This is a genomic window from Microbacterium nanhaiense (genome assembly GCF_014646015.1).
Classification (GTDB): domain Bacteria; phylum Actinomycetota; class Actinomycetes; order Actinomycetales; family Microbacteriaceae; genus Microbacterium; species Microbacterium nanhaiense.
In genome coordinates this window covers 1-55,522 of record NZ_BMMQ01000002.1, presented here as the reverse complement: position 1 = coordinate 55,522, position 55,522 = coordinate 1, and the positions used below count along the sequence as shown (strand labels likewise).

The following is a 55,522-nucleotide window of genomic DNA, read 5'->3' as shown; positions in this document are numbered from 1 at the left end:
GCTCGGGAGGCTCGATTTCGTCGAAAACGAACCGCATCGGGATCGACGGGTGGATCCAAATCGTGCTGCGCCCCTCCGGGGAGCCCTCGGGGTGACGCCACGACAGCGTGAAGCTCTCGTTACGGCGGAGCTTGGTCGCGATCACGATCTTCAGGTGGGCGAGCGCGCGATCTTCGATGCTGATCGGGTCCTGCGCGTCACCGTAAAGCAGCCGGCCCATCTCAGGCGCCTCCGCACGGGAAGAGTCGAATGTTCATGAGGCCTCCTCAAAAAGAAAAGTGGGAAGACCGCTTGGTCTCCCCACCGCTTCTCACGGTACCCGATTGCGCCCGGAATTATTGGCTTCAGCCGGAAAACGAACCGCTTCTGCGCACGCGGTCACCCTTATCCGCTAGGAACCGGCGCGTCGCCCCGCCTCCACCGCGGGCGATCGCCCGAACGCCTCTCGGTAGGCCGCCGCGAAACGCGACGCGTGCGCGAATCCCCAGCGCCTCGCGATCGTCGCGATCGGATCCGTGCAGCCGGCGCGGATCTCGCGTCGCGCGCCCTCGAGCCGGACGCGGCGGAGGCGATCGGCGGGTGTCGTGTCGAGCGCTCGACGGAAGGCGTACTGCAGGCCCCGAGTTGACATGAACGCGGCGGCGGCGATGTCGTCGACCGTGATCGGCAGGTCCGCGTTGTCGTCGATGAAGTCGAGGGCGCGCCGCACCGCGGCGGGTGCCGGCCGCGACTGCGGCGAGGTGCTCGGCTCGTCGCGCAGGGAGGTGTCGAAGGCCATCAGCGTCGTCCACAGCGCGTGCCGACGCAGGCCGGCGGTGAGGATCTCGTCCTCGGGCTCCAGCGCCTCTGCGGAGGCCAGGAGGTAATCGAAGGTGCGTTCCCAGTGCGCGCCGCTCGACGAGCTCAGCGGTGACGCGCCCCTGACGCGCAACCGTAGGCGATCGTTTCCGGAGATGTCCCTGGCGAGTTCCTCCGCGTCGTCGCGGCCGAAGATGAACGCATCCACGCGAGCGTTCTGCTTCCAGTGCGCACCGACCCTGGGACCGTCCGTGATCCACGGCTGATCGAGGGCGAGTTCGCCCCGAGGGCCTTCGATCGAGCCGTCCTTCGTGTCCACCCGGCAGACGAGAATCTGATCCTCGGGTTCAACGGCCGAGAAGACCTCCGCGGACAGCTCATACCGGACGATACTCAGAGCGGGGACCTCGGCCGACCGCCACTCGAAACGGAAGATCTTCGGGTCGACGCCCCGCAGCTCTGCGGACGGCACGAACCTCTGCCATGTCTCCTCGACGGTCCAATGATCGCGCGATGTGAAACGCATTTTGTGCGCCATGAGACCTCCCGCTGCCTCGTGCCCACCCCCGCCGCGCGAAGTAAGGGTGGAGCCGGCGGCGTGAGGGTCATCCTCATCGTCGCACAGACGATCCCGGAGAACGCCGATTCCCAGAGGTGTCGCATCGACGACGACCCGCTGTCAAGGCGGTACCGAGAGTCGCGGTTGCGCGACAGGCTCGGCGTACGCGGAACAAGGAGGATATTCATGAGAGCACTCACGTGGCAGGCGAAGCGCAGCGTCAGCGTGGAAAACGTCCCCGACCCGGTCATCGAGCAGCCGACGGACGCGATCGTCAAGATCACCTCGTCCGCGATCTGCGGATCCGATCTGCATCTGTATGAGTTGCTCGGGCCGTTCCTCGACGCGGGCGACGTGCTCGGGCACGAGCCGATGGGGATCGTCGTGGAGGTCGGCTCGGCGGTGACCGAGCTCGCCGTCGGCGACCGGGTGGTCGTGCCGTTCACGATCTCCTGCGGCCGGTGCGTCATGTGCCGCCGGGGCCTCCAATCGCAGTGCGAGACGACGCAGGTGACGGCCTACGGATCCGGCGCCGCGCTCTTCGGTTACACGAAGCTCTACGGCCAGGTGCCGGGCGGGCAGGCCGAGTATCTGCGCGTCCCCCTCGCGGATTACAACCACATCAAGGTCGGATCGTCGTTGCCCGACGAGCGCTACCTCTATCTCAGCGACATCCTTCCGACGGCGTGGCAGGGGTTCGAGTACGCCGCCGTGCCCGACGGCGGCACACTCGCCGTGATGGGCCTCGGGCCGGTCGGGCAGTTTGCGGCGCGCATCGGCGTCCATCGCGGCGTGCGAGTGATCGCCGTGGACCCTGTGCCGGAACGGCGAGCGCTCGCCGAACGCCACGGCGTCGAGACGCTCGATCTCTCGGACAGCGTCGCCGACGAGATCCGCGATGCGACCGAGGGTCGCGGCGCGGATTCGGTGATCGACGCGGTAGGCATGGAGGCCCACGGCAACGCCGGTGTCGAACTGCTGCAGAAGGCCGTCGGCCTCCTCCCGGATCCGCTCGCCCGCGGCATGCTCGATCGCGCGGGGGTCGACCGCCTGAGCGCCCTGCACGCGTCGATCGATGCCGTGCGTCGTGGCGGCACGATCTCGCTGAGCGGGGTCTATGCGGGAGACGCCGACATCATGCCCATGAAGACTCTGTTCGACAAGCAGTTGTCGATGCGGATGGGCCAGTGCAACGTCAAGCGGTGGACGCGCGACCTCCTGCCGCTCGTCGAGGACCCGTCGGATCCGCTCGGGGTGATGGACCTTGCCACGCACCACGCGCCGCTCGAGGATGCGCCGGGGCTCTACGAGACCTTCCAGCGGAAGGAAGACGGCTGCATAAAGGTCGTCCTCCATCCCGGCAGTGACTGACGTCGCGGGCGTGCCCGCCGGCGCATCCTCCAGGCGTCAGCGTCGCGAGAGTTCGAGGATCCGCCGCAGGTGCATGGCGATGAGCGTCGCCGCCCCGAAGGATCCGTGGGCTCGCCGCTCGGGATCGTCGACCGCCGCCGCGAGGCTGCGAAGCCCCGCGGCGGCGTAGGCGCGCGCCTCGTGCGCCTCGCGGGTACCCTCGCCCGTCCGCTCCACGCAGACGGCGACGCGCGCGCACGCGGCGCGGAGCGGATCCGCGAGCGATGCATCGAGATCGAGCCGCCCGGGCCGCTCCCAGAGCGCGTCGGCGAGCGCCTCAGACACGTCCCGGATCACGAACGCGATGCGCTCGAGCTGCTCGAGTCGCTCGCGCTGAGCCTGCGGATCCTGGCGGTCCCGGCGGGCGCGCGGGTTTCCCTTCCTGCTCGTCTCGGCCTGGCGGAGCGCATCGCGCACATCGCGCGCCGTATCGCCGAGCGACGCGGCGTTTCGCGCCCAGTCCTCGCGCTGCGGCGGCCACTCGCCGCCCAGAACCTCGGCGATGTCGCGCAGGTGCTCCGCCAGCTGAAGGCGGAACGCATCGACGCGCTCCGCGGCGAAGGCCGTGAGCGTCCGCGGGGCAATCAGCAGGTTCACGGCGAGACCGACGACCGCGCCCACGCCCATCTGCGTCGCGTAACCGAGCGAATAGTCGTCGAAGTCGGAGCCGCCGATGATGAGCACGAAGAGCGCGGCGATCGGCACGTATTCTCGCCCGGCGCCGAACCAGCCGGTTCCCGACAGCACGATGCCGGCCCCGGCGACCAGCGAGATCGTCCACACGTTCGGGCCCCAGGTGAGGAGCACGAGGAAGGCCAGACCTATGCCCGCGAGGAGTCCGAACAGCGTCTGCACGCTCGTCTTCAGCGAGTCCATGAGCGTGGGGTACATGCTCACGAGCACGCCGAGCGGCGCATAGTACGGGTACTCGTCGGTGGCCCCCGGCATCCGCAGCGCGATGAACCAGGAGATCCCCACCGCGAGGGCCGTCTTGGCCGCGAGCATGAGACGCGGCGCGCGGAACGCCGCGCGAACGGAGGACCACAGCGCAGACGCCGCGCGTTCGACGCGATGACGTGCGGGGAGATTCACCACGCGATGCACGCTAGCGGCGCGCCGCGGATCCGGGGATCGGGTTGACGCGCCGCCGTCGCCACGAGTAGTGCGGCATCACTCCACCGGGGCGAGATCGTCGGTCGCGGGGCCCTCCAGCAGGCGGCCCCGGTGGTCGAAGCGGGATCCGTGCAGCGGGCAGTCCCACGATGCCTCGGCCCGGTTCCAGGTCAGGACCCCGCCGAGGTGCGGGCACACCGCGGACCTGCGACACACCTCTCCTCGCACGCGTGACACCGCGACCGGCCGCACGCCGTCGCGGCCGACGACCCCCTCGCCCTCGGCGGGCGGGTCCTCCGGCAGCGCGTGCAGGGCTGCGCCCACCCAATCGGCCGCGAGATGACCGCCGACCTCCGCGTTCATCGCGATGCCCGAAGCCACCGCCGACGGCTTCGTGACGCGGTGGTGCAGAACCTGCGCCCACGGCAGCTCCTCTCCGAGGATGTCGGCCGTGATGCTGAGCGCCGCCGCGACCGCGTTCGTCATTCCCCACTTGTTGTAGCCGGTTGCCACGGCGACCCGGCGGTCGGCCCGCGGCATCCAGCCCACGAAGGGCGTCATGTTCGCCGAGCGATAGTCCTGCGCGGACCAGGCGTGGGTGCGAACGGCTCCCGGGAACCACTGCGCCGTCCATGATCCGAGCTCGTCGACGACGGCGAGGGTGTCGTCCTCGCGGCCGACGACGTGGCCGCCGCCGCCGACGAGCAGCACCTCCTCGCCCCTGATGGTGGCGGTGCGGAGGGAGCGGCTCGCCTTGTCGACCGAGAGGTACATGCCCGTCGGCAACGGCTCGGCCGTGCGGAAGGCCTGAACGTACGACCGCGACGGCTGCACCTTCGCGAAGTACATGCCGCGGTCCAGGAAGGGAATGCCGGTCGCGAGAATCACGTGCTGCGCCGCAATCTCGCCGCGGGCGGTGGCGACGGTCGTGGGTTCGCCCAGGTGCACGTCTGTCACTCGCGCGCACTCGACGATCCGGACGCCCCTCGATCGCGCCTCGGCGGCGAGCGCGCGCAGCGCGGCGATCGGATCGATCTGCGCCTGGTCGGCCAGGCGGATTGCCGAGCGTACGTCGAAGGGAAGGTCCGTCTCCGTCTCGCGTTCGATGTCGAGACCGGCGACGTGGGCCGCCTCGATCTCGCCCTCGAGGCGCGCCTCGCCCTCGGGCGTGGTCGCGTAGGTGATGGCGTCTCGCCGCTCGACCGGCACGCCGCGCTCGCCGAGGAAGCCGAGGAGCCAGTCCTGGGCCTCGCGATTGCCGTTGGCATACGCGCGCAGTACCTCGTCGGAGTGGCTGCGCCGGACGCCGGACATGACGGCCCCCTGTAGCAGGCTCACCTTGCCGGTCGAACGGCCCGTCGTCACGTCGCCGATCGAGCGCGCTTCGAGCACGGCGACGGAGCGGCCGGCGCGGGCGAGCATGACGGCCGTCGCGAGGCCTGTGAGCCCGCCGCCGACCACGACCGCGTCGAAGCGGCCGCCCGCGGGGAACGGGTCCGTGGGCACCGCGGCGGCGCCGTCCTGCCAGAGGGAGATCGTCATGTCGCCGTCACTTCTCGCTGAACGCGTCTTTGATCATTCCGGTGGCCTTGTCCACGATGTTGGGGGCCGGATCGGTCCCGTACAGGCGAGGATCCGGCCGCGTGGGCGGCGGCATCGGAACGGTCGACTCGGGGCCGTCGTGATAGCTGAACTCGCCCTTGCCGTCGGGGCTCGGTCCCGATGCCCACGATCCGTTTGCGGCCTCCTCGCCGTCGGAGAAGTTCAGGTATTGGTAGCTGTGCTCGCGGGCCTCCTTGGACAGCGGGAAGTTGCTGGGCACCGGCAGGTCCTCGGCCCCCTCCTCCTGCAGTTCTCGCGCGGCGGCGATCCACTGGTTCTGGTGCATCGTGTCGCGGGCGAGGAGGAAGGAGAGCAGGTCGCGCACGCCGTGGTCATCGGTCATGTTGTACAGGCGCGCGACCTGCAGACGCCCCTGCATCTCGGCGTTGGCGTTCGCCGTGAAGTCCGCCAGGAGGTTACCGCTCGCGGTGATGTAGGACCCCTGCCACGGGTTGCCGTTGCTGTCGACGGGCCGAGCGCCCGCTCCCGCGACGATCGCCGCCTGGACGTCGGTACCGCCGAGGACGGCGCCGAGCACCGGATCCGCCTCCGCGGCCGCTTCCGACTGCTCGACGGGTGCCTTCTCGAGCAATTGGGCGATCATGATCGCCAGCATCTCGACGTGGCCGAACTCCTCGGCTCCGATTCCGTAGAGGAGATCGCGGTACTTTCCGGGGAGGTGGCAGTTCCACGACTGAAAGCCGTACTGCATCGCGACGGTGATCTCGCCGTACTGGCCGCCGAGCACCTCCTGAAGGCGCCGGGCGAACACCGCATCCGGCTGCGAGGGACTGGCGGTGAACTGCATTTCCTGCGTGTGGAAGAACATGTCGCTCCTGTCCGAGGGGGTCCGTCCCGAGCGGGCCGTGCGGCGACTGTACGGCCCCGCACGGGCGGGATGCTTCGGGGTGGAGATGCGCGACCGCGCGGCGTATCCTTGGCGCCCGCCGCCGGGTGAGGCGTGACCCCCAGTAGAGTCGAGACGTGATGACAGGCGACGCGGAACTCTTCTCGATGCCGCTCTCGTGGGAGGAGATCCGGCGTCGGTCGCTTGCCGCTGCGCAGGAGAAGCTCGACCGCGAGATCCGCAAGACCCGCGGCGCCCTGATCTCCGAGCGGCCGATCGCGTGGGATCCCTTCGGCCGAGGCGTCACGGTCGACGTCGGAGCGCCCCGCGGAATCTACTGGAAGCAGTCGCACTTCTACCTCGTCGACTCCGCTCTCGACGCCAGCGACGACGCGAATCGGCACGTCACCGAGTACCACGCGTACAACCCGACGACGGGTGTGCTGATCCTCTCGGTGTCGAACGAGACGCGGCGCGCGCTCGCGCACACCCGCACCGTCAACGTGTTCCGCGCGGAACCCGTCGCGATGGACCTTGCCGTGCGATGGCGCGATGCGCTGGGTGAGATGGATCGCGGCCCGCGCGTCGCCGACCTGTGGTCGTCGGAAGAGGCGTCGCTCGCGCCGGCACCGGATCCGTTCCTCAACGCGGATCAGGCCCGGGCCCTCGCCGCGATGACCTCGCCCGGCGGCTGGTTCGTCTGGGGACCGCCCGGCACCGGCAAAACGACGGTGATCGCCCGCGCGATCCGCGAGGCGATCGGGCGCGGTCAGAGCGTGCTCCTCGTCTCGCACACCAATGCCGCGGTCGACACCGCGCTCGCCGCGCTCGCCGCCGGCGAGCTGCAGCCCGGGCAGGTGATCCGGTACAGCGGATCCTCCACCGAGCGCGTGCGCGCCGAGATCCGTGAGCACCCGTTCCTTCTCTCCGGCAAGGCCGCCGGCATCGAAATGGGCTTCCCCGAGCGTTCGGTCGAGATCGACAACGCCCTCGACGTCAACGCGCGGCACCCGGCGCGAGCGCGCGAGCGCGAGCTCCACGGCATCCTCACCGGATCCGAGATCGGCTTCGACCGGTTACGGAGCGCCCGCGACGCGGAATCACAGCTCGCGAAGCTCGACGAGGTGCTCACGCACATCGAGGAGCTGCGCGACGCCACCGTCGTCACCGATCGCGAGATCCTCGCCCTCACGCAGCAGGCATCGCCCTTCGACGGTCTCGAGGCCTCGCTCGACGCCATCCGCGCCGAGGCGCGCGGGCTCGAGCGTGCACGCGCGACGCTTGAGGCCCATCGCGAGAAGCAGGCGACGATCCTCGACGAGATCGGGCCGGCGCTGTCGCGCGCCCGCTCGGACGCCGAGGCCGCCGGGGCGCGAGCCGGATCCGTGATGCCCTGGGTCGCGCGGGAGCGGCGGCGCGAGGCGGAACAGGCTCGGGAGAAGGCCGAGGCGCTCGTCGAGGCGCGCCGGGCCGCCGAGGCGGAGGTTCGCCGCGCGGATCAGATGCTGAATCAGGTCCGGGAGCGGATCCGCCGCTTCGACGCGCGCGTCGCCGGGGTTCGCGAGGAGGAAGCGGCCTACGACCGCCTCAGGGCCCGCATCGACGAGAAGAAGCGGCTGCGGCGCGCCCGCGCCGAGCGGATCCGGTCGCTCTCTCGCGAGGCCGCGTCGTTGCGCGAGGCGGCCGGCGGCTCGATCTCCCGTCTCGACGAGTTCCGCGCGCTGCGGGACACCCCGCTGTGGCGGGCGATGGGCGAGTACGACCGCGTGCTCACCCAGATCCAGCATCTGGACGCCGAACAGGCGGCGCTGACGCGTGCGCGCGAGCACCTCGATGAGGAACTCTCGCACACGCATCGCAACACCCTGTCGCACGCCCCCGTGGTCGCCACCACGCTCACCGCCCTGGTGTTCAACCCCATCCTCCGCGGCCGCCGATTCGACGTGGTGATCGTCGACGAGGCGGCGAGCGCCGAGGCGCATACGATCGTCTACGCCGCCGCGAAAGCCGACACGACGCTCGCCGTCGTGGGCGACTTCCTGCAGAACGCGCCGATCGCCGAGGGCCCCGCGCCGCGCGACATCTTCGAGCTCGCGGGCGTGACGGATCGCGCCAGCGCGGAGGCACACCCGCGGTGCGTGGCGCTGTCGGTCCAGTATCGCTTCCCCGGCCTCGTGGCCGACGCCGTCAACTCGTTCTGCTACGACGGGCTGCTCCGCTCGGCCGTCAGCTCACCGGGCCGGGTCGTGTTCATCGACGCGTCGGGGGACTTCGAACGCGTGGGTACCAGCTGGGCGTGCCCGTCGACGGCGGCGATCGCCGTGGATCTCGCGGCACAGATCGACGGCGACGTCGGGTTCATCACGCCCTACGCGGCACAGGCCTCGGCCGTCGAACGCGCGGCCCGCGAGGCGGGAGTCATCCTCGAGGCCGGGACCTCGCACCGGTTCCAGGGCCGGGAGTTCGGCACCGTCATCGTCGACCTGATGCAGGACGATCGCCCGCGCTGGGTCGCCGCCGCGGATCTCGCCGGATCCGCCCATGCCGTCGCCGCCGCGAAGCTCTTGAACGTCGCGCTCACGCGCACGAAGAGCACCCTCTATCTGATCGGCGACTGGTCGTTCGTGCGATCGCACCCCTCTCCCGGCATGCGCGCCCTCGCCGCGCTCGAGGGCCGCGAGGGCTTCGAGCTTCGGTCGGGGCGCTGACGCGGAACGACTCCCCGCCGGAAAGCGAACGGCGGAGAGTCGTGTTCCGGGATGCTCAGCGCACGGCCGGGCCGTGATCGCGGCGCACGCCCTGTGCGCGGCGGTCGCGGCCGACGAACAGGCCGAGCAGAATCATAACGACGGCGAGGCCGAGGTGCAGCCAGTTGTCCGCATGGTTCACGGGGAGGAAGTTGAGGTCGTCGTTGGTGACCGCGATGAGCCCGTACACCCAGACGAGCAGGTACACGATGCCGCCGACGATCAGGTAGTAGCGCGACGCGCGGGCGCGGGCCGCGAGAGCGATGCCGAGGACGGCGAAGAGCAGGTGCACGATGTTGTGCAGGACCGACACCTGGAAGACCCCCAGCAGGAGTGCATCGGAGTCGGCGCCGGCGGCGTGCAGGTGCTCGGCCGAGTGGGTCAGCCCGGGAACGAAGCCCGCGATTCCGACGATGAGGAAGACGATGCCGAACGCCAGTGCCGTCTTCTGGATGAGAGTGGCGGCGTATCCGCCGGGTGCTGCTGTGTTGTTCACGATCGCTCCTTAGCTCGATTGGTGTGAGTGCGACGCTATTCCCGGCGAGCATTCCGGCCGAGAGTGTTGACAGCAGGTACCCGAAGCGAATATCTTCGTCGGCCCGATATTGCGATCAGGCGCCTTCGGTGGCGTCGTCGGGGTCGGGCCAGCGCAGGCTCGCGAGTGGCTCGCGCACGGGGCGCTCCTCTCGCGGCGCGTCCTCGGCGGAAGCGGGCTCCTCCTCAATCACCACCTCGGCATCGGTCAGCACGGCGGCGCGCGCCAGTGCCTCGGCCGCCGATGTTCGGCAGATGAGGTTCGCGTCCAGCATCTCCGACTCATCCGAGGCGACCCACGGCGCGGCGTCCAGAGCGAGGAGTTCCTCGTCGGCGTCGAGCATGCGGTTGTCGAGGACCACCGCCTCGACGCGCGCCTGCTGAAGTGCCGCGACGACCGCAGGGATTCCCTCGGCACCGGCCGATCCGTTGTCCGCGAGGGCGCCGTCGCGGATCCGCTGGATCCGGTCGCGCGCATGATCCTCGAGTGCGCTCGCGATCGCGTCGTCGAGCTTCGCGCTGTCGGCGCCATCGGCGTGGGTGTGGGCGTCGGCCTCGACGATCGGCGTGTGCTCGAGGTCTCCGAGCTCCTCGATGAGCAGCTGTCGGGCCCGCACATCGCCCGCGACGGCGACGAAGACGGGGCGCGACTCGCGCACGATCTCGCGCACCGTCTCGGCCACCTCCGCCTGATTGCGTTTCCACGTGCTCTCCGCATAGCGCTGGAAGTTCGCGTGGGACCACCCGCCCGCCTGCACCTTGGTGATGTCGTCGGAATCGCCTTCGATCTGCGTGCGGGAGGAGGTTCCCCGCGTCGCCGTCTCCAGGCGGATGTCGGCGCTGTCGCGGCTCGCCTCCACGACCAGGTACCGCGCGTCATCGCTCTCGTGCCGCAGGAGCGGAACGATCAGCGGGAGCGGCCCCTGTACGAGCCGCTCGGGGCCGCGCCGCGCGCCCGAAAAGCTCTCGTCGAGCACAACCTCGCCCGCGCTCGCGAGCACGATGCGCGCGGATGGGCTGGCGACTCCGCGCCGCTCACCCAGGGCCTGCGCGATCGCGTCGGCGTCCTCCGCCGGCGCGCCGATCTCGAGCAGGCGATCGCCGACGGAACGTTCGCGCGACTCTTCCTCCACCCGGGGACGCGGCCCGTCGCCGTCCACGTATGCGCTGGTCCAGGATCCTGGCCGCTCGATGATCTCCTTCAGCCGGTTATTCGTCATGATTTCTCCTCGTGGTCCTGGCGGTTTCGGTCCGACCGAGGATAGGAAATGCGCGCGGTCGCCGCGCGAGGGTTGACGGATCCGGGCTTGCGGCGTACTGGGCGCGTTAGGCGTCGAACGCGAGCGACGCCTCGTCGCGAACGGAGAGCGAGAGAACGACCTTTTCCACGGCCTCGTGCTTCTCGATCGTCCGCTCGACCTCGCGCAGCCGCCACGCGACCCGGTGCTCGCTCTCGTCGCCCGCGAGGTCGACCTCAGCGACGACGAAGAGCCGGTTGGGGCCGACGTACTCGACGTGGAGATAGGTGAGGCGCTCGATCTGAGGCATGCGCAACAGCGCCTCTCCGATCTGCCGCCGCTCTTTCGCAGAGATCGTCGTTCCAACGAGGAACGCCATGTTGCGCGCGATCAGCACGATCGCGACGACCGCGAGCAGCACGCCCACCAGGATCGAGCCCACGGCGTCCCACGCAGCGACCCCCGTGAGCTGATGCAGCGCGATCGAGGATCCGGCGATCAGCAGACCGATGAGCGCCGCGCCATCCTCGAAGAAGACGGCGCGCAGGGTCGTATCGCTCGTTCTCAGCACGAAGTCCCACGTGGACGACAAGCGTTCGCGCGCGAGCCGCCGCGAACGGCGGAAGGCCTGCACGAACGAGATCCCCTCCAGCACGAACGAGATCGCGAGCACGATATAGGCGACGAGAGGCGACTCCACCGCCTCGTCTTCGCGGAGCTCCTGCACACCGTGCATGATCGACACGATCGCGCCGGCGGTGAAGATTCCGAAGGCGGCGATCAGCGCCCACACGAAGGACCTCCTGCCGAAGCCGAGCGGGTGCCGCTCGTCCTTCGGGCGCGCACCGCGGCGGTCCGCGATGAGCAGGAAGACCTCGTTGCCCGCGTCGGCCCACGAGTGCGCGGCCTCTGCCACCATCGACGCCGACGAGGTGAAGACGGCCGCGACCGTCTTGGCGACCGCGACGAGCACGTTGGCGAGGAAGGCGATGAGGACTGTCACGGGGTCAGGATATGCCCGCGGCGGTGGCCGCGCGCCTATATCGCACCGGGCCGCAGCCCGAAACCCCGCTGCCGCGCGCGCGACACCGCCGTACGCTCGCGCCATGGACCTCACATTGAACTGCCTGGCGATCACGTGCAGCCTGAAGCCGTCTCCGGACGCCTCGAGCTCCGAGAAGATCGCGGAACAGATCCTCGACGAACTTCGCGCCCTCGGGGCAACGGGTGAGAGCGTCCGTGCGGTGGACTTCGCCATCGCCCCGGGCGTCGAGACCGATATGGGCGACGGCGACCAGTGGCCCGAGATACGCGAGAAGGTGCTCGCGGCCGACATCCTGATCCTGGCGACGCCCACCTGGCTCGGACAGCATTCGAGCGTCGCTCAGCGAGTGCTCGAGCGGCTCGACGCCGAGTTGAGCGAAACCGACGGATCCGGCCGCCCCATCCTGTTCGACAAGGTCGCGCTCGCGGCGATCGTGGGCAACGAGGACGGCGCGCACCACATCGCCGCCATCCTCTTCCAGTCGCTGAACGACGTCGGCTTCACCGTACCCGCGCAGGGTAGCGTGTACTGGAACGGCGAGGCGATGCAGGGTGTCGACTATCAGGACCTCCCGCAGACGCCGGAGAAGGTCGCGCAAGCCATGAAGACCGCCGCGGCGAACGCCGCCCATCTCGCGCGATCGCTGAAGATCAGCCACTATCCCGCGTGATCCGGCGCGCGCGCCGACGCACATCGCCCGCCTGACCGCAAGCCCCACGCTCGCGCTCGGGCGGGCGCTACCTTGTGGCTATGACCTTCACGACCCTGGCCCTCATCGTGGCCGTCGGCATGCTGGGGCCTCTCTTGGCGGCGCGAAAGTCGTGGCGCGTGCCCGTCGTGATCGGCGAACTCCTCGCCGGAGTCGTGATCGGCAAGACCGCCCTGAACTGGATCGACCCGGAAGACGCGACGCTCGCCTTCCTCGCCGACACCGGCTTCGGGCTCACGATGCTGGTGATCGGCTCGCAGGTGCCGGTGCGCGATCGCGAGGTGCGCGCGGTGATCGGGCGCGGCTTCCTCGGGGCGATCGCCGTCGGCATCGTCGGGGCGGTGCTCGGGACCCTCATCTCGCTGTGGTTCGGCACCGAGCACGCCGCGCTCTACGGGGTGCTGCTCTCGTCCTCCTCCGCCGCGCTCGTCCTGCCGATCCTGCAGTCGCTCAACATCGAGCAGGGCAAGATCGCGCAGCTCATCGCGCAGATCGCCATCGCCGACATCGCCTGCATCGCGGCGCTGCCGCTGGTGATCGTGCCGTCCCGCGCGCCCGTCGCGGCGCTGGGCGCCGTCGCCATCGGTGTGTTCGCGGTCATGCTCACGCTCGCGGTGCGCTTCGCCGGGCGCCGCGGGTGGACGCGGCGCTTGCACCGGTTCTCCGAGTCGCGCGAGTTCGCGCTCGAGATGCGGATCAGCGTGCTGATCCTGTGCCTCCTCGCCGCGATCGCGCAGGCGACGCACGTCTCGGTGATGCTCGCGGGATTCGCACTCGGCCTCGTGCTGGCGAGCATCGGACAGCCTCGCCGGCTCGCCCGCCAGCTGTTCGGCGTCACCGAGGGCTTCCTCGGGCCGCTCTTCTTCGTCTGGCTCGGCGCGTCGATCAACCTGCGCGACCTCGCCGAGCATCCCGACAAGATCCTCCTGGGGCTCGCGCTCGCGACGGGGGCCGTGGTCGCCCACCTGGCGGCACGCGCCTTCGGTCTTCCGTGGATGCAGGCCATCTCCTCCTCCGGCCAGCTCGGCATCCCGATCGCCGCCGTCGCCCTCGGCATCGAGACCTCGGCCCTCGCGCCGGGCGAAGGCGCCGGGATCCTCTTCGGCGCGCTGATCACGGTCGCCGTGTCCGCCTTCGCGGCGGGCCGTGTCCGGGTTCCGGAACCGCGATAGTCTGCGCTCTATGCCCCAGCTCCTGCACATCGATTCCTCGGCCGACCTCGCATCCTCGCGCACGCGAGCGCTGACGGCCGCGCTCGGCGCGGCATGGCGGGTGCGCGACGGACACACCGTCGTGACGCGCGACCTGGTCCGCACCCCCGTGCCGCACATCGAAGCCGCCGCGCAGCACTGGCCGGACGCGCCGGGTGCCCGCGAGCAAGCGAGCGAGGGCGCCTGGCGGATCCAGGAGGAGCTCCTCGACGAGCTGCTCGCGTGCGATGCGCTCGTCGTCGGGGCGCCGATGTACAACTACTCGATGCCATCGGTGCTGAAGGCCTGGGTCGATCACATCCACATCCCGGGCGTCACGGCCGGGTCCGTGCGCCCCCTCGCGGGCAGGCCGGCCGTGATCGTCACCGCCTCGGGGATGTCCTACGACGCCGGTTCCGGCCGCGAGGGCTGGGACCACGGCACCGAGTCGCTGCGTATCATGCTCGGCGAGAGCCTCGGCATGAGCGTCGCCGTCGTCGTCGCCTCGCGCACGCTCGCGGCGAGCGAGGCCGAGCGCGCGCTCGCGGAGGCCGAGTTCGACGCCGCGCGGGCGCGGTGCGCGGAGCTCGGGGCGACGCTGTAGGACCCTCGGCGCGTCGCCCGCGATATCGGCGACTCACCCGCGATACAGCCTGTTCACCCGTGATACCGGCGAGTCACCCGCGATACAGCTCACCCGCGATACAGGGGCCACTCTGCGCCGATGGCGAAGCCGGCGGCGATGAGCGCGGCCGTCGCGAGGACGACCACGAGGTCGAGCCACCGATACCGGAGCCCGGCGATCCGGATCCGGCGACCGCGGCCGTCGATGGTCGCGAAGGTGAAGCCCCGCGCCTCGAGCGCCTCGACGGTCGTCCGCACCGACTTGGCGGTGTTGAGGAAGATCGGGTAGAAGGCCCTCACCGCGAGCGTCGCCCAGTGCACGAGATGCCGCCAGCCGAGGAAGCCGGCCTTCGCGGGCGGCGCCTGGCGCAGGCGGTACCCCTCCATCACCGTCGAGAACTCCTCGACGAGGATCGGCATCATCCGGTATCCGTACGACACGGCGAAGGCGATCGTCGGTGGGCAGCGCAGAGCCAGGAGCGCGTCCGAGAGCTTTTCGGGGTCGAGCGACACGAAGGCGGCCAGGCTCGCCAGCGAGACGACACCGATCTTCATCGTCACCTCCGTCAGGGCGACGAAGGTGGTGAAATCGCCGCCGAAGAGCGTCGCGGCCAAGACGAGGTACACGAGTTCGAAACCGAGACCGATCACGAACAGGCCGAGCACGAGCGGGCCGACGCGCGCGACGGCGACGGAGGCGACGCCCACTGCGAACAAGCAGGCAATCGTCGTGAGGTTGTGGGTGAACCACGGGGCGAGCGCGAGCATCACGTACCAGGCCAGGACGGCGCGCGGATCCATGGCGGCGAAGAGGCCGCCGCGGGTCGAGTAGGCGGTGCGGATGAGCTCGAGCTTGACCCACTCGACGCTCACCACATCGCGCTGCTTTCGGGCGACGCTCATGCCGGAACCTCCATGGGGTCGAATGCGGCCGCGAACTCGGCGACCGTGAGCGGAAGCGGATCCATGCCGAGCGCGCGCCCCAGCTGCACGACCTGCGGCGGAACGAGTCGGGCGCGAGAGAGCAGCTCGTCATCGGCGAACAGGGCGCGCGGTGTCGTATCGGCGACGATGCGCCCGTCTTCGAGCGCGATCACGCGGGTCGCCCATTCCGAGACGAGGTGCATGTCGTGCGTCGCGATGACGGCGCAGGAGATCGCGCCGTCGAGTTCCGCGAGCATGTCGATGACGTCGTCGCGGCTGGCGACGTCGAGGCTCGCGGTCGGCTCGTCGAGCAGGAGGAGGGCGGGCCGCATCGCCAGCCCGATCGCGAGCGTTGCGCGCCGCTGCTGGCCGCCTGAGAGGGTCCGGGCGTCTCGCTCGGCGAACTCGGTAAGCCGCACCCGTTCGAGGATCCGGTCGACGATCGCCGTCGTTTCCGGGTCCTTCCGGCTGTGGGGGAACAGTTCGACGTCGGCGCGCACCGATTCCTTGAGGAACATCCGCTCCGGCTGCTGGTAGAGGTACGCGGCCTTCTCCGCGAGGCGGCCGGCGCGCGAGGCGCGGGTGTTGGAACCGTCCAACATGACCTCGCCCGAGCGGGGCACGTGGATCCCCGCGAGCAAGCGCATGAGTGTGGTCTTGCCCGCACCGTTGCCGCCGATGATCGCGACGCGGTCGCCCTCTCGGAGCGCCAGATCGAGCTCGTCGATGACGGGCTGCACCTCGCCCGAGACACTGCGGAAGCCGTGCGAGACGCGGAGCGCCTCGACGACCACCGCCCGATCGGGTTGCGGCTCCGGCACCGCGGCCCCGGCACCCGGCGCCGCGGCCCGCGCCGCGCGGATCCGCGCCGCCGCCGCGTCCACGGAGCGCGCGACGCCGCCCACGCCGGCGGCGCGCAACGCGTCGACGATCTGCGGCGCGGGGATCCCGTGGTCGGCGAGCTCGCCCGCGCGCTCGAGGGCCTCGTCGGCGGGCAGGTGCCACACCGGCGCGCCGTCGCTCATCAGCACCACCGACCGCGCGTACTGGGCGATGAACTCGGCGTGGTGTTCGATCGTGATGACCGTGATGCCCCGCTCGCGGTTCAGGGCCGTGAGCTGCTCGTAGACCTCGTGCGCCGCCGCGGGGTCGAGCTCGGCGACGGGCTCGTCGACGACGATCACCTCGGGCCGCATCGCCAACACCGACGCGAGCGCGACGCGATGAGCCTGCCCGCCGGAGAGCTGCCAGACGAAGCGGTCTGCCAAGTGGGCGATACCCACCGCGGCGAGCGCCTCCTCCGTGCGCTCGGCGTGATCGTCGAAGCCGAAGTTGATCGGGCCGAACGCGACTTCGTCGCGCACCGTGGGGCGCACGAGCTGGTTCTGGAAGTCCTGGTAGACGTATCCGACCGTCCACGACAGCCGTGCCACCGACGATTCCCAGGTGTCCTCCCCCGCGACGCGCACCGAGCCGGCGAACTCCCCCGACCAGTAGTGCGGCACGAGACCGTTGAAGGTCTTGCAGAGCGTCGTCTTGCCGGATCCGTTGCCGCCGACGATCGCGACGAAGTCGCCGCGCTCGATCGTGAGGTCGACGTTGCGCAGGGTGTCGCGCCCGGCGCCGGGGTAGCGGAAGCTGAGCTCACGCACCTCGATGATCGGATCCGCCATCAGCGCTCCCCCGCGCCGCGGCGGCCGCGCCACACGGCGAACAGGATGACGGCGATGACGAGGACGACCACGATGGCGCCGACGCTGACCCACAGGAAGCCGTCGCCGAAGCGATCGCGGAATTCCCCGCCGACGGAGCCGACTTCGACGTCCCAGGCCTCGAGGAAGGCGAAGAAGAAGGATCCGATGCCGGCGAGGATCGCGACCGCGACGAACCAGCCGCCGCGCGGGACGGATCCGGGGATCCGTTTGCCGGGCTCGCGGGGCTGCAGGCCGAGCATCGGCTCGATGCGCTGATAGAGGGCGGGGATGAGCCAGAGTGCGGGGATCGCGCCGAAGAGGACGCCCGACATGATGAGGTCGATGCCGAAGCCGATGCCCTCGAGCAGGAGGACCGACTCGGGCAGCCCCTCGACGAACTCCGCGTCCTCCACGCCGACCCAGACCTTGAGGAGGTCGACGGTCGCCGAGAGGAACTTGTCGATGCCGACGACGAGGAGCGAGCCGAGAACGATCTGGCCCTTGCTGCGGGGGTTCCGGATGACGGAGCCCGCGATGTAGATCGCGAGGAACATCTGGATGAAGCCCTCGACCTCAGCGAGGCCGGAGAAGTCGCCCATCAGGAGGTCGGTGAAGATGATCTCGCCGAGCGGGGCGCCGAGGGCGACCCAGAACGGGCTGAGCAGGGCCGCAAGCGTGATCGGGACGAAGACGAAGTAGCTGACGGAGAAGTCGACGGGCCCGATGGTGATGTCGGGAATCACCTCGAGGATGATGTTCGAGAGCCCGAACAGTGCCATCGACAGCACGAACACCATGAGGTTCTGCGGTGTGTTCGTCGTTGGAGCGTCGCCACCGCGCAACTCGCCGCGGCGGACATCGGTCTGGGAGAGGGACATCGGGGAGTTCCTTTTCGGATCGGGGTCAGGCGGACGCGGCCGCGGGCACGGCCGAGATCAGGGAGACGAGGTCGCCGGGCTCGTCGACGGCGTGCGTGGCGAGGCCCGTCGTCAGGGCGGCGTCGACGTCGGCGTCGGCGGTGGATCCGCCGCGCACGATCACGCGGTGGGCGATGCCTGCCGCGCGCGCGGCCACGGCGTCGTTCTGCGGTTTGTCGCCGAGGAACCAGGTGCGCGCCGGATCCGCGCGTGCGATCACGAGAGCCTCCCGGACGAGCGACGCGTCGGGCTTGCGCACGCCCCCCTCGTCCGAACACACCGACGCCGCGATGAGGTGGTCGATGCCGTGCGCCGCGCACTCCGCCCGCACGGCGCGGCCGCTGACGGTGTTCGACACGACCACGACCGGCACGCGCTCGGCGCGGCACGTCTCGAGCAGTTCACGCACGCCCGCTCGAAGGCTCCGGCGCGACTTCGCGCGGCCGTAGCGGGCCATGACGTCGTGCGCCTCCGCCGTCAGCACGGCGCGCTGGCGCGCACTGAGGGAGCCTCCGAACCAGTCGCGCCAGAACACGACCGGATCCGCCTCGGCGAGCGGTGCGGCGTCGTCGAGGAAGCGCCGCGTCGCCTCGCGCTTGAACGCCCCGTGCGCGACGCGGGCGCGCGCGATCAGCGTCGTCACCTCGGCCGGGTCGGGCCCCGCTTCGGGGCCGGCGAGCAGGCGCGACAACCAGGCGGCGAAGGCGTCGACCCGTTCGTGGTCGTCGACCGAGAGCGAGATCACACCGCCGTGGTCGATCAACAGCGCACGGCCGAGCGTGTCGTCATCGTGGGTCAGACCGTGCATCGGCGCCGCCTGCTTCCCGGCGGCGAGCGCGTCGCGAAGCGCGCCGGCGAGCCCCTCGGGAGTCGCATAGACCGCATCAGCCGTCGCGTCGACCGCGAAGGGTGGGGCGTCCGTGTGGGCGCTGCGGGTGAGGATGACGGCGGCGACGCCGGCGCGGCGCCCGGCGACGACGTCGCGGTCCTGCGTGTCTCCGACGTACCAGCAGCGATCCGGCGTGGTGCCGCAGGCCTCGGCCGCGAGCTCGATGATCCCCGGGTGCGGCTTACGCAGACCGACCTCGTCCGAGTAGCACTGCACCGCGAAGCGGTCTGCGAGCCCGTGCTCGGCCAGCACGGCGCGGTGGCTGCGGCCCGAGTGCGCGTTCGAGACGATCCCGACCGGGATTCCGTGCGCGTCGGCCAGATCGAGAAGCTCCCGGATTCCGGGGCGCACCTCGTGGGTCGAGAGGGTCGTCGTCACCTCGAGCAGCACGTCGTTCGCCTCCGCGGTGAGGAGCGCCCGTGAGGCGTCGTCGAGGTCGGAGACGAGGAAGTCACCGACGATCTCGCGCGGTGGGAGCTCCCGTGGCAGGCGCCGACGACTCTGCGCGTGCTTCCAATGCTTCAGCGCGGTGAGCCCCGCCTCGATCGAGGAGTGCACGCGGTCGAGATCGGCGACGATCCCCGCCCGCGCGAGGCGGGCGACGAGCGCGCGGGCCAGCCGCCGCTTGCCCGCCGGATCCTTTCGCGTCTGGAAGATCACGCCGCCGAAGTCGAGCAACAGCGCTTCTGGAACGTTCCAGGATGGTGTCGTGGGGATTGTCTGCGAGTCGGTCACGACAGCGACGCTACGGTCGCGGGGTGACATCCCGGTGGCTCCTCAGTAAACGGATCCGGAACGTTCCAGACGCGATGTCCCGCCTCCGCGAGAACGCCGCTCCCCCTGCCAGAATGAGAGGCATGACCGGAACCGCGCGACGCCCCACGATCGTTGACGTGGCCCGCGCCGCGGGCGTATCGAAGTCGCTCGTCTCGGCGGCTCTGCGCGGCGAGCGCGGGGTGAGCGCCGCGAGTAGATCCCGGATCCTCGCCGCCGCCGATGAGCTCGGCTACCGGTCGAATGGGTGGGCGCAGCGCCTCGTGAGCGGGCGCAGCAGCCTCGTCGGCGTGCTCCTCACCGATCTGCGCAACGCGTATCAGACCGACATCGTCAACGGCATCGAGGATGCGGCCGCCGCGGCCGGATTCGACGTCGTCCTCAGCCATGGCCGACGCGACCGCGAGCTGCTGCGCGAGCGCCTCGCCGGCCTCACCGCCCTCGGCGTCGACGCCGTCATCGCCGTTACCGGCCACCTCGACGCCGACGATCTCGCGGCGCTCGCCGATCGCGTCCCGATCGTGGTCGTCGGGCGCCCCGCGTCCGTGCCCGACGCGGCCGGGTGGATCCGCAACGACGACGAGACCGGCGCCCGGCTCGCCGTCGCGCACCTGCAGGAGCGCGGGCACGACCGCGTCGCCTACGTGCACGGATCCTCGCGCCCCGCGTCGGTCGCGCGCCGCGACGCATACCGCGCGCTCGTGGATGAGGCCCGTGAGTACGACGTGCGCGACGACGGCATCGCGCGATTGCTGGACGCGGTGGCGGCGGGCGGCCCCACGGCCGCGTTCGCCGCGAACGACCGCATCGCCGCCCAGATCGTCGCCGTGGCGATCGACCGCAGGGTCCGCGTGCCCCACGACCTCGCCGTCGTCGGCTACGACAACACCGAACTCGCCGACCTCGTCCGCCCCGGCCTCACGAGCGTCGATCAGCCGCGTGGCGAGATGGGCGCCGCCGCCATGGCGCAAGCGCTCGGCCTGCTCAACGGCGGACAGCCTGAGCGCGCGGTGGCCTCCCCCACGCTCGTGGTGCGGGGGTCGTCGTAAGGGGCGAGGGGACTGCTGCACGAATAGGTGACAAGTTGTAGTCACGCCGCCAGTGCGACGGTCGTGTTCATGACGGTCTCGAACTCGATGGGCGTCAATCGGCCTAGGCGGGCCTGGCGTCGGCGGCGGTGGTAGGTCCCGTTCGATCCAGGTGACGATGGCGATGCGCAGTTGCTCGCGGGTGGTCCAGGAGCGGCGGTCGAGGACGTTCTTCTGCAGCAGCGCGAAGAAGCTTTCCATGGCGGCGATGTCTCCGCTCGACCCGACTCTGCCCATGCTTCCGACCATGTGATGGCGGGTGAGCGCGCGCCGGAATTTTCGGCTTCGGAACTGCCTGAGTTCAACCGGTCGTTGCAACACCGGGTTGTTGAAGTGAGCGTAGCTGCTCCTCGAACACTTCGGTCAGTGTCCTCCAATCGAGGCTTTTGCGTGGCCGGTTGTTGAGCGCGAGCGCGACTGCTTCGAGGTCCTCGGCGGACCAGCGTGAGAGGTCCGTGCCCTTCGGGAAGTACTGACGCAACAACCCGTTCGTGTTCTCGTTCGTCGGTCTCTGCCAGGGCGAGTGGGGGTCGGCGAAGAACACCTTCGTGCCGGTCCCGAGCGCGAGCTGAGCGTGCGCGGAGAGTTCCTTGCCACGATCCCAGGTGAGTGTCTTGCGGAGCTGTTCGGGAAGCTTCGTCATCGACGCGCTCAGCGCGGCGTTCATCGCGATGGCGCCGTAGCCGCCCAACGCGGGACCGTTCTTGACGGGTGGGGTTTCGCCGTAGCCTTCCAGTCGGGGCAGATGCACCAGCAGGTTCGAGCGGCTCTTGCGCTCGACGATCGTGCCGATCGCCGACCGGCCTGTGCCGATGATCAGGTCGCCCTCCCAATGCCCGGGGACGGCGCGGTCCGCAGCCTCCGCGGGACGTTCGGAGAACAGGACATCCGCGGTGACATGCCCTTGTGGCCGGTTCCGCGTTCGAGCCCGTGGCCGCCGGAGTGCGCGGCCGGTTCGCAGACAGGTGACGAGCTCGCGTTTGAGCGCGCCACGGCCCTGGATGAACAGCGACTGGTAGATCGCCTCGTGGCTGATGCGCATGGACTCATCACCCGGGAAGTCGACCTTCAGACGGTGCGATATCTGCTCCGGACTCCACGCGGTAACCCACCGCCTGTCCTGCCGATACGGTTTGTTCAACCCCTTCCATGCCGGCGGTTCAGGCCCGACGACGATGCTGCCGTCTGGCCGGCGGATGTTGCCGGCGAGGCGCTCCTGGACGCACTCGCGCAACGTGTCGTTGGCCGCGAGCTTCGCCGTCTTCGGTCGCTTCGCCGCCTGCTGCGCCTTCCACTGCGCCACCAACGCCCGGTACTCCAGCGTCCCCCTGCGGGTGGCCGCGTTGCGACGCAGTTCGCGGGAAACCGTTCCCGCGTCGCGGCCGATCCTGCGCGCGATCTCACGCACCCCGACCTGTTTGGCGCGCAGCAGAGCGATCTCCTCACGCTCCTCGAAGGACAGGTAACGACCGGTGGGCTCGGCCAGTGAGATCGGTGGCATGCCGCCAGCGTGACGAAACCCGCGGCTCCCGACTGGCACGGACACGCCGACCCTCAAAGCAGCTTCGGCCGAGTTGATTCCCGTCGCGATTAGACGCCCGAACTGCCGTTGCACCGCCCGCGACGGCTCAGGCCGCCCGGGCGATCGCATCGGCGGTCGCAACGCTCGATCCGCGCGCCACTGGCGGCGCGCCCCTTCAGGAACCTCGCTCGTCTTCGCAGACCAGTACTTCGTCGCCACTGCGCAACACCTCCACGGTCAAGGTGTTGCGACGACCAGTTGAATCCGCCCTCGGTGCCCGCGCGAAAGTGAACATTCGATGACGTGTACGGCTTGAGGTTGCGATCTGAATAGAAGGGCTTCAATATAGAAGCATGTCGAATCAAGCCTCTCCAGTCCCCGTCACCGACGCGACCTTCCGGGCGGAGGTTCTTGAGTCCGAGCTGCCCGTCGTGGTCGACATCTGGGCGACCTGGTGCGGCCCGTGCAGGGCGATCGCCCCGATACTGGACCAACTCGCCGGCGAGTACGCGGGCCGGGTGAAGGTCGTGAAGGTCGACGCCGACCAGAACCCGGAGACCGTGACCGCGGCCGGCGTGACCTCGATCCCGACCCTCGGCTTCTACCGGGACGGGGAGCGCGTGGACGTGCTGATCGGTGCGCATCCGAAGCCCGTCTACGCGGCGAAGATCGAGGAGTTGCTCGCATGACCGGCACCCTGACTCGCACCGCCCCGAAGCGGCTCTCCACTCTCGACAAGTGGCTGCCGCTGTGGATCGGCCTCGCGATGGTCGCGGGCCTCCTGCTCGGCCGCTTCGTGCCCGCGCTCTCGGACGCGCTCTCGGCGATGGAGGTCGGCGGGATCTCGATCCCGATCGGGCTGGGCCTGCTGGTGATGATGTACCCAGTGCTCGCAAATGTCCGCTACGACAAGGTCGCCGCCGTCACGGGCGACAAAAAGCTCCTCGTCTCCTCGCTCGTGCTGAACTGGCTCGTGGGGCCCGCAGTCATGTTCGCGCTCGCGTGGATCTTCCTGCCGGACCTTCCCGAGTACAGGACCGGGCTGATCATCGTCGGGCTCGCCCGCTGCATCGCGATGGTGGCGATCTGGAACGACCTCGCGTGCGGCGACCGTGAGGCGACCGCGGTGCTGGTCGCGATCAACTCGGTGTTCCAGGTCGTGATGTTCTCGGTGCTGGGCTGGTTCTACCTGACCGTGCTGCCGAGCTGGCTGGGGCTGGACGCGCAGGGGCTGGAGATCTCGGTCTGGCAGATCGCCTTGAACGTGCTCGTGTTCCTCGGTATCCCGCTCGTCGCGGGCTTCGCGTCCCGGTTCATCGGCGAGAAGCGCAAGGGGCGCGACTGGTACGAGGCGAAGTTCCTCCCGAGGATCGGGCCGTGGGCGCTCTACGGGTTGCTGTTCACGATCGCGCTGCTGTTCGCCCTGCAGGGCGAACAGGTCACCTCCCACCCGATGGACGTCGCCCGCATCGCGCTGCCGCTGCTGGTCTACTTCGCGCTGATGTGGTTCGCCGGGATCCTGCTCGGCAAAGCCCTCGGCCTGGGCTACGCGCGCTCCACGACGCTCGCCTTCACCGCCGCGGGCAACAACTTCGAGCTCGCCATCGCGGTCGCGATCGGCACCTTCGGCGCGGCATCCGGCCAGGCCTTGGCCGGGGTCGTCGGCCCGCTCATCGAAGTGCCCGTGCTCGTGGGCCTGGTCTACGTCTCGCTCTGGGCCGCGAAGGCATGGTTCCACACCGACCCCTACGCCACCGAATCGAGGACGTCATGACCGACACGACCGTCATCTCCGACGCCGACACGTGCGCACCGTCCACGGCACACGCGATCGGCACCGAGGCCGCCACGACCGTGGCCGGGGCACTGAAAGCGCTCGCTGACCCGCTGCGGCTGCGGATGCTCTCCGCGATCGCGACCGACCCGCGCGGCGAGTCCTGCGTGTGCGACCTCGCCGACCTCGCCGAGGTGTCGCAGCCGACCGTTTCGCACCACCTGAAGGTGCTGAAGGAGACCGGAATGCTGCTGTCCGAGCGGCGCGGCACCTGGGTGTACTACCGCATCGCCCCGGGCAAGCAGCGCGCCGTCGCGACCTTCCTCGACGCGTTCGCTCCCGCCGCCGCCGTCACCGACGAACCCGAAGACACCGCAGCACGGGCCGAGGCCCTGCGGCAGATGGACGCCCGCGTGACCCGCCTCGCCGAAGAGCTCGCGGACGAGCTGACCGGGCTGAACCGGGACCTCGTGATCGCGATCGTGCGCGAGTCCTACGCCGGCCTGGTGCGCTCGGCCAAGCTGACGGCGCACATGATCCCGCTGACCGAACGCTTCGCCCGGCAGCGCCTCACCGACCTGACGCGGGACCGCTCGGCCGGGGTGCCGCAGGTGCTGTTCGTGTGCGTGCAGAACGCGGGCCGCTCCCAGCTCGCCGCCGCGATCGTCAACCAGCTCGCCGACGGCCGCGTGGTCGCACGCTCCGCCGGTTCCACCCCGGCGTCGGACGTGCACCCGCACGTGCGCTCGCTGCTCACCGAGATCGAGGGCGCGCAGGAGGCCGAGACGGCGTTCCCGAAGCCCCTCACCGACGACGCCGTGCGCGCGGCCGACGTGGTGGTCACCATGGGCTGCGGCGACGTCTGCCCAATCATCCCCGGGGTCCGGTACGAGGACTGGGCCGTCGGCGACCCGGCCCTCGCTTCCCCGGAAGGGGTCGACGCGATCCGCCACGACATCGAGGCCCGCGTCCGCGACCTCCTCGCCACCCTCACCGACTGAAAGTTGCGAAAACCATGACCGACCAGAAGCCCTCCGTCCTCTTCGTCTGCGTCCACAACGCCGGCCGCTCCCAGATGGCCGCCGGCTGGCTCCGCCACCTCGCGGCAGGACGCGTCGAGGTCCGATCCGCCGGGTCCATGCCCGCCGGCCAGATCAACCCGGTCGCCGTCGAGGCCATGCGCGAGGAGGGCATCGACATCACCGCCGAGCAGCCCAAGGTGCTCACGACCGAAGCGGTGCAGGACTCCGACGTCGTGATCACCATGGGCTGCGGCGACGCGTGCCCGTTCTTCCCCGGCAAGCGCTACGAGGACTGGAAACTCGACGACCCCGCCGGTCAGGGCATCGAGGCGGTGCGCCCGATCCGCGACGACATCAAGGCCCGCGTCGAAACGCTGCTGGCGGAGCTCCTGGGCTGAGCAATACCGCACGCACGAAGGGGCAGGAGCCGTCTTGGTTCCTGCCCCTTCGCGCTTCCCGCGGGTCAGCGGCCAGCGGGTGCCATGCCGAGCTGGATGAGCTGCGGCGCAGGGGCGCAGCAGGACCCGGCTGCGGACTGCTCGTCGGGCGCGTCGAAGAGGCCGGAGCCGCCGCACACACCCGTGTCCGGCAGAACGAGCTCCACGCGCTCGGCTGCCTCGCGGTCCCCGGCGATCGCGGCGACGACGCTGCGGACCTGCTCGAACCCGGTCAGGGCGAGGAAGGTCGGCGCGCGTCCGTAGGACTTCGCTCCCACGATGTAGAACCCTGGCTCGGGCTGCTCGAGGTCGGCCGCGCCGGTGGCCCGGACGGAACCGCACGAGTGGACGTTCGGGTCGACCTCCGCGGCGATCTTCGATGGGGCCTGTAGGCGCATGTCGAGGTCGAGACGGATCTCGGAGAGGAAGGACAGGTCGGGACGGAAGCCGGTGGCGACGAACACCCGCGCCGCAGGCTCGAGGCGTCGGCCGTCCTCTGCCACGAGCACTGCTTGGCCGCCGTCGATGACGACCTGCTCGGTGCGGAACCCGGTCACGAGATCGACGAGACCGTCCTCGACGGCCTTCTTCGCGCGCTGGCCCAGCGCGCCCCGCTCGGGCAGTTCGTCGGCGCTGCCGCCACCGAAGGTGTTGCCGACCGCGCCGCGGCGCAGCACCCAGGTGATCCGCGTCCCCGGCTCGCGCTTGGCCACCCTGGACAGGATCCCGATCGTCGTCGCCGCGGAGTGCCCGTTGCCGACCACCACGACGTGCTGGCCCGCCAGGGGGCTGGCGTCCTCGATCGCGGGCATGCGGTGCTCCAGGAGGCCTGCGTCTGTCGCTGCGCTCTCGCCGAGGGCAGGGAGCCCGTCAGCGCCGGCAGGGCTCGGAGTGCGCCAGGTGCCCGCGGCGTCGATCACAGCGCTCGCTTCGACCCGCTCCTCGGTGCCGTCCGCGCGCTCGACGTGGACGACGAAGGGCTGCTCGGCACGGCCGGCGTCGACGGAGAGGTCGCGGCCCTTGCGGCCGACGCCGACGACCCGCGTCCCGTAACGCACGCGGTCGCCGAGGGCCTCTGCGAGGGGCGCGAGGTACTGCTCGATCCACTGCGCGCCGGTCGGGTAGCCCTGCGTTCGGGCCGACCATCCGGTGGGCTCCAGCAGGCGTCGCGACGCGGCGTCGGTGAGCTCCGTCCACGGCGAGAACAGGCGCACGTGGCCCCACTCGGCCACCGCGGAGGCAGCCGTGTCGCCGGACTCCAGGACGATTGGGTCGAGACCCCGCTCGATCAGGTGGGCTGCGGCGGCCAGTCCCTGCGGACCGGCACCGATGACGACGACAGGGTTCACTGCGACCTCCATGCATTGACGTTCTTCGATGTGAGACAAATCGATCCTGACGCTCATATCGACAGATGTCAATACGTCGGGCAGAATAGAGTCATGAACGCACCGCCCGTCACCATCGACACCAGCGCAGGCTCCTGCTGCGCCCCCGGCCAGGCGATGGACGACGGCACGGCCCACGACCTCGCGAAGGTCTTCAAGGCGCTCGGCGACCCGACGCGGGTGAAGCTGCTCTCCATGATCGTCGGGAGCAGCGCCGGCGAGATGTGCGTCTGCGACCTCACGGACCCCGTGGGCCTGTCGCAGCCGACGGTCTCCCACCACATGAAGCTGCTCGTCGAGGCGGGCCTCGTCACCCGCGAGCAGCGCGGGAAATGGGCCTACTACCAGCCAACCACCGGCACGCTCGCCGACGCGGCGAAGGCACTGCTGGGCTGATGGGAGCGATCGGGCTCCGGCCGATGGCCGAGGCGGACTGGCCCGAGGTCGAGAAGATCTACCGCGCCGGGATCGAGACCGGCCACGCGACGTTCGAATCCGAGCCGCCGACCTCCTGGGGCAGGTTCGTAGCGGGCAAGCATCCTGGTCTCATGCTCGTCGCGGCGGACGGACCGACGGTCGTCGGCTGGTCGGCCGCGGGCCCCATCTCCGCCCGCGCCGTGTACCGGGGCGTGGTCGAGCACTCCGTCTATGTCGCGCCGCAGTCGTCGGGCAGAGGCGTCGGGCGTCTCCTGCTGGAGGGGCTGATCAGCGCCGCTGAGCGCTCGGGCGTCTGGACCATCCAGTCGTCGGTCTTCCCCGAGAACACGACCAGCCTCCGCCTCCACGAGCGAGCGGGGTTCCGCCAGGTCGGCCGGCGCGAGCGAATAGCGCTCATGGAGCACGGCCCGCTCGCGGGCCAGTGGCGCGACACCATCCTGCTCGAACGGCGCTCGGGCCAGGACGGATCTGAGGCTCGGTAAGGCCGGCGCTGGCCGGCAGCAAGTCGCTGGACCGCGCGGCCGGAGCCTCGGCCCGGGACGTCTCTAAGCGCTCCACGGGGTCAATCGCGGGGCGTCAATAGTTCCTGCACAGCAGGCGGGTACTGGCTGAAGCCTCTGGGCTCCGCCTCCGGGACAGCCTGGGCCAGGGCCGCGAGATTCGGGAACTCCTCGAGCACCAGGTCGTAACGCTGCTGCGAGACGAGCACCGCCCTGAGCAACCTCTGGCTCTCTGCAGGCATGCGGGCCAGGTCGATCGTGGCGAACTCATCGTCGCGGACGCCGGTCTTGCGGGCCTGAATGCGAGCCGATCGGCGCTCGGGGAGCTGGGCTTGCGCCTGCGTCGGGCCCAAGTACTCGGCCAGGTGGTCGAAGTACCGCCAGAGCGCGTAGTAGTCCGCGTCAGACCAGTGAGTCTGGTCTTCGTAGTAGATCCGGTCAATCACTGCCGACGCTCCTCTCCGCGCGCTTCTGATGCCTCCATTGTTGCCCAGGCTCGACGGATTGGGTTGGGCGCTCGGGTCCAGACCAGCACCGACTTCCGGTACATCTGGTGCACCTAGGCTCTCCTTGTCGCCGTGCGCGACCCCGAAGGAGTCAGCGCGGCAGGACAAGCCCGCAGAACTCTGAGCTCTATCCTTCGAAGCAACCAGGCCGCCCTTCCTGCTGGAACACGGCTTTGAGCGCCACGTCATCAAACGGCAATTGAGCCTGGGAACCCAGGGCTTTTGAGACAGTGAGGACTCGAACGGCGCAGGGGTGGCATTCAGCGTTACTGAACGTGACTTGTAAGGAAACAGCGTCCGACAGAATCAGAGGAAGGAGCGCGGAATCCCGGGCGTGTTCGGCCTTTCGTGGCGAGGCCTGCGGGCACACTAGCGGGCGCAGAGGTTCAATTCAGCTAATTCCGGGCAACAAAAAACCCCGGAAAATCGTTGATTTTCCGGGGTTTCTGACTACTTCATGGTCGGGCTGACAGGATTTGAACCTGCGACCCCTTGACCCCCAGTCAAGTGCGCTACCAAGCTGCGCCACAGCCCGAAATTTCATTTGCCTTCCCTCAGGAAGACAACTCGATAAGTCTACCCGGCCCGCGCGATCCGCGCGAATCGGGGGCGGATCCCGGGCGCGTCAGCGCGTGCGGCGGAGGATGAGGACGGGAATCGTGCGGGCCGTCTTTCGCTGATAGGCGGCGAAGCCCTCGCTCGCGGCTTCGAAGAGGCGCCAGACGCGGTCGCGGTCCTCGCCGTGCAGCACCTCCGCCTCGACGCGCACGGTGCCGGCGTCGGGATCCTCGATCGTCGTGTCAGGGTTCGCGACGAGGTTGTGGAACCAGGCGGGGTTTTCGTCGGCCCCCGCCTTCGACGCTGCGATCAGCCATTCGCCTGCGGTGGGGCGTAGCGCCATCACGGGGGTCACGCGCACGATTCCCGTCCGCGCACCGGTGTGATGCAACAGGATGAGCTCGCGGCCGAAGCCGCCCGTTTTCACGGTGCCGCCGTTCTCTCGGAACTCGTCGATGATGTCCTGATTCCAGCCCATGCGCTCATCCTGCCAGTGGCGGATGCGGGAGAATAGGGGGATGACCGAACCGAGCTCCGTTCGCTGCGATGTGTGGCTGTGGGCCGTGCGCATCTACAAGACGCGTTCGGCCGCGACGACGGCGATTCGCGGCGGGCACGTGCGGGTCAACGGCGATCCGGTGAAGGCCGCGCACGCCGTGCGGGTGGGCGACGAGGTGCGCGCTCGGATCAACGGCTTCGACAAGATCCTCAAGGTCGAGAGGCTCCTCCTCAAGCGCGTGGGCGCCCCCATCGCCGCGACGGCGTACACCGATCTCACTCCTCCCCCGCGACCCCGCGAGTTCTATGCGCCGATCGTGCACCGCGATCGCGGATCCGGTCGGCCCACGAAGCGCGAGCGCCGCGAGATCGATCGCCTCACGGGCCGCGACTCCCGCGAGCCCTGACGCGTCAGGCGGTGAGCCGGGCGAGCGCGGCGCGCACGTCGGGCCATGTGGAGGCGAAGCCGGGGTGCAGCGGGTAGTCCTCGATCTCGTCGACTGGCACCCACTTCAGCTCGAGCGACTCGGGGTCGCTGATCACCGGCTCGAACGGATTCACGACGACGGCGATGACCGTCGTGTAGCGCCACACACCGACGTCGAAGACGTGCTGGGCGCGCGGAATGACGGACCCGTCGGGCACGCCGGCCTCCTCCTGCGCCTCGCGAATCGCGCCGGTCACGGGCGACTCGCTCGCGTCGTGCAGCGCACCGCCGGGCAGCCCCCAGGTGCCGCCGAAGTGGCTCCACCCCACGCGGTGCTGCATGAGAACGCCGCGATCCTGGTCGTAGGCGAGCAGGCCAGCGGCGCCGTACAGGCCCCAATACCGCGATCCGTCCGCGCTCTCGACCCAGCCATCCCCCGGATGGTGAGGCCGGAAGGGCATCGTCGCGGTCATGCCCCCATGGTACGGGCGCCGCGGCGTTCGCGGGCGGATCCGCGTAACTCGGTGACACACGGATCCATTGCGCCGAGCGCGCGGGCGCGTGCGCGGATCCGCCCCTCGCGCCGCGGTTCGCCAGGTTTCGGGGACCGGCTGCAACCCGAAAGGGCGGCCCGAAGGCCGCCCCACGGAAGACTTACTTCTTCTTCCGGCGCTCGCGCACGCGCATGTTCACGACGACGGGCGTGCCCTCGAAGGGGTACACCTCGCGCAGGCGACGCTGGATGAAGCGGCGGTAGCCGGGGTCCAGGAAGCCCGTCGTGAACAGCACGAAGGTCGGCGGACGCGTGCTCGCCTGCGTGCCGAAGAGGATGCGGGGCTGCTTGCCGCCACGCAGTGGGTGCGGGTGCTCGGAGACGAGCTCGGTGAGGAACGCGTTGAGCTTTCCGGTCGGGATGCGGCGGTCCCAGTTCTCGAGCGCTTCCTCGAGGGCGGGAACGAGCTTGTCGAGATGACGGCCCGTCTTCGCCGAGATGTTCACGCGCGGCGCCCAGGCCACGTGCGCGAGATCCTTCTCGATCTCCTTCTCGAGGAAGTACCGGCGCTCCTTGTCCTCCAGCTCGGGAGTGTTCAGCAGGTCCCACTTGTTGAACGCCAGCACGAGCGCGCGGCCCGATTCGAGCACGAGGTCGATGATGCGCACGTCCTGCTCGCTGATCGGCTCGGTCACGTCGAGAACGACGACCGCGACCTCCGCCTTTTCGAGCGCCGTCGAGGTGCGCAGGCTCGCGTAGAAGTCGGCGCCCTGGTGCATGTGCACGCGACGGCGGATTCCCGCGGTGTCGACGAAGGTCCACAGCTTCCCGCCCACCTCGACGATCTCGTCGACCGGGTCGCGGGTGGTGCCGGCGAGCTCGTTGACGACGACGCGCTCCTCGCCCGCCGACTTGTTCAGCAGCGACGACTTGCCGACGTTCGGGCGACCGATGATCGCGACGCGGCGCGGTCCGCCGATCTCGTGCTTCGCGACCGCCGAGATCTCCGGGGTCTTCGCCATCACGGCGTCGAGCAGGTCGGCGACGCCGCGGCCGTGGATGGCCGAGATGGGGTACGGCTCGCCGAGGCCCAGGTTCCACAGGGCCGCGGCCTCGACCTCGTGCGAGGCGTCGTCGATCTTGTTGGCGACGAGGAAGACGGGCTTCTTCGTCTTGCGCAACAGCTTCACGACGTGCTCATCGGTGGCCGTGGCGCCCACCTTCGCGTCGACGACGAAGAGAATCACGTCGGCCAAGTCGATCGCGACCTCGCTCTGCTGCGCCACCGAACGGTCGATGCCCTTCGCGTCGGGCTCCCACCCGCCGGTATCGACGAGCGAGAACCGCCGGTCGAGCCACTCCGCCTTGTACGTCACACGGTCACGCGTGACGCCGGGCACATCCTCCACGACGGCCTCGCGGCGGCCGAGGATGCGGTTGACGAGAGCCGACTTGCCCACGTTGGGGCGGCCGACGATCGCGACGACCGGCAGCGCGGGCAGGTACTCGTTGCCGTGCTCGTCGACCTGGATGCCGGCGAGCAGCTCGGCGTCGTCGTCCTCGAGTTCGTAGTCGGCGAGGCTCTGGCGCAGCGCCTCGGCGCGAGCCTCGATCAGCTCGTCGTCGAGACCCTCCAGGCGCTCGATGAGGTCGTCGTTCGCCTCGTAGTCGTCGTCGTATTCAGCGGCCATTGCGGCCTTCCTCTCGTCGCTCGTCGACCACCGCGAGCACGGCGTCGACGGACTGGTCGAAGTTCAAGTGTGTCGTATCGACGACCGTGACGCCCTCGGCGGCGTTCAGGAAGTCGACCACGGTGGAATCGGAGGCGTCGCGCCGGCGCATGGCCTCCGCCACCGCCGCCACGTCGTCCGCGCCCATCTCCTTGCTGCGGCGCGCGGCGCGCACATCGGGGTGGGCGGTGAGCAGGATCCGCGCGGGGGCGTCGGGCGCCACCACGGTGGTGATGTCGCGGCCCTCGACGATGACGCCGGGCAGCGACGCGTCGGCGACGATCCGCCGGAACAGCTCGTTGATCTTCTCGCGCACGCTGAGCGTCTTCGCGACGCCCGCGACGGCAGCCGTCGTCTCGGGTGTACGGATCGCGTCCGTCACATCCGTCTCGCCGACCGCGATCGTGCGGACGTCGGGGTCGAGCGATATGCTCGGCTCGAAGTCGGCGAATCCCGACTCCACCGCCGCCGGATCCGTCGTCGACCCGCCGCGCGACAGCACGAACCACGCGAGGGCGCGGTACACGCTGCCGGTGTCGAGGTAACCGAAACCGAGCCTGCGCGCGGCCTCCTTCGACACGCTCGACTTCCCGGATCCCGCCGGGCCGTCGATTCCCACGAAGAACGTCTCAGACATGCGCACCCGCAATCCTCCATCCACGCGCCGACATGCCGTCGACGGCCCTCTGCAGCGTCGCCGGGTCGACCGCGATCTCGGCGAGACCGAGCTGCGCGCCCGGCGAGTGCTCGAGCCGGAAGTCCTCGACGTTGACGTCGAGCTCGCCCAGGTCGCCGAAGAGGCGGCCGAGCTGACCGGAGGCGTCGTCGACCATCACGACGAAGGTCTCGAACATGCGCCGCTGCCCGTGCTTGCCGGGCAGGCGGGCGACGCCGAGGTTGCCGTCGCGGATCGCGTCGGCCGTCGTCCGTCGGGCACCCGCCGCCTCCGGATCCCGGAGGGCGTCGGCGACGCGCTGCAGGTCGGCCGCGATCAGGTCGAGCTGCTCCACGACCGGCGCGGCATTCGCCGCGAGGATCTGCACCCACAGCTCGGGCGCGCTCGCGGCGATCCGGGTGGTGTCGCGCACGCCCTGACCGGCGAGGCTCAGCGACATCTCCGGCGCCTCGGCGAAGCGCGCGGCAAGGAGCGAGGCGACGACCTGCGGGACGTGCGAGACGAGCGCGACGGAGCGGTCGTGCTCCTCCGGGGTCATCTCGATCGGGACGGCGCCCAGGTCGAGCGCGAGGTCCTCGATGAGCGCGAGCGCGCTCGCGGGCGTCTCGCCGTCGCGGCAGATCACCCACGGCCGCCCGAGGAAGATGTCGGCGCGCGCGGAGATCGCTCCCCCGCGCTCGCGACCCGCCATAGGGTGCGAGCCGATGTAGTTCACGAGGTTCACGCCGCGTCGCCGCAGCTCGCGCAGCGGCTCGAGCTTGACCGACGCGACGTCGGTGACGACGGCGTTCGGGTAGCGCTCGAGCTCAGCGGCGACCGTGTCGGCGACGACGTCGGGCGGGGTGCAGACGACGACGAGATCGGGGGCATCGCCCTCCGCCTCGGCGCGACCGGCGCCGTAGTCGACCGCCAGGCGCAGCTGCGCCGGCGAGGTGTCGGCGAGGATCACGTCGACGCCGTTCTTCACGAGCGCGTGTCCGATGCTCGAGCCGAGGAGCCCCGCACCGACGATGCGCACGGATCCGGAAACGCGCGCGAGCTTGCCGGGAACGAGATCCGTCACTTCTGCGCCTCCGCCTCGCGGGCGAGCGTCAGCAACGCGCCGCGTTCTTCCTTCGTCAGCTCGCGCATCTCTCCGGTGCGCAACGGTCCGAGGTGCAGAGGCCCGAACTGGCGGCGCACGAGCTCGACGACGGGATGGCCGACCTTCGCCATCATGCGGCGGACGATGCGGTTGCGGCCCGAGTGCAGGGTCAGCTCCACGAGGCTCGTGCCGCGCGAGACGTCGAGGATCCGTGCCTTGTCGGCGGCAATCGGGCCGTCCTCGAGCTCGATACCCTTCACGAGCTGCTGCACGGTCGACCCGCGCACCTCGCCCTTGACCTTCGCGATGTACACCTTCGTGACGCCGAAGCGCGGGTGCGCGAGCACGTTCGCGAGCTCGCCGTCGTTGGTCAGCACCAGCAGGCCCGAGGTGTCGCCGTCGAGGCGGCCGACGTTGTAGATGCGCTCGTCGAACTCGCGCGTGAACTCGCGAAGGTCGGGGCGCCCCTGCTCGTCCTTCATCGTGCTCATCACGCCGCGGGGCTTGTTGAGCATGACGTACCGCTTGGAGACGTCCAGCTGCACCGCCTGACCGTCGACGTCGACGAGGTCGGTCTCCGGATCGATGCGCCGACCCAGCTCGGTCACGACCGTTCCGTTGACGCGCACGCGGCCCTCGGCGATCAGGTTCTCGGACACGCGACGCGACGCGACGCCCGCGTTCGCCAGCACCTTCTGCAGGCGCACGCCCTCCGGTTGTTCCTGATCTGCCATATCTCGCTCTCCGTCGCGACCAACCCGCTCGCGATGCGATGCGGACACACGTCGTTCCATTCTGGCGGATCTGGCTGGTTAAATGCCTTCCAGACCCTCGAATCCGTCGGATCCGTCATCGAGGAGCGGCGAAATGTGCGGGAGCTCGTCGATCGACGAGATGCCGAGCTTCTCGAGCAACAGCTCCGTGGTGCCGTACAGCATCGCACCGGTGTCCGGATCCGTCTGCACCTCCGTGATCAGACCCCGCCCGAGCAGGGTCCGCACGACGCCGTCGACGTTCACGGCGCGGATCTGAGCGACCTGCGAGCGCGAGACGGGCTGCTTGTATGCGATCACGGCGAGCGTCTCGAGGGCCGCCTGCGACAGCCGCGCTGGCGCCTGACTTCCGACGAAATCGGTCACGACCTGGTCGAGGTCCGATCGCACGTACATCCGCCAGCCGCTCGCGACCTCGCGCAGCTCGAAGCCGCGCTGCGGCCCGGATCCGCGACCGTCGTAATCGTCGCGGAGCGCGGCCAGCGCCGCCCGCACCTCGCGCAACGGCGATCCGACCGCTGCGGCGAGCGCGGTCGCGCTCATCGGCTCCTCGGCGACGATGAGCATCGCCTCGAGCCGGCGGTTCAGTTCGTCACTCATAGTCCGTCCCCAAGCTGGCGAGCGTCTCGTCGGTCCATTCTTCCGCGACCCATCTGACGGTCAGTTCGCCGAGCGGCTCGAGCTGCTCGAAGACGACCGCCGCGTGCCGGTAGAGCTCGAGGATCGCGATGAAGCGCGCGACGATCACTCCCCTCTCGGGGGATCCGGCCACCAACTCGCGGAAGGTGAGGGCGCCGTGGGTGCGCAGGCTCGACACGACGATCGCCGCCTGCTCGCGGATCGATACCCGCGGGGCGTGCAGGTGGCCGAGCCCCACGGTCGGAATCTCGCGGGGCGTGAGGGCGAGCGTGGCGAGCGCCGCGAAGTCATCGACGGAGAGCTTCCACGACAGCTCGGGCGTCGTCGCGCGGTACTTCTGCTCGAGCGGCACGGCGCGCGCATGGCGCGCGTCCTCCGAACGGATCCGCTCCGCGAACCACGCGGAGACCTCCTTGAACGCGCGGTACTGCAGCAGGCGCGCGAAGAGCAGGTCGCGCGCCTCGAGCAGCGCGACCGATTCGGCGTCGACGAGTTCTCCCTGAGGGAGGAGCCCCGCGACCTTCATGTCGAGCAGCGTCGCGGCGACGACGAGGAACTCGCTCGTCTCGTCGAGCTCGGCGTCGGCGCTCGCGAGGTAGGCGATGAACTCCTCCGTCACCGCCGACAGCGCGACCTCCGTGATGTCGAGCTCGCGATTGCCGATCAGCGTCAGGAGCAGGTCGAAGGGGCCGTCGAAGTTCGACAGCGACACGCGGAACCCCGCCTCGGGTTCCCGCATCTCTAGACCTCCGCGCGCCGCCGGGCCCCCGCCGCGGCGTCGGCCGACGGACGCCGGGGCATCATGCGACGGCGCCGCGGTCGACCAGCTCGCGGGCCAGCCGGAGGTACGCCTGCGCCGCCGGGTGCTGCGGCGCGTACTCGATGATGGGGACGCCGGACACGCTCGCGTCCGGGAACTTCACGGTGCGGCCGATCACGGTCTCGAAGACCTTGTCTCCGAAGGTCTCGACGATGCGCTCGAGCACCTCGCGCGAGTGCAGCGTGCGCGGGTCGTACATGGTCGCGAGCAGGCCGTCCAGCTCGAGCGACGGGTTCAGGCGGTCCTGCACCTTCTCGATCGTCTCGATCAGCAGGGCGACACCGCGCAGCGCAAAGAACTCGCACTCGAGCGGGATCAGGACGCCGTGGGCGGCCGTGAGCGCGTTGACCGTGAGCAGGCCGAGCGAGGGCTGGCAGTCGATGAGGATGACGTCGTACTCTTTGGCGACCTTCGAGAGCACGCGGGCGAGGATCATCTCGCGGGCGACCTCGTTGACGAGGTGCACCTCGGCGGCCGAGAGGTCGATGTTCGCGGGCATGACGTCGAGCCCGTCGATGTGCGTGTGCACGATCGCATCGTGCGCGTCGCGCTTCGTGTCGAGCATGAGGTCGTAGATCGTCGTCATGTCGTGGGTGTTGATGCCGAGACCCGCCGACAGCGCGCCCTGCGGGTCGAAGTCGACCGCGAGAACCCTGCGCCCGTATTCGGCGAGCGACGCGGCGAGATTGATGCTCGTGGTCGTCTTGCCGACGCCGCCCTTCTGGTTGCAGAGGGCGATGATTCGGGCGGGACCGTGGCGCTCGAGCTTCGCGGGGGTCGCAAACCCGTTGTAGGGGCGACCCGTAGGGCCGATAACGACGTCGTCGTTCTTTTTCGCCACCGATGTTCCTCCTGACACGCTCCCCCGAGTGTATCGGCACCGTTACATTCGGGGGCTCACTTTTCCCCGCGGTTCGCGGATCCGGGCGCGTCGCGCACCCGGATCCGCGTCAGCCGCCCGCCCGCAGCGCGGTGATCGGTTCGATGCGCGACGCGCGGCGCGCGGGATACCAGCCCGAGATCCAGCCCACGAGCGCGCCAACGACGACCCCGGCGATCGCGACGAACGGATCCACGACCGCGGTCCACTGCTGAATCGCCGAGACCCCGACGACGGCGAGCACGCCGAGCGCGGCGCCGATGAGGCCGCCGAGCACGCCGATGACGATCGACTCGACGGTGAACTGTGCCGCGATCTGCCGCCGCGTCGCCCCGAGCGCCCGGCGCAGGCCGATCTCCCCCGTGCGTTCCGTGACGGAAAGCAACGTGACGTTGGCGATGCCGAGCCCTCCGGCGAGCAGCGACACGGCACCCACGATCAGGAAGACGACGTTGACGTCGCCCTGCACCGCGTCGCCGAGCGTCGAGCTGGCCTGCGGGGCGCGGACCTTGAGCGAGTCCGGATCGTCGCTCGCGAGCGCGAGCGGCGCCTGTTCCGCCACCTGCGGGCCGGCTCCGACAGCGATGTGCGCGATCGCCTCGCCCGGCGCAAACAGGCCGAAGTCCTGGCGCGCCGTGCCGCTCGGCACGATCACGGCGTCGCGCAGGTCGCCGTGGGTGTGCAGATCGCCGACGATGCCGATCACGGCGTAGGCGAGTCCGTCGATGAAGATCGACGGCTGGCTGTCCACGCGCGCGATGTTGAGCCGTTCCGCGATGCGTGACCCGAGCACGGCAACGCGGTCGCCGCGCTCGTCGTGCCCCGCATCGAACATCCGCCCCGTCTGCATCTCGCCGCCCACGACGTCGAGCAGCTGCGACGATGCCGCCCGCACGGGAGGCACCGCGGTCGTAGGCGCTGACGGGTCGTTGAGCGGCACCGAGGTGATCGTCGCCGACTCGGCAAGCGCCACCTCGCTGAGGAGCGCCGCGCCGTCGACGCCCGCGAGACGCTCGAGCCGTTCCGGCGCATCCCACGGGATTCGACCCAGCGCGCCGCTGTTCTCACCGAACGACGCGGTCTCGGGTTCGATGGAGACCTGGGTGGATGCCGCCTGGTTGAACTGACTCGAGATCTGCCCGGCCGCCGTCTGCGCGAAACCCCAGGTCGCGACGAGTGAGCCGATTCCGAGCACCGTTCCGAGGATCGTCATGATGAGACGGCCCGGGCGGGAGCCGATGTCGCTCGTCGCCTCGGAGACGAGGTCGCTCGCCGAGAAGCGGTCGGCGCGTTCGACCGGCCTCAGCAGCTGTCCGGTGTCGGCGCTTGCGGCGCGGGGCTTCTTCCGCCACCCCATCACGACACCTCGCTGAGTCGGCCGTCGGAGATGCGCACGCTGCGGCCCGCCCGCTCGGCGACCGCCTGGTCGTGCGTGATGATCACGAGGGTGAGGCCGTCGGCGTTGAGGTCTTCGAAGAGCTCCATGACCTCGCCCGAGGTGCGCTGGTCGAGGCTACCGGTCGGCTCGTCGGCGAGCAGCAGCTGCGGATCCGAGACGACGGCGCGCGCGATCGCGACGCGCTGCTTCTCGCCGCCCGAGAGCGTGCCCGGGTAGAAGGTGCGCCGGTGCCCGAGACCGACGCGCTCGAGCGCGTCGTCCGCTCGGCGGGCTCGCTCCGCGCGCGGCACGCCGCTGTAGGTCATCGGCATCATGACGTTGTCGAAAACAGTTCGGCGCGACATCAGGTGGAACGACTGGAAGACGAACCCGATCGCCTGCGCGCGCACGGCCGCGCGCTGGTCCTCCGTCAGCTCGCTCGTGGCCGTGCCCGCCAGGCGGTACTCGCCGACCGTCGGCCGGTCGAGGAGACCGAGCAGGTTAAGCATCGTCGATTTCCCGGATCCGCTCGGCCCCACAATGGACACGTATTCGCCCGCGTCGATCGACAGGTTCGCGGCTTTCAGCGCCTGGACCTCGGGCGGGCCGGGAAACGATCTCGTCACGTCGCGCAGCTCGACGAGCGGCGTCACGACCCCACCACCACGAGGTCGCCCTCCTGGAGCTCGCCGTCCGTGGGCGACACCTCGACGTAGCCGCCCGAGGCGAGTCCGGTCTCGACCGTCACGATCCGGGTCTCCGCCTCGTCGCCGTCACGGGGGTCGCCCATCACGACCTCGACGCGCGATTCACCGCCGGGGCCCGCCGTCAGGGCCGCGTACGGCACCGAGAGCACCTCGCCCTCGGTGGCCCCCACGGGGATGTTCACGCGCACGTTCTCGCCGCGGAGCTCGTCGAGCTGCTCCGGTGTGAGCGGGTCCGGCTCCAGGGCGATGCTCACGCGACCACCCTCGGCCTTACCGATCGACGTGACCGTCGCGGCGTGCTCGGCGCCGCTCGGCAGCTCGAAGCTCGCCGTCATGCCCTCCTCGAGCAGCTGCGACTCGGTCTCGCCCGCGCTCGCGGTCAGCTGCACCGTCGCGCCCGACACGGTCATCGCGGCGCCCGACACGCTGTCCCCGCGCGACACGACGACATCGTCGACGCGGCGCGGCAGCTGGCTCATGAACAGCACCTCGCTCGCCGGGAGGTACGGTTGCACGGCCTCCTGCGCCGAGGCGAGCTGCTCCTGGGCGGACTCGAGGGACGCGTTCGCGGCATCGATCATGCGCTGTTCGGCGCTCGTGTCGGCAGCCACGTCGAGCTGGGCGCGCTGCAACTTCGCGATCTCCATCTGGTTTCGCACGTCGGAGGCATCCTCGCCCGCAGCCTCGAGTTCCTTCACCTGCCGCCACAGCGAATCGACAGCGCCGTCGGCCTCGCGGATCGCGATCTCGTCGGGCCCCTTCTGGGCATCGGCGAGCGCGGCCTGTGCGTCGGCGAGCTGCTGCTGCGCATCGCGCACGCCGCTCTCCGCCACCACGACGGCCTCGCCCGCGCCCTCCTCGGGCGCCGGGGCGGGATAGCCCGCCTGGTCGTACAGGGCGGCGACACCGGCAGCCGTCGCGGCGTCGAAGACATCGGATCCGGGATCGCCGGCATCGATGCCGACGGCCGCGAGCGATTCCTTCAGCTGCGTCACGTCGGGGCCGGAGGCGCCGATGCGCAGGGTGCGGTAGGCGGGCAGCTCGCCGGGCAGGACGATCACGGGGCGACCCGTCACCTCGAGCGCGATCGACAGCGGGCCGAGCTCGGCGCCGCGCTCGGGCACCTGACCGGTGACGATCGCCGCGCCCTCGAATGAGGAGGTGTCGATCTTCAGTTCGACCGCATCGTCGTATCCGACGTCGCCGCGGATCGTGACGTCGTTGCTGAGCTCGCCGAATTCGACCGGGACGGTCACGAGCCCGGGCGGGGGCGCCGCTTCGCCGGCGGCGCGGTCGAACGGCGACACGACGAAGTGGCCGAGCGCGATGCCACCCGCGAGTGCCACGACCGCGACGATGGCGGTCACCCACAGGCCACGGTTTCCCCGCACGACGCGACCCCACCCGCCCGCACGAGCGGACGGAGCGGGCGCCTCCTCGGTGTCATCGCCGGCGTCGGCCAGGATGGCATCCACATCGTCGAGGCGCGCGGGGGCCTCCTTCTTGCGACGGAACGCCATCACATGACCTGCTCGGCCGCGGCACGGAACGCCTCGAGTTCGGCTTCGTTGTCTTCGATGAACTGCTCTTCGAGCTCGAACTGGGCCGTGAGCTTCGCGTTCGAGTAGTCGGTCTCCTCGCGGCAGTCGAGGTCGGCCAGGGCCGTCTTGATCTCGTCGGCCGCGGCGTCCTTCCATTCCTGGGAGTTCGCGGGGTCGGTCGACTCGTAGTAGGCGTTGATCTCCTCCTCGGTCGCGTTCTCCCAGTCGGGTTCTTCGCCGCTGGCGTTCTCGTAGAGCTCGCTCTGGATGTCGGAGAACGACTCCTGCGCGTCGGTCTGCACCTCGAAACCGGGGAAGCCTGCGTCTTCCATGCACGTCGACCACTTCGCGTCGAGCTCGACGACCGAGTCGAGACTCTCGAGCTCCTCGTACAGGCCGTTCATCTTCTCCATCAGCGGCTCGTACTGCTCATAGAGCTCATCGAGCGCGTTGCTGTCGAAGATCTCCTCCGAGGCCTTGCCCTGGCAGCCCATGTCCATCGAGCTCCAGTCGAACTCGGGATCGTTCATCTGCTCCTCCGTCGGCGAGGGACCCGAGAGGACCTCGAAGTAGGCCTGCTGCTCGGATTCGCTCAGGGAGTCGATGTAGGGCTGGTTCGGGTCGGTGAACTCCTCGCCCTCCTCGACCGGCTCCTCGCTGCCCGGCCACACGAAGATGCCGTAGCCGTACTTCTCGACCCATTCGCGCTCATCGGGCTCCCATTCCATGCCCGAGTCGAACGACATCCCCGAGTTGTCGCCGGTCAGGGGGATGTACTCGAACCCCTCCGCCTGCATACAGGCGGCGATCGATTCCTCCATCAGCACCTGCTGCGCCTCGGCCTCGTCCTGCATCGCCTCGGGTGAAAGGTCCCCGCCGTAGAGCGCCGACATGTATTCGTTCAGGGGCGAGTCCTCGTAGCTAAGCTTCTCGCCGCCCCCTCCCCCGAAGATTCCGCTGATCGCGCCGCACCCGGAGAGGGTGAGCCCGAGGGCAGCCGTCGTGGCAAGGATCGCGAGGGGACGGAGAGTGCGCATGGGGTTCCTGACTGGCGTGCTGTCGCCGTGTGCTGTGGTCGGTTCGTGCCCCAGCATGGCAGAATACTCAGGCGCTCGCATCCGCCGTAAGGATGACCTTCTCTCGCGCGATATCCGTCAGGATGACGACGCGGCGCGGGGGTGCGCCGCTTGGTACATGTCGCGCAGTGTGTCCGCCGAGACGTGCGTGTAGATCTGCGTCGTGGCGACGGACGCGTGTCCCAGTAACTCCTGGACGACGCGGACATCGGCGCCGCCCTGCAGCAGGTGAGTCGCGAAGGAATGGCGCAGCGTGTGCGGCGAAACGTGCGCCGAAAGCTGGGCCTTCTCCGCCGCGGCCTGGATCACGAGCCACGCGCTCTGACGGGACAGCGGCCGTCCCCGTGCCCCGAGGAAGAGCTTCGGCGTGGCCGTCGACTTCGCGGCGAGCGCGGGCCGAACGCGCGTCAGGTACGCCTCCACGGCGGCTCTAGCGTAGGAGCCGAGCGGCACGATGCGCTCCTTATCGCCCTTGCCGCGCAGCCGCAGGATGTCGCCGTGGCGCATGTCATCGACGTCGAGTCCGATCGCCTCGCTCACGCGCGCGCCGGTCGCGTAGAGCAGTTCCAGTAGCGCGCGGTCGCGGATCCCGATCGGATCGTCCGCGCTTGGCGCCTCGAGGAGCGCCTCGACCTGCGCGATCGTGAGCGCCTTGGGAAGCTTCTGCGGTTGCTTCGGCGGCACGAGCTTCGTCGTAGGATCCGTGCTCGCCGCGCCCTCGCGGGCGAGGAAACGGTGAAGCCCCCGGACCGAGGACTGGAGCCGTGCGAGCGAGCTCGACGCCGGCGGCGGATCCACCGCCGCGGCGTGCTCGACGAAGGCCCGGACCGTGTCGGGTGCGATCTCGCCGGAGTCGGCGATGCCGCGCTCCGCGAGCCAGGCGGCGTAACCGGCGAGGTCTCGCCGGTACGCCGCCACGGTGTTGTCGCTCAGACCGCGCTCGATCGAGATATGGCGCAGATAGCCGTCGATCGCACGATCGAGCTGCATGATGGCGTCAGATGCCGCGGCGGCGCGCCGCCATGAGCACGCCGATCGTCATGATGCCGTTGTGCAGGCGCCCCTCGGAGATGCCGTCGAGCACCTCGGAGATCGGCACCCATGCCTTGCGGATGTCGGCCTCCTCGTCGTCCCGATCGAAGGTCTCGCCGGTCGAGCGCACCCCGCTTGCGAGGAAGATCCGCACGAACTCTTCGGATCCCCCGGGCGAGACCGCGAAGTTCCCGAGGTCCTCCCACCGGTCGGCCTCGAGGTCGGCCTCTTCCGCGAGCTCGCGAGCGGCCGCGTCGCGAGGATCCTCGCCAGCGACGTCGAGGAGACCGGCGGGGATCTCCCAGTCGCGACTGCGAATCGGGTGACGATACTGCTGGATCAGGAGCACGCGGTCTTCGTCGTCGATCGCGACAACGGCCACGGCGCCCGAGTGATCGAGATAGTGCCGCACGAGCGACGTCTTGCCGTAGCGGAAGGTGTCCTCGCGGACGTCCCAGACGTACCCGTTGTAGACGACCTCGCTGCGCGTGACGTCGACCTCGAAGGGCTCGTCACGAAGCGTCGTCACTCAGCGACCTCGAACAGCTCGCTCGAGCTGGCGCGCTCGATCGCCGCACCGACGAGGCCGCGGAACAGCGGGTGCGCCTCGGTGGGCCGCGACCGCAGCTCGGGGTGCGCCTGCGTGGCGATGTAGTACGGGTGCGTGTCGCGCGGCAGCTCGACGAACTCGACCAGGTCGAGGTCGGGGTTCAGGCCCGAGAACACGAGGCCCGCGTCGGCGATCTGGTCGCGGTAGCGGTTGTTGACCTCGTAGCGGTGACGGTGGCGCTCCTCGACCTCGGTCGTGCCGTACACCTCGGCCGCGATCGAACCCTCGGCGAGCTTCGCCGGGTAGAGCCCGAGGCGCATGGTGCCGCCCAGGTCGCCGCCGTCGAGGATCTCGACCTGTTCCTGCATCGTCGCAATGACGGGGACGGGCGTCTCCGGGTCGAACTCGGTCGAGCTCGCGCCGGCGAAGCCCGCGACGTTACGCGCATACTCGATGACCATGGTCTGCATGCCCAGGCAGATACCGAGCGTCGGGATCCCCTGCTCGCGCGTGAACTTCAGCGCACCGAGCTTGCCTTCGATTCCGCGGATCCCGAAGCCGCCGGGCACCACGATGCCGTCGAGGTCGGCGAGGTTCTCACGCGCGCCCTCTTCCGTCTCGCACAGGTCGGAGGGGATCCACCGGATCCCGACCTTCGCGCCGTGCGCGAAGCCGCCGGCCTTGATCGCCTCCGTCACCGAGAGGTAGGCGTCGGGCAGGTCGATGTACTTTCCGACGAGACCGATCGTCACCTCGTGCTTGGGGTGGTGCACGGCGTCGAGGACGCGCTGCCAGCGGGTCCAGTCGACCTCGCCCGCCTTGGTGTCGAGCCCGAGCTTCTTGATGATGACGCTGTCGAGTCCCTGCGAGTTGAGCGTCGTCGGGATGTCGTAGATGCTCGGCAGGTCGACCGTGTTGACGACCGCGTCGGCGTCGACGTCGCACATCAGGGCGATCTTGTTGAGGTTCGCCTCGGTCACGGGGCGGTCGCTGCGCAGCACGAGCGCGTCGGGCTGAATGCCCACCTGGCGCAGAGCGGCGACGGAGTGCTGGGTCGGCTTGGTCTTCTGCTCGCCGGAAGCGCCCATGAACGGCACGAGCGAGACGTGGACGAAGAAGACGTTGCCCCGGCCGAGTTCGTGGCGCAGCTGACGGGCGGCCTCGAGGAAGGGCTGCGATTCGATGTCGCCGACCGTGCCGCCGACCTCGGTGATGATGACGTCGGGCTTGCGCTCGGCCTCGGCCTGCAGGCGCATGCGGCGCTTGATCTCGTCGGTGATGTGCGGGATCACCTGCACCGTGTCGCCGAGGTACTCGCCGCGGCGTTCGCGCTCAATGACCTTCGAGTAGATCTGACCGGTCGTGACGTTGGCGGCCTGGGAGAGGTTGACGTCGAGGAAGCGCTCGTAGTGTCCGATGTCGAGGTCGGTCTCCGCGCCATCGTCGGTGACGAAGACCTCGCCGTGCTGGAACGGGTTCATCGTTCCCGGGTCGACGTTGAGGTAGGGGTCGAGCTTCTGCATCACGACGTGCAGGCCGCGCGCCGTCAGCAGGTTGCCGAGGCTGGCCGCCGTGAGCCCCTTGCCGAGAGAGGAGACGACACCGCCCGTCACGAAGATCTGCTTGGTAGTGGTGTCGGTAATCGCCGCGTCAGAAGTCTGCATCACGGGCTTCGATCCTATCCCCCGAGTCCGGGCTCCAGATGTGTGCGGCTGGGTCGCACGCTGAGAAAGCACTGAGCACGAGCATACTCACCCCGTGCGCGGCGCGGGAGATGGCCCCGTGCGCCACATGAGGACGGACGCCGTGATGGCGAGCGCGATGTTCGCGAGCATGATGATGCCCGGAACGGCGAACCACGGCTCCTCGCCGTAGGCGTTGACCGAGCCCCAGAACCAGGTCACGATGCTCGCGATCGTGAACCCGATCGAGACGAAGCTCACCGCTTCGCGGGCGGTTCCGCGGCGCGGGCGACGCAGCACGCCGATGATGCCCGCGGCGAACGCCGGCAGGGCGAAGACGTACTGGATCCACACGGGGCGTGCCTCCGCGATGCGCATCGCGCGCCACTCCGCGCGCGTGCCCGCCTGTGCGAACGTGCCCTCGTCGAAGACGAGCTGTATGCCGGCGTCGGAATCGTCGTACTCGGTGTCGAGGCCGTACTCGCCGGGCCCGGCGAAGCGCATCGTCGTGACGTCCCCGGCGCGCGTCACCTCCGCCTCGCGGTCTTCGCGATCGCGCCGGTCGATCTCCCAGCCGGTCGGGGCTTCGGCGGCGAGACTCGCGAGTTCCTCGGGCACCCTCAGGCTCGCGCTCGCGCTCTCGAGGGGCGTGTCGTAGTCGTCCCAATCCCAGTCCCAACCGGGTGCGAGCGCCGCCCACCGGATCCGCTGCTGCCAGCCGTCCGCCGTTCTCACCGTGGCGACGGGCGAGGCGACGACGTAGTCGATCTCGACGGTGTGGGTGCCTGGCCACGGCGCCTCGATGCGCGTCTGCATCATGGCATGGTCGGCCTGCACTCGCGGCGCGGAGACGCGTTCCTGCTCGAAGGGGACCGGGGATCCATCGACGCGCACCTCGGTGACGCTCAGGCGGGTGTCGTGGCCGTCGACGCGATCATGCCAGTCGCGAAAGAGCTGCGGCGTGCGCCCCGCGTCCAGCACGGTCACGTCGAGCGTCTCCGTCACCTCGATCCGCGGGTCCGCGGATCCGCCGGCGATCCCGGCCTCCGCGTCGAAGCGCTGCACGCTCACGCCGTAGCGCCCCGGCCGGTCGAGCTCGTAGCTCGCGCTTCCCGGCGCGTCCGAAGTGGGCCCGGGGAAGACCGACACGAAGACGATCGCGGCCGCGACCGCGAGCACGGGCACGACGCGCACCGATGCGCGGAGCGCCGGAAGGCCGCGCGGAGTGCGATCCGGCTCGATGCGCGCATCGGCGAGCACCCGCTGGATCGTTCGGGCTGACTCGCGCGGGGTGCGGGTCATCAGCGCGTACGGGAGCAGCCGGTCGTGGATATCGACGAGCTCGCCGAGGTTCGCCCCTCGGTCGTATAGGCGAATCCCCTCGACCGCGTCTCGCAGCTTGGCGCCGCGCGGCGTCAGCGGTGCCGCGGTGAGGACGACCGAGGCGGTGATGACCGCGAGCACGATGAGCAGGCCCGTGGCGGCAACGGGCCACCACTCGAGGCCGATGCGTTCGTGACCTGCCAGCTGCCGAGTGAGCGCGAACTGGGCTCCGACGAGAACGACGGCGGCGGCGAGCAGGACGTGGGTGACGAGCCCTCGCGGCCGTCGCCGGAGCTTCTGCTCGAACTGCTCGCGCCAGGCTTTCGACGAGCGGTACCCCGACGGGCGCGCGATCGCGAGCCCGGGTGACGCGGCGAGCCGTGCCTCACGGGCGAGCTGCCGCTCGTGACGAGCGCTCGGTTCGCCCTGGTAGCGCGCCACGAAATCGACGAGACGCACGGTGCGCCGGGCGCGCATCACGCGCGCGGCAACCGAGGGCGAGACGCCCTTCGGCGGGGTGAATCGCGCGACGATCCACGGGTCTCCCTCGGCATCGGACCACAGCGCGGCCCGCGCGGCGAGGGCGCTCGTCAGGAGCACGGCGCAGAGGGCGAGCGGCAGGAACGGCCCGAGCAGCATGAGCCAGAACAGCACCGTCGGCGTCGGCATCGAGAAGGTGCCCTCGTCGAAATCCGCCTCGATCGTCATCGACGCGTACGGGGGCAGGTTCTGGTCGTTCGTGACGCTGTACCGCACGAGTCCCGGCCCGACGCTCTCCGGTTCGAGAACGGCCGACGAACCGATGATCGTCCAGTACACCGCACCCCGGGGCCCCGATACGAGCGCGTCCGAGAGTTCGCGCGGCATCGTGATCGAGAACGCCGTCTTCGCCGAGCCCTGCTCGAACTCGGGGCCGAACGCGTCCCAGTAGATCGTCTGAATGCGCCTCCCGCTCGAGGGATCCTCGGTGTCGTAGGCGAGGTCGTCGAGGCTGTATGCGAGCGAGAACTCGTGGTCGCCGCTGAGGCGCTCCCCCGCATCGAGCACCCAGCTCGTGCGCGTCGCCGAACGGCGCTCGTCGGGCTCGATCGCCTCGCCGTCGAGCGTCGCGGAGCTCAGCCGCGGATTCAGGTCGTGTCCCTCGAGCTCGGCCAGCACGGTGCGTTCGATGCCCGACTCGTCGATGTCGTCGGGGAAGAACGCCGTGAACGACTCGACGACCTGGGCGCGGAGCCGGCCGTCATCGCCGAGCTCGAGGCTCATCTCGACGCTCGTCTCCCGGGCGATCCACCGGTCGTGCGCGGCATCGCGCGTCGTGTCGAGCACGTCGTCGAGCGAGGTGGGCGCGTTGACGATCGGTCCGAACAGCAGCACCGCGCAGCCGATGAGCAGGAGAACGCAGGTGGACCATACGGCACCGATACTTCGCCGGCTCGCCGCTTCATCGCCGCGCTCCCACCTGGCCATGCGCCCGGCCAACCAGCCGTACAGCGGCGTGTGGCGGGGCGGGGCGGGCGCGGGGATCCGCTCGGGAGTCGACACGGGTCTGCTATCCCCGAGCGACCTCGAGCAGCTCGCGGGCGTGGGTCAGCGCCGCTTCGCTGTCGGCCATACCGCTTAGCAGCCGCGCCATCTCCGCCTCGCGCTTCGCTCCCTCGAGGCGCGTCACGCTGGAGGAGGTGATTGAACCGTCGTGCGACTTGACGACGCTGAGATGGTTGCCCGCGAAGGCGGCCACCTGCGCGAGGTGGGTGACGGCGATGACCTGCGACTTCTCGGCGAGCTTGGCCAGGCGCCGCCCGACCTCGATGGCCGCGGCCCCGCCGATGCCCGCGTCGACCTCATCGAAGACGAAGGTCGGCACCGGATCCGTCGCCGCGACGACGACCTCGATCGCGAGCATGACGCGGCTGAGCTCGCCCCCGGATGCGCCCTTCGAGACGATGCGGGGTTCGGCCCCGGGGTGGGGCGCCAGCAGGAACGACACGGTGTCGCGGCCGTGGACCGACTCCGGTCCGTCGGCGACCTCGACCGTGAGCGTCGCGTTGGGCATGGCGAGGGCGTGCAGTTCCTCCGTCGCGAGCTCGGCGAGTCGCGCCGCGGCCGTGCGGCGCTCGGCGCTCAGGCGTCCCGCGGCCTGGTCGAGGTCGGCCCGTGCCGTGTCGCGATCCGCGGCGAGCCGCTCGATGCGGTCGCCGTCGTCGTCGAGCTCCGCGAGACGCGCGGATCCGCTCTCCAGCAGCGCGATCGCCTCGTCGAGGGATCCGTGCTTGCGCGCGAGATCCGCGAGCACGGCGCGCCGCTCCTCGACGGCGGCGAGCTCCGTCGGCCCCTGCTCGTCGAGGTCCGCGAGATAGCTGGACAGCTCGACGGCGAGGTCGCCGATCCGGTAGTTGATCTCGTCGATCGCCTGGCCGATCGACGCGAGAGCGGGATCCGTCGCCCGCTCGAGCCCGCGTCGTGCCTCGCCCAGCAGGGTCGAGACATCGCCCGACCCCTCCTCGCTCGAGAGCGCCTCCCGCGCGAGCATGGCCGCCTCGCGGAGCTGCTCGGCGTTCGCGAGCCGCTCCGCGCGCGCGGCAAGCTCGATGTCCTCGCCCGACGTCGGCGCAGTCGTCTCGATCTCGGCGAGCGCGTGCCGCAGCCGCTCGGCCTCGGCGGCGCGCGAGTCCCGCTCGGCGACGAGTTCGGTGAGCTCGCGATCGATGCGAGTGAACGCCTCGTACGCGGCACGGTACGCCGAGCGGGCGTCGCGCACTACGTCGCCGCCGAAACGGTCGAGGGTCTCGCGCTGCTCCGCCGTCGACTTCAGGCGAAGCTGGTCGGTCTGCCCATGCACCGCGACGAGCATCTCCGCGAGTTCGCCGAGCACGCTGGCCGGCGCGGTGCGCCCACCCACGGATGCGCGGCTGCGCCCCGATGCCGAGATGGTGCGCGAGAGGTAGAGCTCGCCGCGACCATTCTCCGCGGGTTCGAGCTCACCGCCCGCCTCGCGCACCCGATCGGCGACGCGGCCCTCCGCGGGCACGTTCCAGATGCCCTCGACGACGGCCTGATCGTCGCCCGAGCGCACCGTCCCGCTGTCGGACCGCTGCCCCATCAGCAGCCCGAGACCCGTGACGACCATGGTCTTGCCGGCGCCCGTCTCGCCCGTGATCGCGGTGAAACCGGGGCCCATGGGCAGGACCGCGTCGGCGATCACGCCCAGGCCCGTCAACCGCATCTGTTCGATCATCGGGTGGCCTCCGAGTTCGGCTTCACGATGTTGATCGATGTCGTCTGCATCGATCCGGACGGCCCGCGCCACCCCTGGACCGGCAGCTGAAACTTGCGCACGAGGCGGTCCGTGAAGGCCGCGGGGTGCAGCCGCGCCAGACGCACCGGCACCGGCGAACGTCGCACGGACACCCGGGCCCCGGCCGGCAGCGCGTAGCTGCGGCGGCCATCGCACCACACCACGCCCGATGCTCCCGGTGAGTTCTGGAGTTCCAGCGCGACGGCATGTTCGGGGCCGACCACGAGCGGGCGCGCGAAGAGCGCGTGCGCCGAGATTGGCACGACCGTGATCGCCTGGACGGTCGGCCAGACGACGGGGCCGCCTGCGGAGAAGGCGTACGCCGTCGATCCCGTCGGGGTCGCGATGACGACGCCGTCGGCGCCGAAGCTCGACAGGGGCCGGCGATCGATCTCGAGCACGACCTCGATCATTCGCCCCGGGCTGTCCTTCTCGACGGTGACCTCATTCAGCGCGAAGCTCTCGAACACGACCTCCCCCCGCGCGTCGCGCACCTTTACGGACAGGGCGAGGCGCTCCTCGACGTCGTAGTCGCCCGCGATCGCGCGCGCGACCGCCGCGTCCATGTTGTCGCGCTCGATCTCGGCGAGGAAGCCGACGTGCCCCATGTTGATCCCGAGAACGGGGGCGGTGCCCTCGCGGACGAGTTCCGCGGCGCGCAGGATCGTGCCGTCGCCGCCGAGGACGATCGCGAGGTCGACATCGGCGATGGGAACGTCGACGCCGAGAACCGCCACATCCGAGAGCACCGGCGCGAGCACGGACAGGTCGGCGCGATCCTCGGCGTCCATGACGGCGAGCGCGCCGGAGCGGGTGAGCGTATCGACGACCCGCACCGCTGCCTCGACCGTGTCGTTGCGGTGCGCATGCGCGACCACCAGGATCTTGCGCTTCGTCATCAGCCATCCCATCCTCAGTGAAGCCAGGTGGTTCCCATTGTGTCGGATCGCGCGGCTGATGCGGGACGCGCGGCGGCGATTCGTCTAAATGTTCGAAGAACGTTCAGACTGCGCGAAACGAGATCCGCTCATCGCACCGCACGGCGGATCTCCGCCGCCCAGCTGCGGCGGGCGCCATCGGCGCGGAGGTGGAGCAACGCCTCGCGATTCCCGTGCATCCCCTCGACGGGCGACGGCAGGACGCCGTGCGCGACGAGGCCCGCACGCTCCGCCGCGTCGACGACGTCGGCGACCGCTCGCTCCCGCAGGTCGTCATCGACGACGACTCCCCCGCGAACGCCCGTGCGCCCGACCTCGAATTGGGGCTTCACGAGCAGGATGACGTCCGCCGCGTCTGCCATCACCGCGCGGACGGCGGGAAGCACGTGCGCGAGCGAGATGAACGAGAGATCGCCCGTCACAACGCTCGGCGCCTCGTCGACTCCGCTCGCGGATGCGAGGCTTTCGCGCGTCATGTATCGCACGTTGTACCCCTCGACGACGCTCACGCGCTCGTCGGCGCGAAGCTCGCCCGCGAGCTGGTCGTGACCGACGTCGACCGCCATCACGCGCTCCGCGCCCCGTTCGAGAAGCACCTGGGTGAAGCCCCCTGTGGACGCGCCGAGGTCGAGCGCGAGGCGCCCGGCGACGGCTACCCCGAATCCGTCGAGGCCGGCGATCAGCTTGTGCGCCGCGCGGCTCACCCAGTGATCCGCTTCGACCTCGAGCGTCTGCTCGGGGGCGACCCTGGCCGCGGGCTTGACGGCGATGGATCCATCGACCCGCACGCGCCCCTCGGCGATGAGGCGCGCGGCGTGCGTGCGCGAACGCGCGAGGCCGCGGGCGGCGAGCTGGGCGTCGAGGCGCTCGCTCACGCCTCGGCGTCCCGTTCGATCTCGCGCGCGAGCTCGTCGTAGGCCGCCTGATACGCCGCCGCTCGTTCGTCGAGCGGCAGTTCTTCGATCGCCTCGGGATCCATCATCACTGCCTGTGGAAGGTATCGCGGTAGAGGATCTCGGGAACGTTGAATCCGAAGATCGCTCGCCCGGTCGACCAGATCGCGTGCGCGCCGGCCCGCAGCAGATTGAGTTGGCTATCGCCCTCATCGAGGATCTCGATCTGCGGCCCGTCGCTCGTGCGGATCTTCGCCGAGCCCACCGTCGTGACGCCGTTGCGCTGCTTGACCTCCGGGTACGGCTCGAACAGGTCGCGCAGGTCGCCGACGATGTAGGTGGGGCGCGAGTGCGAGGGCGCCGCGAGCACCTGCTTCGGTCGGTCGATGCCCGTCAGCACGAGCGCCGACGCCATGCCCGCCGCCTGCGCGCCCTGGATGTCGGTGTCGAGGCGGTCGCCGATGAACAGCGGCTTCTTCGCCCCGAAACGCTTCGTCGCGGCGTGGAAGATCGGGGCCTCGGGCTTTCCCGCGACGGTCGCGAGTCGCCCCACCGCCGTGTGAACGGCCGAGACGAGCGTTCCGTTCCCGGGCGCGATGCCGCGCTCGCGCGGAATCGTCCAGTCGGTGTTCGTCGCGATCCAGGGGATCCCGCCCTCGGCCTCCGGAGTCTTCAGCGCGTAGGCCGCCTCGGCCAGGTGCGTCCACGAGACGTCGGGGTTGAAGCCCTGCAGCACCGCCGCCGGAGAATCGTCCGCGCTCCGCGTGACGACGTATCCCGCCTTTTCGAGCTCGACGACCAGCCCCTCGCCGCCCACCACGAGCACCGTGGATCCGGCGGGGACCTTCTGCGCGAGAAGCGCGACGGCCGCCTGCGGGCTGGTCACGACATCCTCCGCTACCGTGTGCAGCCCGAGATCCGCGAGGTGCTGAGCAACAGAAGCGTCGGTGCGCGAGGCGTTATTCGTGATGAAACCGATCTTGCGCCCCTCGCTCTCGGCGCGGTTGAGGCTCTCGACCGCGTGCGGGATAGCGCCGGGGCCGGCGTACACGACGCCGTCGAGGTCGGCGAGCACGACGTCAACTCCGTCGAGCGGGGTGGGGTCCTTCCGTCCGAACAGCGCCATTACTTCTCGTCCTCGCGATCGTCGTCGACGATGCCCGCCTCGGCGAGGATCTCGCTCACCTCGTCCTCGATCGACCGCTCGCCCTCGGCGGGGTCGTACGCCGCGTCGTCCGCGATGCCTGCCGAGTCGGCCGGTTCCTCTCCGGCGTCCTCGGTCTCGACGGGCCCGAGGTCGTTCGTGTCTTCACCCTGCTCTGCGTCGGCGGGGGCGTCCGCCTCGACGGCCGCGTCTGCGGCTTCCGAACGCTCATCGGCGTCTTCGGCGCCTTCGGCGTGTATGGCTTCCGCGCGCTCTTCGGCGTCCTCGGCGTCCTCGGCGTCTGCGGTTTCCGCGCGCTCTTCGGCGTCCTCGGCGTCCTCGGCGTCTGCGGTTTCCGCGCGCTCTTCGGCGTCCTCGGCGTCGCCGTGATCGTCGGCCGACTCCGCGCGGTCGTACGCGGCCTCGTCTTCCCACTCGAGCCCCAGGTCGCGGGCGTGCATCTCGTGCACCATGACGGTGTCGTCCTCCGCCAGGCGGGTTTCGACGGCGTCCGCCGCGACCTCGGCGCGATGCGCCCATTCGGCGGCCTCGTCCGTGCGACCGAGGTCTTCGAGCACGGCGGCGCGCGCCGCGAACAGTCCGGCGCTCCACTCGTACGCCTTGTTGGGGTCGTCCTCGGGGATGTCGAGCTCGTGCAAGGCGAGCTCGGTCTGGCCGAGGTCGAGGCGAGCGCCCGACATCGCGATCGCAAGCTCGACGCGCTGCGCGATCGGGAGCGCCTCGCGATCCGTCGCGCGCCCCTCCTCGAGCGCCTTCTCCGGGCGTCCCACCCCGCGCTCGCTGTCGACGATCATCGCGGCGTGATCATTGCGTCCGGTGATCCTGCGCACGGTACGCAGCTCCCGAAGCGCGAGAGCGAAGTCACCCGTCGCGTAGGCCGTGATGGCGAGCGTCTCGCGCACCACGGCCACACGACCGGCGTGACGCATGGCGGCCTGTGCGTGCTCGTGCGCGAGCACCGGGTCGTCATCAATCGCCTGAGCCGCCATCGCCATGTGACGCGCGACCCGCTCGGCGTTCTCGGCGCTCAGGGTCTTCAACTCGTTGCGCGCCGCCGGGGCGAGATCCTTCGGGGTGATGTCCTCGGGCAGCGCCGGATCCGCGATCCGCTCGCGGTGCGGGGCGAGGGGGTTCTCCTCGCGCTCATCCCAACGGTCGAAGCGGTCGCCCCCGCGATCGTCACGGCGATCGTCACGGCGATCGTCACGACGATCTTCACCGTGGAATCCCCCGCGATATCCGCCGTCGCGGCGGTCGTCGCGACCCTGTGCGCGGTAGCCGCCGTCGCGGCCACCCTCGCGACGGTCGAAGGAACGTCCTCCGCGCGAATCGCCATCGCGGCCGCCACGGTAGCCGCCGTCGCGGCGGTCGCCGCCGGAGAATCCTCCGCGTCGGTCGTCGCCCTGGCGCGGGCCGCGGAATCCGCCTTCGCGGCCACCCTGGTAGCCGCCTTCACGGTTGCCCCTGTAACCGCCTTCGCGGCGCTCGGCAGGGCGTCCGCCTCGGGCGTCGCCGTCACGGCGTCCCTGGTAACCGCCCTCGCGACGGTCGGACGATCGGCCGCCGCCGTAGCCACCCTCGCGGCGGTCTCCCGAACGCGAGTCGCCGTCGCGGTTCCCGCGGAACCCGCCCTCGCGACGATCGCCCGAACGCGAGTCGCCGTCGCGGCCACCACGGTAGCCGCCGTCGCGGCCACCACGGTAGCCGCCGTCGCGACGGTCGCCGCCGGAGAAACCGCCACGACGGTCGTCGCCCTGGCGGGGACTACGGAACCCGCCGTCGCGGCCACCCTGATAGCCGCCTTCGCGGTTGCCCCTATAGCCGCCCTCGCGGCCCTCGTTGGGACGTCCGCCTCGAGCGTCGCCCTGCCGGCGCCCCTGGTAGCCGCCGTCGCGACGGTCGAACGAGCGCCCCTCGCGCGGGCCGCCCTCACGGTTTCCGCGGTAGCCGCCCTCGCGTCGCTCGCCGCCCTGGAAACCGCCACGACGATCGTCGCCCTGGCGCGGGCCGCGGAATCCTCCGTCCCGACCACCCTGGTAGCCGCCATCGCGTCGCTCGTCGCGACCGCCGCGGTAGCCGCCCTCACGACGGTCTCCACCCTGATAGCCGCCCCGGCGGTCGTCATCGCGACGCGGCCCGCGGTACGCGCCGTCGCGGCCGCCCTGCGATCCGCCCTCGCGTCGCTCGAAGGTACGCCCGCCGCGCGAATCGCGGTCACCGCGGTAGCCGCCCTCACGACGGTCTCCGCCCTGGAAACCGCCGCGGCGGTCGTCATCGCGACGCGGGCCTCGATACCCGCCGTCGCGGTCGCCGTTGCGCCGCTCTCCATCGCGAGGCCCGCGATAATCGCCGCGGCCGCCGCTGTTCCGGTCGGAGCCGGCCTCACGCCGAGGACGACGTTCGCCGTCGTTTCGGCGATCGTTCTTGTCGTTGTTCTCGTCGGTGGCCATGCCCACTCCCCTATGTCATGCGCGCTCAACGCGCGCACTCGTTATTCTTTGCTCGTCCTACGAGCCTAAACCAAACCGTAAACGCACAAAAGGGCCGCCCAGCATTGGGCGACCCTTTCGTCTAAGTAAAGTCCGGCGGTGTCCTACTCTCCCACAAGGTCCCCCTTGCAGTACCATCGGCGCTGAGAGGCTTAGCTTCCGGGTTCGGAATGTGACCGGGCGTTTCCCTCTCGCTAAAACCACCGAAACAACCAGCAACCAACACGCAAAACGTGCGGCAAACCTGTTTCAGATAGCGAAACACTATTCAACTATCAACAACCCCACCAGGGAATCAAACCCTAGGGGANGAACCACAAAGTGGACGCGAACTTTCATACAGAAGAAAGTGTTTATCAAGTCATCGGCCTATTAGTACCAGTCAGCTACACACATTACTGTGCTTCCACATCTGGCCTATCAACCCAGTAGTCTGCTGGGAGCCTCTCGGACCGAAGTCCATGGAAGTCTCATCTCAAGGCCGGCTTCCCGCTTAGATGCTTTCAGCGGTTATCCATCCCGAACGTAGCCAACCAGCCATGCCCTTGGCAGGACAACTGGCACACCAGAGGTTCGTCCACCCCGG

51 protein-coding genes, 1 tRNA gene, 2 rRNA genes and 1 pseudogene (1 of these 55 cut by a window edge) are annotated in these 55,522 nt (G+C 69.9%); 14 read left to right on the top strand and 41 right to left on the bottom strand.

Features of this window, described 5'->3' with window-relative positions:
* Together IEX05_RS03090 and IEX05_RS03085 are read right to left on the bottom strand one after the other, a co-directional pair.
* Positions 1-220, bottom strand: partial view of a DUF7882 family protein gene (locus IEX05_RS03090; protein ID WP_188699934.1) — the 5' portion only. Its footprint begins 92 nt before the window's first position; 220 of the gene's 312 nt are visible here — the first part of the coding sequence; its start codon is at positions 218-220; the stop codon falls past the left edge of the window.
* A gap of 171 nt (positions 221-391) precedes the next feature.
* On the bottom strand, positions 392-1,324 hold the full coding sequence (locus IEX05_RS03085) for a helix-turn-helix transcriptional regulator (protein ID WP_188699933.1): 933 nt from the start codon (positions 1,322-1,324) through the stop codon (positions 392-394).
* Positions 1,325-1,543: 219 nt separating this feature from the next.
* On the opposite strand from IEX05_RS03085, the gene IEX05_RS03080 reads away from it, so the two are divergent.
* On the top strand, positions 1,544-2,728 hold the full coding sequence (locus IEX05_RS03080) for a zinc-dependent alcohol dehydrogenase (protein ID WP_188699932.1): 1,185 nt from the start codon (positions 1,544-1,546) through the stop codon (positions 2,726-2,728).
* A gap of 36 nt (positions 2,729-2,764) precedes the next feature.
* Here IEX05_RS03080 and IEX05_RS03075 read toward each other — a convergent pair whose 3' ends face one another.
* The 3 genes from IEX05_RS03075 to IEX05_RS03065 all read right to left on the bottom strand — a co-directional run bounded on the left by IEX05_RS03075 (position 2,765) and on the right by IEX05_RS03065 (position 6,311).
* Complete coding sequence (locus IEX05_RS03075) at positions 2,765-3,862, bottom strand: FUSC family protein (RefSeq protein WP_229661099.1); 1,098 nt, start codon at positions 3,860-3,862, stop codon at positions 2,765-2,767.
* A gap of 75 nt (positions 3,863-3,937) precedes the next feature.
* The gene (locus IEX05_RS03070; protein ID WP_188699931.1) at positions 3,938-5,422 is read right to left on the bottom strand and encodes an FAD-dependent oxidoreductase; all 1,485 of its coding nucleotides are present in this window, start codon (positions 5,420-5,422) and stop codon (positions 3,938-3,940) included.
* A gap of 7 nt (positions 5,423-5,429) precedes the next feature.
* Positions 5,430-6,311, bottom strand: coding sequence for a manganese catalase (locus IEX05_RS03065; protein WP_188699930.1), 882 nt, complete (start codon positions 6,309-6,311; stop codon positions 5,430-5,432).
* Between the two features lie 158 nt (positions 6,312-6,469).
* Here IEX05_RS03065 and IEX05_RS03060 point away from each other — a divergent pair, with 158 nt between their 5' ends.
* Positions 6,470-9,037 carry a DEAD/DEAH box helicase gene (locus tag IEX05_RS03060; protein WP_229661141.1) on the top strand — a complete coding sequence of 856 codons (2,568 nt, stop codon included), beginning with the start codon at positions 6,470-6,472 and terminating at the stop codon, positions 9,035-9,037.
* Positions 9,038-9,092: 55 nt separating this feature from the next.
* On the opposite strand, the gene IEX05_RS03055 is transcribed toward IEX05_RS03060, so the two are convergent.
* From IEX05_RS03055 to IEX05_RS03045, 3 genes are all read right to left on the bottom strand, one after another.
* The gene (locus IEX05_RS03055) at positions 9,093-9,572 is read right to left on the bottom strand and encodes a DUF4383 domain-containing protein (protein ID WP_308423395.1); all 480 of its coding nucleotides are present in this window, start codon (positions 9,570-9,572) and stop codon (positions 9,093-9,095) included.
* A 115-nt stretch (positions 9,573-9,687) separates the two neighbouring features.
* Positions 9,688-10,830 (bottom strand): baeRF2 domain-containing protein, encoded by a 1,143-nt coding sequence (locus IEX05_RS03050; protein WP_188699928.1) that lies wholly within the window; start codon positions 10,828-10,830, stop codon positions 9,688-9,690.
* Positions 10,831-10,936: 106 nt separating this feature from the next.
* The gene (locus tag IEX05_RS03045; RefSeq protein WP_229661098.1) at positions 10,937-11,851 is read right to left on the bottom strand and encodes a cation diffusion facilitator family transporter; all 915 of its coding nucleotides are present in this window, start codon (positions 11,849-11,851) and stop codon (positions 10,937-10,939) included.
* A 103-nt stretch (positions 11,852-11,954) separates the two neighbouring features.
* On the opposite strand from IEX05_RS03045, the gene IEX05_RS03040 reads away from it, so the two are divergent.
* The 3 genes from IEX05_RS03040 (at position 11,955) to IEX05_RS03030 (ending at position 14,396) form a co-directional block, all read left to right on the top strand.
* Positions 11,955-12,563 (top strand): flavodoxin family protein, encoded by a 609-nt coding sequence (locus IEX05_RS03040; protein ID WP_188699926.1) that lies wholly within the window; start codon positions 11,955-11,957, stop codon positions 12,561-12,563.
* 80 nt (positions 12,564-12,643) lie between these two features.
* Positions 12,644-13,774 carry a cation:proton antiporter gene (locus IEX05_RS03035; RefSeq protein WP_188699925.1) on the top strand — a complete coding sequence of 377 codons (1,131 nt, stop codon included), beginning with the start codon at positions 12,644-12,646 and terminating at the stop codon, positions 13,772-13,774.
* 10 nt (positions 13,775-13,784) lie between these two features.
* Positions 13,785-14,396, top strand: coding sequence for an FMN-dependent NADH-azoreductase (locus tag IEX05_RS03030; protein ID WP_188699924.1), 612 nt, complete (start codon positions 13,785-13,787; stop codon positions 14,394-14,396).
* Positions 14,397-14,485: 89 nt separating this feature from the next.
* On the opposite strand, the gene IEX05_RS03025 is transcribed toward IEX05_RS03030, so the two are convergent.
* From IEX05_RS03025 to IEX05_RS03010, 4 genes are read right to left on the bottom strand one after another with little or no spacing between them, the layout of a single operon-like run.
* A complete protein-coding gene (locus IEX05_RS03025) occupies positions 14,486-15,319 on the bottom strand; it encodes an energy-coupling factor transporter transmembrane component T family protein (protein ID WP_188699923.1) in 834 nt (277 codons plus the stop codon).
* Positions 15,316-17,013 (bottom strand): ABC transporter ATP-binding protein, encoded by a 1,698-nt coding sequence (locus IEX05_RS03020; protein ID WP_188699922.1) that lies wholly within the window; start codon positions 17,011-17,013, stop codon positions 15,316-15,318. The genes IEX05_RS03025 and IEX05_RS03020 overlap by 4 nt, the downstream gene beginning before the upstream one ends.
* Positions 17,013-17,912, bottom strand: coding sequence for a DUF8171 family membrane protein (locus tag IEX05_RS03015; RefSeq protein WP_114116270.1), 900 nt, complete (start codon positions 17,910-17,912; stop codon positions 17,013-17,015). Before IEX05_RS03015 ends, IEX05_RS03020 begins: the two co-directional genes overlap by 1 nt.
* Before the next feature lie 25 nt (positions 17,913-17,937).
* Complete coding sequence (locus IEX05_RS03010; RefSeq protein ID WP_229661097.1) at positions 17,938-19,575, bottom strand: HAD family hydrolase; 1,638 nt, start codon at positions 19,573-19,575, stop codon at positions 17,938-17,940.
* Between the two features lie 122 nt (positions 19,576-19,697).
* On the opposite strand from IEX05_RS03010, the gene IEX05_RS03005 reads away from it, so the two are divergent.
* The gene (locus tag IEX05_RS03005) at positions 19,698-20,663 is read left to right on the top strand and encodes a LacI family DNA-binding transcriptional regulator (RefSeq protein ID WP_229661096.1); all 966 of its coding nucleotides are present in this window, start codon (positions 19,698-19,700) and stop codon (positions 20,661-20,663) included.
* 41 nt (positions 20,664-20,704) lie between these two features.
* Here IEX05_RS03005 and IEX05_RS03000 read toward each other — a convergent pair.
* Both IEX05_RS03000 and IEX05_RS02995 read right to left on the bottom strand, forming a co-directional pair.
* A pseudogene (locus IEX05_RS03000) lies at positions 20,705-20,996 on the bottom strand (IS3 family transposase); the annotation flags it as partial.
* A gap of 7 nt (positions 20,997-21,003) precedes the next feature.
* Entirely contained in the window at positions 21,004-22,353 is a 1,350-nt protein-coding gene (locus IEX05_RS02995; protein ID WP_444543264.1) for an IS30 family transposase, read from the bottom strand.
* A gap of 224 nt (positions 22,354-22,577) precedes the next feature.
* On the opposite strand from IEX05_RS02995, the gene trxA reads away from it, so the two are divergent.
* Genes trxA through IEX05_RS02975 form a run of 4 tightly spaced genes read left to right on the top strand, consistent with a single transcriptional unit; the run spans position 22,578 to position 25,418 of the window.
* Positions 22,578-22,913, top strand: coding sequence for a thioredoxin (trxA, locus tag IEX05_RS02990; RefSeq protein WP_188699918.1), 336 nt, complete (start codon positions 22,578-22,580; stop codon positions 22,911-22,913).
* Positions 22,910-23,998, top strand: a complete 1,089-nt coding sequence (gene arsB / locus IEX05_RS02985) for an ACR3 family arsenite efflux transporter (RefSeq protein WP_188699917.1) — start codon at positions 22,910-22,912, stop codon at positions 23,996-23,998. Before trxA ends, arsB begins: the two co-directional genes overlap by 4 nt.
* On the top strand, positions 23,995-24,999 hold the full coding sequence (locus tag IEX05_RS02980) for a metalloregulator ArsR/SmtB family transcription factor (protein ID WP_188699916.1): 1,005 nt from the start codon (positions 23,995-23,997) through the stop codon (positions 24,997-24,999). Before arsB ends, IEX05_RS02980 begins: the two co-directional genes overlap by 4 nt.
* 14 nt (positions 25,000-25,013) lie before the next feature.
* Positions 25,014-25,418: an arsenate reductase ArsC gene (locus IEX05_RS02975; protein ID WP_188699915.1), complete on the top strand. Its 405-nt coding sequence runs from the start codon at positions 25,014-25,016 to the stop codon at positions 25,416-25,418.
* A gap of 65 nt (positions 25,419-25,483) precedes the next feature.
* On the opposite strand, the gene IEX05_RS02970 is transcribed toward IEX05_RS02975, so the two are convergent.
* On the bottom strand, positions 25,484-26,818 hold the full coding sequence (locus tag IEX05_RS02970) for an NAD(P)-binding domain-containing protein (RefSeq protein ID WP_188699914.1): 1,335 nt from the start codon (positions 26,816-26,818) through the stop codon (positions 25,484-25,486).
* Between the two features lie 81 nt (positions 26,819-26,899).
* Between IEX05_RS02970 and IEX05_RS02965 the strand changes: the two genes are divergently transcribed.
* Both IEX05_RS02965 and IEX05_RS02960 read left to right on the top strand, forming a co-directional pair.
* Positions 26,900-27,241 carry an ArsR/SmtB family transcription factor gene (locus tag IEX05_RS02965; RefSeq protein WP_188699913.1) on the top strand — a complete coding sequence of 114 codons (342 nt, stop codon included), beginning with the start codon at positions 26,900-26,902 and terminating at the stop codon, positions 27,239-27,241.
* A complete protein-coding gene (locus tag IEX05_RS02960; protein WP_188699912.1) occupies positions 27,241-27,765 on the top strand; it encodes a GNAT family N-acetyltransferase in 525 nt (174 codons plus the stop codon). Before IEX05_RS02965 ends, IEX05_RS02960 begins: the two co-directional genes overlap by 1 nt.
* An 80-nt stretch (positions 27,766-27,845) precedes the next feature.
* On the opposite strand, the gene IEX05_RS02955 is transcribed toward IEX05_RS02960, so the two are convergent.
* The 3 genes from IEX05_RS02955 to IEX05_RS02945 all read right to left on the bottom strand — a co-directional run bounded on the left by IEX05_RS02955 (position 27,846) and on the right by IEX05_RS02945 (position 29,325).
* A complete protein-coding gene (locus tag IEX05_RS02955; RefSeq protein ID WP_188699911.1) occupies positions 27,846-28,229 on the bottom strand; it encodes a hypothetical protein in 384 nt (127 codons plus the stop codon).
* Positions 28,230-28,747: 518 nt separating this feature from the next.
* A tRNA-Pro gene (locus tag IEX05_RS02950) sits at positions 28,748-28,824 on the bottom strand.
* A gap of 90 nt (positions 28,825-28,914) precedes the next feature.
* On the bottom strand, positions 28,915-29,325 hold the full coding sequence (locus IEX05_RS02945) for a nitroreductase/quinone reductase family protein (RefSeq protein WP_188699910.1): 411 nt from the start codon (positions 29,323-29,325) through the stop codon (positions 28,915-28,917).
* 40 nt (positions 29,326-29,365) lie between these two features.
* On the opposite strand from IEX05_RS02945, the gene IEX05_RS02940 reads away from it, so the two are divergent.
* Positions 29,366-29,752 carry an RNA-binding S4 domain-containing protein gene (locus tag IEX05_RS02940; protein WP_188699909.1) on the top strand — a complete coding sequence of 129 codons (387 nt, stop codon included), beginning with the start codon at positions 29,366-29,368 and terminating at the stop codon, positions 29,750-29,752.
* Between the two features lie 4 nt (positions 29,753-29,756).
* On the opposite strand, the gene IEX05_RS02935 is transcribed toward IEX05_RS02940, so the two are convergent.
* The 21 genes from IEX05_RS02935 to IEX05_RS02835 all read right to left on the bottom strand — a co-directional run bounded on the left by IEX05_RS02935 (position 29,757) and on the right by IEX05_RS02835 (position 53,487).
* Entirely contained in the window at positions 29,757-30,245 is a 489-nt protein-coding gene (locus IEX05_RS02935) for an NUDIX hydrolase (RefSeq protein ID WP_188699908.1), read from the bottom strand.
* Between the two features lie 181 nt (positions 30,246-30,426).
* A complete protein-coding gene (gene der, locus IEX05_RS02930; protein WP_188699907.1) occupies positions 30,427-31,956 on the bottom strand; it encodes a ribosome biogenesis GTPase Der in 1,530 nt (509 codons plus the stop codon).
* Entirely contained in the window at positions 31,946-32,632 is a 687-nt protein-coding gene (gene cmk, locus IEX05_RS02925; protein WP_188699906.1) for a (d)CMP kinase, read from the bottom strand. The genes der and cmk overlap by 11 nt, the downstream gene beginning before the upstream one ends.
* Positions 32,625-33,734, bottom strand: a complete 1,110-nt coding sequence (locus IEX05_RS02920) for a prephenate dehydrogenase (protein WP_188699905.1) — start codon at positions 33,732-33,734, stop codon at positions 32,625-32,627. Before IEX05_RS02920 ends, cmk begins: the two co-directional genes overlap by 8 nt.
* Positions 33,731-34,489 carry a pseudouridine synthase gene (locus IEX05_RS02915; protein ID WP_188699904.1) on the bottom strand — a complete coding sequence of 253 codons (759 nt, stop codon included), beginning with the start codon at positions 34,487-34,489 and terminating at the stop codon, positions 33,731-33,733. The genes IEX05_RS02920 and IEX05_RS02915 overlap by 4 nt, the downstream gene beginning before the upstream one ends.
* A gap of 78 nt (positions 34,490-34,567) precedes the next feature.
* A complete protein-coding gene (scpB, locus tag IEX05_RS02910; RefSeq protein ID WP_188699903.1) occupies positions 34,568-35,128 on the bottom strand; it encodes an SMC-Scp complex subunit ScpB in 561 nt (186 codons plus the stop codon).
* A complete protein-coding gene (locus IEX05_RS02905; RefSeq protein WP_188699902.1) occupies positions 35,121-35,906 on the bottom strand; it encodes a segregation and condensation protein A in 786 nt (261 codons plus the stop codon). The genes scpB and IEX05_RS02905 overlap by 8 nt, the downstream gene beginning before the upstream one ends.
* Before the next feature lie 61 nt (positions 35,907-35,967).
* The gene (locus IEX05_RS02900; RefSeq protein WP_373286281.1) at positions 35,968-36,828 is read right to left on the bottom strand and encodes a ParA family protein; all 861 of its coding nucleotides are present in this window, start codon (positions 36,826-36,828) and stop codon (positions 35,968-35,970) included.
* A 109-nt stretch (positions 36,829-36,937) separates the two neighbouring features.
* Complete coding sequence (locus IEX05_RS02895) at positions 36,938-38,224, bottom strand: ABC transporter permease (RefSeq protein WP_188699900.1); 1,287 nt, start codon at positions 38,222-38,224, stop codon at positions 36,938-36,940.
* Positions 38,224-38,898 (bottom strand): ABC transporter ATP-binding protein, encoded by a 675-nt coding sequence (locus tag IEX05_RS02890; protein ID WP_188699899.1) that lies wholly within the window; start codon positions 38,896-38,898, stop codon positions 38,224-38,226. Before IEX05_RS02890 ends, IEX05_RS02895 begins: the two co-directional genes overlap by 1 nt.
* Complete coding sequence (locus IEX05_RS02885; RefSeq protein WP_229661095.1) at positions 38,895-40,472, bottom strand: efflux RND transporter periplasmic adaptor subunit; 1,578 nt, start codon at positions 40,470-40,472, stop codon at positions 38,895-38,897. Before IEX05_RS02885 ends, IEX05_RS02890 begins: the two co-directional genes overlap by 4 nt.
* Positions 40,472-41,530, bottom strand: a complete 1,059-nt coding sequence (locus IEX05_RS02880; protein ID WP_188699898.1) for a hypothetical protein — start codon at positions 41,528-41,530, stop codon at positions 40,472-40,474. Before IEX05_RS02880 ends, IEX05_RS02885 begins: the two co-directional genes overlap by 1 nt.
* A 117-nt stretch (positions 41,531-41,647) precedes the next feature.
* Positions 41,648-42,559 carry a site-specific tyrosine recombinase XerD gene (xerD, locus tag IEX05_RS02875; protein ID WP_188699897.1) on the bottom strand — a complete coding sequence of 304 codons (912 nt, stop codon included), beginning with the start codon at positions 42,557-42,559 and terminating at the stop codon, positions 41,648-41,650.
* Between the two features lie 7 nt (positions 42,560-42,566).
* The gene (locus IEX05_RS02870; RefSeq protein ID WP_188699896.1) at positions 42,567-43,130 is read right to left on the bottom strand and encodes an NUDIX domain-containing protein; all 564 of its coding nucleotides are present in this window, start codon (positions 43,128-43,130) and stop codon (positions 42,567-42,569) included.
* Entirely contained in the window at positions 43,127-44,815 is a 1,689-nt protein-coding gene (pyrG, locus tag IEX05_RS02865) for a CTP synthase (protein ID WP_188700376.1), read from the bottom strand. Before pyrG ends, IEX05_RS02870 begins: the two co-directional genes overlap by 4 nt.
* Before the next feature lie 87 nt (positions 44,816-44,902).
* Positions 44,903-47,698: a DUF2207 domain-containing protein gene (locus IEX05_RS02860; protein ID WP_188699895.1), complete on the bottom strand. Its 2,796-nt coding sequence runs from the start codon at positions 47,696-47,698 to the stop codon at positions 44,903-44,905.
* 7 nt (positions 47,699-47,705) lie between these two features.
* The gene (recN, locus tag IEX05_RS02855; protein ID WP_188699894.1) at positions 47,706-49,391 is read right to left on the bottom strand and encodes a DNA repair protein RecN; all 1,686 of its coding nucleotides are present in this window, start codon (positions 49,389-49,391) and stop codon (positions 47,706-47,708) included.
* Positions 49,388-50,350, bottom strand: coding sequence for an NAD kinase (locus IEX05_RS02850; RefSeq protein ID WP_188699893.1), 963 nt, complete (start codon positions 50,348-50,350; stop codon positions 49,388-49,390). The genes recN and IEX05_RS02850 overlap by 4 nt, the downstream gene beginning before the upstream one ends.
* A gap of 128 nt (positions 50,351-50,478) precedes the next feature.
* Entirely contained in the window at positions 50,479-51,264 is a 786-nt protein-coding gene (locus tag IEX05_RS02845; protein ID WP_188699892.1) for a TlyA family RNA methyltransferase, read from the bottom strand.
* Between the two features lie 106 nt (positions 51,265-51,370).
* The gene (locus IEX05_RS02840; RefSeq protein WP_188699891.1) at positions 51,371-52,408 is read right to left on the bottom strand and encodes an HAD-IIA family hydrolase; all 1,038 of its coding nucleotides are present in this window, start codon (positions 52,406-52,408) and stop codon (positions 51,371-51,373) included.
* Complete coding sequence (locus IEX05_RS02835; RefSeq protein ID WP_188699890.1) at positions 52,408-53,487, bottom strand: tetratricopeptide repeat protein; 1,080 nt, start codon at positions 53,485-53,487, stop codon at positions 52,408-52,410. The genes IEX05_RS02840 and IEX05_RS02835 overlap by 1 nt, the downstream gene beginning before the upstream one ends.
* On the opposite strand from IEX05_RS02835, the gene IEX05_RS02830 reads away from it, so the two are divergent.
* Positions 53,443-54,966, top strand: coding sequence for a hypothetical protein (locus IEX05_RS02830; protein ID WP_188699889.1), 1,524 nt, complete (start codon positions 53,443-53,445; stop codon positions 54,964-54,966). The genes IEX05_RS02835 and IEX05_RS02830 overlap by 45 nt on opposite strands.
* A 61-nt stretch (positions 54,967-55,027) precedes the next feature.
* On the opposite strand, the gene rrf is transcribed toward IEX05_RS02830, so the two are convergent.
* Together rrf and IEX05_RS02820 are read right to left on the bottom strand one after the other, a co-directional pair.
* Positions 55,028-55,144: ribosomal RNA gene (gene rrf / locus IEX05_RS02825) — 5S ribosomal RNA — on the bottom strand.
* 144 nt (positions 55,145-55,288) lie between these two features.
* A 23S ribosomal RNA gene (locus tag IEX05_RS02820) occupies positions 55,289-55,522 on the bottom strand; the annotation flags it as partial.

Coding starts and splice junctions, on each gene's coding strand:
- IEX05_RS02970 (WP_188699914.1), bottom strand. CDS start 26,818: ATGGAGGTCGCAGTGAACCCTGTCGTCGTCATCGGTGCCGGTCCGCAG.
- IEX05_RS02885 (WP_229661095.1), bottom strand. CDS start 40,472: ATGGCGTTCCGTCGCAAGAAGGAGGCCCCCGCGCGCCTCGACGATGTG.
- IEX05_RS03030 (WP_188699924.1), top strand. CDS start 13,785: ATGCCCCAGCTCCTGCACATCGATTCCTCGGCCGACCTCGCATCCTCG.
- IEX05_RS02895 (WP_188699900.1), bottom strand. CDS start 38,224: ATGGGGTGGCGGAAGAAGCCCCGCGCCGCAAGCGCCGACACCGGACAG.
- IEX05_RS03070 (WP_188699931.1), bottom strand. CDS start 5,422: ATGACGATCTCCCTCTGGCAGGACGGCGCCGCCGCGGTGCCCACGGAC.
- IEX05_RS02945 (WP_188699910.1), bottom strand. CDS start 29,325: ATGGGCTGGAATCAGGACATCATCGACGAGTTCCGAGAGAACGGCGGC.
- IEX05_RS02905 (WP_188699902.1), bottom strand. CDS start 35,906: ATGCGGGAACCCGAGGCGGGGTTCCGCGTGTCGCTGTCGAACTTCGAC.
- IEX05_RS03015 (WP_114116270.1), bottom strand. CDS start 17,912: ATGTCCCTCTCCCAGACCGATGTCCGCCGCGGCGAGTTGCGCGGTGGC.
- IEX05_RS02975 (WP_188699915.1), top strand. CDS start 25,014: ATGACCGACCAGAAGCCCTCCGTCCTCTTCGTCTGCGTCCACAACGCC.
- IEX05_RS02850 (WP_188699893.1), bottom strand. CDS start 50,350: ATGACGAAGCGCAAGATCCTGGTGGTCGCGCATGCGCACCGCAACGAC.
- IEX05_RS03065 (WP_188699930.1), bottom strand. CDS start 6,311: ATGTTCTTCCACACGCAGGAAATGCAGTTCACCGCCAGTCCCTCGCAG.
- der (WP_188699907.1), bottom strand. CDS start 31,956: ATGGCCGCTGAATACGACGACGACTACGAGGCGAACGACGACCTCATC.
- IEX05_RS02880 (WP_188699898.1), bottom strand. CDS start 41,530: ATGCGCACTCTCCGTCCCCTCGCGATCCTTGCCACGACGGCTGCCCTC.
- IEX05_RS02915 (WP_188699904.1), bottom strand. CDS start 34,489: ATGGCAGATCAGGAACAACCGGAGGGCGTGCGCCTGCAGAAGGTGCTG.
- IEX05_RS03085 (WP_188699933.1), bottom strand. CDS start 1,324: ATGCGTTTCACATCGCGCGATCATTGGACCGTCGAGGAGACATGGCAG.
- IEX05_RS03060 (WP_229661141.1), top strand. CDS start 6,470: ATGACAGGCGACGCGGAACTCTTCTCGATGCCGCTCTCGTGGGAGGAG.
- IEX05_RS03035 (WP_188699925.1), top strand. CDS start 12,644: ATGACCTTCACGACCCTGGCCCTCATCGTGGCCGTCGGCATGCTGGGG.
- IEX05_RS02960 (WP_188699912.1), top strand. CDS start 27,241: ATGGGAGCGATCGGGCTCCGGCCGATGGCCGAGGCGGACTGGCCCGAG.
- IEX05_RS03050 (WP_188699928.1), bottom strand. CDS start 10,830: ATGACGAATAACCGGCTGAAGGAGATCATCGAGCGGCCAGGATCCTGG.
- pyrG (WP_188700376.1), bottom strand. CDS start 44,815: ATGCAGACTTCTGACGCGGCGATTACCGACACCACTACCAAGCAGATC.
- IEX05_RS03080 (WP_188699932.1), top strand. CDS start 1,544: ATGAGAGCACTCACGTGGCAGGCGAAGCGCAGCGTCAGCGTGGAAAAC.
- IEX05_RS03020 (WP_188699922.1), bottom strand. CDS start 17,013: ATGGCGGATCCGATCATCGAGGTGCGTGAGCTCAGCTTCCGCTACCCC.
- IEX05_RS02840 (WP_188699891.1), bottom strand. CDS start 52,408: ATGGCGCTGTTCGGACGGAAGGACCCCACCCCGCTCGACGGAGTTGAC.
- trxA (WP_188699918.1), top strand. CDS start 22,578: ATGTCGAATCAAGCCTCTCCAGTCCCCGTCACCGACGCGACCTTCCGG.
- xerD (WP_188699897.1), bottom strand. CDS start 42,559: ATGCAGCTCGATCGTGCGATCGACGGCTATCTGCGCCATATCTCGATC.
- recN (WP_188699894.1), bottom strand. CDS start 49,391: ATGATCGAACAGATGCGGTTGACGGGCCTGGGCGTGATCGCCGACGCG.
- cmk (WP_188699906.1), bottom strand. CDS start 32,632: ATGTCTGAGACGTTCTTCGTGGGAATCGACGGCCCGGCGGGATCCGGG.
- IEX05_RS02980 (WP_188699916.1), top strand. CDS start 23,995: ATGACCGACACGACCGTCATCTCCGACGCCGACACGTGCGCACCGTCC.
- IEX05_RS02935 (WP_188699908.1), bottom strand. CDS start 30,245: ATGACCGCGACGATGCCCTTCCGGCCTCACCATCCGGGGGATGGCTGG.
- IEX05_RS03040 (WP_188699926.1), top strand. CDS start 11,955: ATGGACCTCACATTGAACTGCCTGGCGATCACGTGCAGCCTGAAGCCG.
- IEX05_RS02940 (WP_188699909.1), top strand. CDS start 29,366: ATGACCGAACCGAGCTCCGTTCGCTGCGATGTGTGGCTGTGGGCCGTG.
- arsB (WP_188699917.1), top strand. CDS start 22,910: ATGACCGGCACCCTGACTCGCACCGCCCCGAAGCGGCTCTCCACTCTC.
- scpB (WP_188699903.1), bottom strand. CDS start 35,128: ATGAGTGACGAACTGAACCGCCGGCTCGAGGCGATGCTCATCGTCGCC.
- IEX05_RS03025 (WP_188699923.1), bottom strand. CDS start 15,319: ATGAGCGTCGCCCGAAAGCAGCGCGATGTGGTGAGCGTCGAGTGGGTC.
- IEX05_RS02965 (WP_188699913.1), top strand. CDS start 26,900: ATGAACGCACCGCCCGTCACCATCGACACCAGCGCAGGCTCCTGCTGC.
- IEX05_RS02995 (WP_444543264.1), bottom strand. CDS start 22,353: ATGCGATCGCCCGGGCGGCCTGAGCCGTCGCGGGCGGTGCAACGGCAG.
- IEX05_RS03005 (WP_229661096.1), top strand. CDS start 19,698: ATGACCGGAACCGCGCGACGCCCCACGATCGTTGACGTGGCCCGCGCC.